This window comes from Aeromicrobium sp. Root472D3 (assembly GCF_001426485.1).
In the GTDB taxonomy this organism is placed as follows: Bacteria; Actinomycetota; Actinomycetes; order Propionibacteriales; family Nocardioidaceae; genus Aeromicrobium.
Window position 1 is genome coordinate 246984 of the sequence record NZ_LMET01000001.1, and the last position, 49398, is coordinate 296381.

Annotated in this window: 49 protein-coding genes, 1 tRNA gene and 1 riboswitch (1 of these 51 cut by a window edge); of the genes, 18 read left to right on the forward strand and 32 right to left on the reverse strand. The window is 71.9% G+C overall.

Annotated features, from left to right (window positions below; genetic code table 11):
* Positions 1-481, reverse strand: the 5' portion of a protein-coding gene (gene nth, locus ASD10_RS01250; protein ID WP_082556234.1) for an endonuclease III. The gene continues 185 nt to the left of window position 1, outside the view; only the first 481 of its 666 coding nucleotides appear in the window; its start codon is at positions 479-481; its stop codon lies beyond the left edge, outside the window.
* 166 nt (positions 482-647) lie between these two features.
* On the opposite strand from nth, the gene ASD10_RS01255 reads away from it, so the two are divergent.
* Positions 648-1325, forward strand: coding sequence for a Crp/Fnr family transcriptional regulator (locus ASD10_RS01255; protein WP_056603489.1), 678 nt, complete (start codon positions 648-650; stop codon positions 1323-1325).
* 166 nt (positions 1326-1491) lie between these two features.
* Here the strand turns inward: ASD10_RS01255 and ASD10_RS01260 are convergent, their stop codons facing one another.
* Genes ASD10_RS01260 through ASD10_RS18585 form a run of 4 tightly spaced genes read right to left on the reverse strand, consistent with a single transcriptional unit; the run spans position 1492 to position 3707 of the window.
* Positions 1492-2262 (reverse strand): MBL fold metallo-hydrolase, encoded by a 771-nt coding sequence (locus ASD10_RS01260; RefSeq protein WP_056603492.1) that lies wholly within the window; start codon positions 2260-2262, stop codon positions 1492-1494.
* Entirely contained in the window at positions 2259-3080 is an 822-nt protein-coding gene (locus tag ASD10_RS01265) for a hypothetical protein (RefSeq protein ID WP_056603495.1), read from the reverse strand. Before ASD10_RS01265 ends, ASD10_RS01260 begins: the two co-directional genes overlap by 4 nt.
* Complete coding sequence (locus ASD10_RS01270) at positions 3077-3538, reverse strand: RidA family protein (protein WP_056603498.1); 462 nt, start codon at positions 3536-3538, stop codon at positions 3077-3079. The genes ASD10_RS01265 and ASD10_RS01270 overlap by 4 nt, the downstream gene beginning before the upstream one ends.
* Positions 3539-3551: 13 nt before the next feature.
* Positions 3552-3707, reverse strand: coding sequence for a DUF4177 domain-containing protein (locus tag ASD10_RS18585; protein ID WP_118397113.1), 156 nt, complete (start codon positions 3705-3707; stop codon positions 3552-3554).
* A 107-nt stretch (positions 3708-3814) separates the two neighbouring features.
* Here ASD10_RS18585 and ASD10_RS01275 point away from each other — a divergent pair, with 107 nt between their 5' ends.
* Positions 3815-4795, forward strand: coding sequence for an ArsA-related P-loop ATPase (locus ASD10_RS01275; protein ID WP_056603501.1), 981 nt, complete (start codon positions 3815-3817; stop codon positions 4793-4795).
* On the forward strand, positions 4792-6000 hold the full coding sequence (locus ASD10_RS01280) for an ArsA-related P-loop ATPase (RefSeq protein ID WP_082555951.1): 1209 nt from the start codon (positions 4792-4794) through the stop codon (positions 5998-6000). The genes ASD10_RS01275 and ASD10_RS01280 overlap by 4 nt, the downstream gene beginning before the upstream one ends.
* Before the next feature lies 1 nt (position 6001).
* Here the strand turns inward: ASD10_RS01280 and ASD10_RS01285 are convergent, their stop codons facing one another.
* On the reverse strand, positions 6002-6259 hold the full coding sequence (locus ASD10_RS01285) for a WhiB family transcriptional regulator (RefSeq protein ID WP_056603503.1): 258 nt from the start codon (positions 6257-6259) through the stop codon (positions 6002-6004).
* Positions 6260-6426: 167 nt separating this feature from the next.
* Between ASD10_RS01285 and ASD10_RS01290 the strand changes: the two genes are divergently transcribed.
* Positions 6427-8613, forward strand: a complete 2187-nt coding sequence (locus tag ASD10_RS01290; protein WP_082555952.1) for a transglycosylase domain-containing protein — start codon at positions 6427-6429, stop codon at positions 8611-8613.
* Between the two features lie 15 nt (positions 8614-8628).
* Here the strand turns inward: ASD10_RS01290 and ASD10_RS01295 are convergent, their stop codons facing one another.
* A complete protein-coding gene (locus ASD10_RS01295; RefSeq protein ID WP_056603509.1) occupies positions 8629-9090 on the reverse strand; it encodes a GatB/YqeY domain-containing protein in 462 nt (153 codons plus the stop codon).
* A gap of 61 nt (positions 9091-9151) precedes the next feature.
* Between ASD10_RS01295 and ASD10_RS01300 the strand changes: the two genes are divergently transcribed.
* The 3 genes from ASD10_RS01300 (at position 9152) to ASD10_RS01310 (ending at position 11091) form a co-directional block, all read left to right on the forward strand.
* Entirely contained in the window at positions 9152-10066 is a 915-nt protein-coding gene (locus ASD10_RS01300; RefSeq protein WP_056603512.1) for a metallophosphoesterase, read from the forward strand.
* A 29-nt stretch (positions 10067-10095) separates the two neighbouring features.
* Positions 10096-10172, forward strand: a tRNA-Pro gene (locus ASD10_RS01305).
* A 115-nt stretch (positions 10173-10287) separates the two neighbouring features.
* Positions 10288-11091, forward strand: a complete 804-nt coding sequence (locus tag ASD10_RS01310; protein WP_056603514.1) for a hypothetical protein — start codon at positions 10288-10290, stop codon at positions 11089-11091.
* 13 nt (positions 11092-11104) lie between these two features.
* Here ASD10_RS01310 and aroQ read toward each other — a convergent pair whose 3' ends face one another.
* From aroQ to dnaK, 5 genes are read right to left on the reverse strand one after another with little or no spacing between them, the layout of a single operon-like run.
* Positions 11105-11548, reverse strand: a complete 444-nt coding sequence (gene aroQ / locus ASD10_RS01315; protein ID WP_056603517.1) for a type II 3-dehydroquinate dehydratase — start codon at positions 11546-11548, stop codon at positions 11105-11107.
* 40 nt (positions 11549-11588) lie between these two features.
* Positions 11589-11987, reverse strand: coding sequence for a heat shock protein transcriptional repressor HspR (locus ASD10_RS01320; RefSeq protein ID WP_056603520.1), 399 nt, complete (start codon positions 11985-11987; stop codon positions 11589-11591).
* Positions 11984-13111: a molecular chaperone DnaJ gene (gene dnaJ, locus ASD10_RS01325; protein ID WP_056603522.1), complete on the reverse strand. Its 1128-nt coding sequence runs from the start codon at positions 13109-13111 to the stop codon at positions 11984-11986. The genes ASD10_RS01320 and dnaJ overlap by 4 nt, the downstream gene beginning before the upstream one ends.
* A 16-nt stretch (positions 13112-13127) precedes the next feature.
* A complete protein-coding gene (locus ASD10_RS01330) occupies positions 13128-13733 on the reverse strand; it encodes a nucleotide exchange factor GrpE (RefSeq protein ID WP_056603526.1) in 606 nt (201 codons plus the stop codon).
* Positions 13730-15589, reverse strand: coding sequence for a molecular chaperone DnaK (dnaK, locus tag ASD10_RS01335; protein ID WP_056603529.1), 1860 nt, complete (start codon positions 15587-15589; stop codon positions 13730-13732). The genes ASD10_RS01330 and dnaK overlap by 4 nt, the downstream gene beginning before the upstream one ends.
* 156 nt (positions 15590-15745) lie before the next feature.
* Between dnaK and ASD10_RS01340 the strand changes: the two genes are divergently transcribed.
* Positions 15746-16372 (forward strand): hypothetical protein, encoded by a 627-nt coding sequence (locus ASD10_RS01340; protein ID WP_056603532.1) that lies wholly within the window; start codon positions 15746-15748, stop codon positions 16370-16372.
* Complete coding sequence (locus tag ASD10_RS01345; protein ID WP_056603535.1) at positions 16363-16860, forward strand: hypothetical protein; 498 nt, start codon at positions 16363-16365, stop codon at positions 16858-16860. Before ASD10_RS01340 ends, ASD10_RS01345 begins: the two co-directional genes overlap by 10 nt.
* A 60-nt stretch (positions 16861-16920) precedes the next feature.
* Here ASD10_RS01345 and ASD10_RS01350 read toward each other — a convergent pair whose 3' ends face one another.
* Positions 16921-19185, reverse strand: a complete 2265-nt coding sequence (locus tag ASD10_RS01350; RefSeq protein WP_056603536.1) for an MMPL family transporter — start codon at positions 19183-19185, stop codon at positions 16921-16923.
* Between the two features lie 29 nt (positions 19186-19214).
* Positions 19215-19775, reverse strand: coding sequence for a TetR/AcrR family transcriptional regulator (locus tag ASD10_RS01355; RefSeq protein WP_162248813.1), 561 nt, complete (start codon positions 19773-19775; stop codon positions 19215-19217).
* A gap of 136 nt (positions 19776-19911) precedes the next feature.
* On the opposite strand from ASD10_RS01355, the gene ASD10_RS01360 reads away from it, so the two are divergent.
* The 3 genes from ASD10_RS01360 to ASD10_RS01370 all read left to right on the forward strand — a co-directional run bounded on the left by ASD10_RS01360 (position 19912) and on the right by ASD10_RS01370 (position 22354).
* On the forward strand, positions 19912-21117 hold the full coding sequence (locus ASD10_RS01360) for a winged helix DNA-binding domain-containing protein (RefSeq protein WP_056603542.1): 1206 nt from the start codon (positions 19912-19914) through the stop codon (positions 21115-21117).
* A gap of 79 nt (positions 21118-21196) precedes the next feature.
* Positions 21197-21619, forward strand: coding sequence for a hypothetical protein (locus ASD10_RS01365; RefSeq protein WP_200938109.1), 423 nt, complete (start codon positions 21197-21199; stop codon positions 21617-21619).
* Positions 21620-21643: 24 nt separating this feature from the next.
* On the forward strand, positions 21644-22354 hold the full coding sequence (locus ASD10_RS01370) for a TetR/AcrR family transcriptional regulator (RefSeq protein WP_235501728.1): 711 nt from the start codon (positions 21644-21646) through the stop codon (positions 22352-22354).
* A gap of 4 nt (positions 22355-22358) precedes the next feature.
* Here the strand turns inward: ASD10_RS01370 and ASD10_RS01375 are convergent, their stop codons facing one another.
* The 4 genes from ASD10_RS01375 to ASD10_RS01390 are packed head-to-tail and all read right to left on the reverse strand — an operon-like array spanning position 22359 to position 25183.
* Positions 22359-23330 carry a diguanylate cyclase gene (locus ASD10_RS01375; protein ID WP_056603544.1) on the reverse strand — a complete coding sequence of 324 codons (972 nt, stop codon included), beginning with the start codon at positions 23328-23330 and terminating at the stop codon, positions 22359-22361.
* 28 nt (positions 23331-23358) lie between these two features.
* A complete protein-coding gene (locus ASD10_RS01380) occupies positions 23359-23733 on the reverse strand; it encodes a YidH family protein (protein WP_056603547.1) in 375 nt (124 codons plus the stop codon).
* Positions 23730-24626 carry a rhodanese-related sulfurtransferase gene (locus ASD10_RS01385; RefSeq protein WP_056603550.1) on the reverse strand — a complete coding sequence of 299 codons (897 nt, stop codon included), beginning with the start codon at positions 24624-24626 and terminating at the stop codon, positions 23730-23732. Before ASD10_RS01385 ends, ASD10_RS01380 begins: the two co-directional genes overlap by 4 nt.
* A 29-nt stretch (positions 24627-24655) precedes the next feature.
* Complete coding sequence (locus ASD10_RS01390) at positions 24656-25183, reverse strand: 2'-5' RNA ligase family protein (protein ID WP_056603553.1); 528 nt, start codon at positions 25181-25183, stop codon at positions 24656-24658.
* An 18-nt stretch (positions 25184-25201) separates the two neighbouring features.
* On the opposite strand from ASD10_RS01390, the gene ASD10_RS01395 reads away from it, so the two are divergent.
* Positions 25202-26617 (forward strand): amidase, encoded by a 1416-nt coding sequence (locus ASD10_RS01395; protein WP_056603555.1) that lies wholly within the window; start codon positions 25202-25204, stop codon positions 26615-26617.
* Here the strand turns inward: ASD10_RS01395 and ASD10_RS01400 are convergent.
* The 6 genes from ASD10_RS01400 to ASD10_RS01425 form a co-directional block, all read right to left on the reverse strand.
* Positions 26614-26889 carry a DUF3349 domain-containing protein gene (locus tag ASD10_RS01400; protein ID WP_056603558.1) on the reverse strand — a complete coding sequence of 92 codons (276 nt, stop codon included), beginning with the start codon at positions 26887-26889 and terminating at the stop codon, positions 26614-26616. The two genes, ASD10_RS01395 and ASD10_RS01400, sit on opposite strands and share 4 nt — an antisense overlap.
* A complete protein-coding gene (locus tag ASD10_RS01405) occupies positions 26886-27176 on the reverse strand; it encodes a hypothetical protein (RefSeq protein WP_056603561.1) in 291 nt (96 codons plus the stop codon). Before ASD10_RS01405 ends, ASD10_RS01400 begins: the two co-directional genes overlap by 4 nt.
* An 11-nt stretch (positions 27177-27187) precedes the next feature.
* Positions 27188-28348 carry an inorganic phosphate transporter gene (locus ASD10_RS01410; protein WP_056603564.1) on the reverse strand — a complete coding sequence of 387 codons (1161 nt, stop codon included), beginning with the start codon at positions 28346-28348 and terminating at the stop codon, positions 27188-27190.
* Positions 28349-28440: 92 nt separating this feature from the next.
* The gene (locus ASD10_RS01415) at positions 28441-30288 is read right to left on the reverse strand and encodes a M12 family metallo-peptidase (protein WP_056603566.1); all 1848 of its coding nucleotides are present in this window, start codon (positions 30286-30288) and stop codon (positions 28441-28443) included.
* 126 nt (positions 30289-30414) lie between these two features.
* Positions 30415-31182 (reverse strand): type I methionyl aminopeptidase, encoded by a 768-nt coding sequence (gene map / locus ASD10_RS01420; RefSeq protein ID WP_056603569.1) that lies wholly within the window; start codon positions 31180-31182, stop codon positions 30415-30417.
* Positions 31179-31553 carry a hypothetical protein gene (locus ASD10_RS01425; RefSeq protein ID WP_157432401.1) on the reverse strand — a complete coding sequence of 125 codons (375 nt, stop codon included), beginning with the start codon at positions 31551-31553 and terminating at the stop codon, positions 31179-31181. Before ASD10_RS01425 ends, map begins: the two co-directional genes overlap by 4 nt.
* A gap of 111 nt (positions 31554-31664) precedes the next feature.
* Here ASD10_RS01425 and ASD10_RS01430 point away from each other — a divergent pair, with 111 nt between their 5' ends.
* Positions 31665-32348: an SGNH/GDSL hydrolase family protein gene (locus tag ASD10_RS01430; protein ID WP_056603576.1), complete on the forward strand. Its 684-nt coding sequence runs from the start codon at positions 31665-31667 to the stop codon at positions 32346-32348.
* Positions 32345-33814: a cryptochrome/photolyase family protein gene (locus ASD10_RS01435; protein WP_056603578.1), complete on the forward strand. Its 1470-nt coding sequence runs from the start codon at positions 32345-32347 to the stop codon at positions 33812-33814. Before ASD10_RS01430 ends, ASD10_RS01435 begins: the two co-directional genes overlap by 4 nt.
* 22 nt (positions 33815-33836) lie before the next feature.
* Here ASD10_RS01435 and ASD10_RS01440 read toward each other — a convergent pair whose 3' ends face one another.
* From ASD10_RS01440 to ASD10_RS01475, 8 genes are all read right to left on the reverse strand, one after another.
* A complete protein-coding gene (locus tag ASD10_RS01440) occupies positions 33837-34649 on the reverse strand; it encodes an SDR family oxidoreductase (RefSeq protein WP_235501729.1) in 813 nt (270 codons plus the stop codon).
* Positions 34640-35854, reverse strand: a complete 1215-nt coding sequence (locus ASD10_RS01445) for an acyl-CoA dehydrogenase family protein (RefSeq protein ID WP_056603581.1) — start codon at positions 35852-35854, stop codon at positions 34640-34642. The genes ASD10_RS01440 and ASD10_RS01445 overlap by 10 nt, the downstream gene beginning before the upstream one ends.
* Before the next feature lies 1 nt (position 35855).
* A complete protein-coding gene (locus ASD10_RS01450) occupies positions 35856-36314 on the reverse strand; it encodes a MaoC family dehydratase (protein ID WP_056603584.1) in 459 nt (152 codons plus the stop codon).
* Positions 36315-36412: 98 nt separating this feature from the next.
* Positions 36413-37105, reverse strand: a complete 693-nt coding sequence (locus ASD10_RS01455; RefSeq protein ID WP_056603587.1) for an energy-coupling factor transporter transmembrane component T — start codon at positions 37103-37105, stop codon at positions 36413-36415.
* Complete coding sequence (locus ASD10_RS01460; RefSeq protein ID WP_056603590.1) at positions 37102-38526, reverse strand: ABC transporter ATP-binding protein; 1425 nt, start codon at positions 38524-38526, stop codon at positions 37102-37104. Before ASD10_RS01460 ends, ASD10_RS01455 begins: the two co-directional genes overlap by 4 nt.
* A 3-nt stretch (positions 38527-38529) precedes the next feature.
* The gene (locus ASD10_RS01465) at positions 38530-39150 is read right to left on the reverse strand and encodes an ECF transporter S component (protein WP_056603593.1); all 621 of its coding nucleotides are present in this window, start codon (positions 39148-39150) and stop codon (positions 38530-38532) included.
* Positions 39140-39250, reverse strand: a riboswitch (TPP riboswitch). Its footprint overlaps the gene before it by 11 nt.
* A 98-nt stretch (positions 39251-39348) precedes the next feature.
* Positions 39349-40722, reverse strand: a complete 1374-nt coding sequence (locus ASD10_RS01470) for an FAD-binding oxidoreductase (protein ID WP_056603596.1) — start codon at positions 40720-40722, stop codon at positions 39349-39351.
* Positions 40723-40816: 94 nt separating this feature from the next.
* A complete protein-coding gene (locus ASD10_RS01475; RefSeq protein ID WP_157432402.1) occupies positions 40817-44542 on the reverse strand; it encodes an Ig-like domain repeat protein in 3726 nt (1241 codons plus the stop codon).
* A gap of 239 nt (positions 44543-44781) precedes the next feature.
* On the opposite strand from ASD10_RS01475, the gene ASD10_RS01480 reads away from it, so the two are divergent.
* The 3 genes from ASD10_RS01480 to ASD10_RS01490 all read left to right on the forward strand — a co-directional run.
* The gene (locus tag ASD10_RS01480) at positions 44782-45327 is read left to right on the forward strand and encodes a DUF4916 domain-containing protein (RefSeq protein WP_056603600.1); all 546 of its coding nucleotides are present in this window, start codon (positions 44782-44784) and stop codon (positions 45325-45327) included.
* A gap of 92 nt (positions 45328-45419) precedes the next feature.
* Positions 45420-46604: an MFS transporter gene (locus tag ASD10_RS01485; protein WP_082555955.1), complete on the forward strand. Its 1185-nt coding sequence runs from the start codon at positions 45420-45422 to the stop codon at positions 46602-46604.
* Between the two features lie 124 nt (positions 46605-46728).
* Positions 46729-49398 (forward strand): (Fe-S)-binding protein (locus ASD10_RS01490; protein WP_082555956.1); only part of this gene is annotated, 2670 nt, incomplete at its 3' end.

The window sequence follows — 49398 nt, forward strand, 5'->3', positions numbered from 1 at the left end:
TCGCGGCGATCGCGTGCTCGGTCTTGACCGGGTCCTTGGCGATCTCGGGCGGCACCCACTCGAAGCGTCGCACGAGCCGCGCGACGTGCGTGTCGACCGTCAGGCCCGGCACGTCGAAGGCGTTGCCCAGCACGACGTTGGCGGTCTTGCGGCCGACGCCGGGCAGCGTCACGAGCTCGTCGAGCCGTGCCGGCACCTGCCCGTCGTAGCGGTCGACGAGGGCCGCCGACAGGCCCAGCAGGCTGTCGGTCTTGGCGCGGAAGAAGCCCGTCGGGCGCAGCACCTGCTCGAGCTCGGCCCGCGAGGCCGACGCCATCGCGGACGGATCGGGCCACGTGGCGAACAGTCCGGGGGTCACGGCGTTGACGCGGCGGTCGGTCGTCTGCGCCGACAGCACCGTGGCGACCAGCAGCTCGAACGGCGACGTGAAGTCGAGCTCGCACCCGGCCTCGGGATACGTCTCGGCGAGCACCCGGTGCATCTTGCGGGCCCGACGCACCAGGGACGTCTCCGGTCTCGTCACGGTCGTCGGCACGTGCTCAAGCCTACGTGGCTCGGCGCGTATCACGCCGTCGAGCGCCCTGATGTGGGAAACTGCGCAAGGGTGCGCGTACTGTGACTCCCGATACACGACCGTTAGGAAGACCGTGACCGACGACGTTCTCCGCCAGGCACCGCTGTTCTCCGGCCTCGACGACGAGGTGGCCAGCGCGCTCGAGGCCTCGATGTCCTCGTCGAGCCTGCGCCGTGGCGAGATCCTCTTCAGCGAGGGCGACGACGGCAACCAGCTGTACGTCGTCACCGAGGGCAAGATCAAGCTCGGACGCACGTCGCCCGACGGACGCGAGAACCTGCTCGCGATCCTCGGCCCCGGACAGATGTTCGGCGAGCTGTCGTTCTTCGATCCCGGCCCCCGCTCGGCGACCGCCACGGCCGTCACCGACGTCGAGCTCAAGAGCCTCGGCCACGAGGCCCTCTCGCCCGTGCTCAACGCCCACCCCGACGTCGCCCACGCGCTGCTGAACCAGCTCGCCGGCCGCCTGCGCCGCACCAACGAGGTCGTCGGCGACCTCGTCTTCAGCGACGTTCCGGGCCGCGTCGCCAAGGCGCTGCTCGACCTGGCGTCGCGCTTCGGCCGCCGCGCCGACGACGGCATCCACGTCAACCACGACCTGACCCAGGAGGAGCTCGCCCAGCTGGTCGGCGCCTCCCGCGAGACCGTCAACAAGGCTCTCGCCGACTTCGCCAGCCGCGGCTGGCTGCGCCTGGAGCCGAGGAGCGTCGTCATCCTCGACCTCGAGCGCCTCCAGCGCCGCGCGCGCTGACCGTCCGCGCTTCCTGCCGGCGGCGGCACCCGCGGATTCCCCGGTGAACCCCGTTCTCCGTCACCTCACCCCTGATGCGTCCTGGGTGCGGTCAACGGAAACGGGGTTCATCCCGTTCGCTTCCGGGCTGGACCCGGGAATCCGGCGCGGCGGGTCGGGCGGACCGTCAGGCGCGCAGGTGGTCGAGCTGGGCGGCGACGCTGAGCTCGGCGGCGCCCCACAGGGACTCGTCGACGTCGCGGTAGACCGTCTCGACGACCTCGCGGGCCGTCGTCGCGCCCGCCTCGACGGCCGCACGCACCTGGTCGAGGCGCTCGGCGCGGTGCTCGAGGTAGAAGTCGACGACCTCGGCCGGCGATCCGATGACGGGCCCGTGGCCCGGCAGGATGCGCTCGACCAGCCCCTCCTCGACGAGCTCGCGGACGTGTGCCAGCGAGTCGAGGTAGGGCCCGAGCACGCCGTCGGGATGCGCGATGACGGTCGTGCCGCGGCCGAGGATCGTGTCGCCGCTGAGCAGCGACGCCTCGGCCCCCAGCAGGAAGCACGTCGAGTCGGTCGTGTGACCCGGCGTCGCGAGCACCTCGATCGACAGGCCGTCGACGTCGATCGTCTCGCCGTCGGTCAGCGGCTCGGCGCCGCGCGAGAACTCCGGGTCGATCGACCGGGCCGGCGCCCCCGTCAGCTCGACGAGCCGCTCCAGCGCCTCGGTGTGGTCGAGGTGGCGGTGCGTGAACAGCACGAGGCCGACCTCGCCGGCGGCCGCCAGCACGGCCTGCAGGTGGTCGTCGTCGGACGGGCCGGGGTCGACGACGACCGAGCGCGTCGCGCCGGGCTCGCGCAGGATCCACGTGTTGGTGCCGTCGAGCGTCATGATGCCGGGGTTCTCGGCCAGGACGAACGAGGCGCGGTCGGTGACCGTGACGGTGCGAACGCTCATGGGTTCTCCCCCAGGTAGGTCTCGAGGTACGGCTCGCCGTCGACGAGCACGAGCTGCGGCAGGATCGTCGGGAACTCCCGGCCGACCGACGCGTCGACGACCGTCGCCGCGGTGTGCGCCGCGACGTCGCGGCACGCCGCGATCGTCGGCGGCATCATGGCGGCCTCGCCGGCGTCGACCGCCGCCAGGACGCGCGACAGCGGCGCCCACGTGGCGTGGTCGGACTCGCGGCTCATCGAGCCGACCCGCTGGCCCGCCGGCAGCGCCGCGACGAAGAAACGGGCGTCGTAGCGGCGCGGCTCGAACTCCGGCGTGATCCAGTGGGCCCAGGCGCCCAGCAGGTCGGCGCGCAGCACGAGGTCGTGGTCGACGAGGAACTCGGCGAACGACAACTCCCCCTCGTCGAGGGCGCCCCGGGCCGCCTGCATGTCGTGGCCGCCGGTGTCGGAGACGACCGTGTCGGCGTCGGGGCCGGCCAGCAGGATGCCGGTCTCCTCGAACGTCTCGCGCACGGCGGCCACGACGAGCCCCTTCGCCAGGTCGGGCGCGCAGCGGAACCGGGCACCCCACTCGTCGGCCGCCGGCCCGACCCACGGGACGTCGTGCTCGACGTCGGACGCCGTCAGCCCGCCGCCCGGGAAGACGTACATGCCGGCCGCGAAGGCCATGCTGGTCTGCCGGCGCATCAGGTACGCCTCGATGCCCTCGTCGCCGTCGCGCACGACCACGATCGTGGCGGCGTCGCGCGCCGCGACGGGCTCGGCCGACGGGTTCGCCGCCGCCTCGCGCAGCCGCCCGGGCATCGGGATGCGGTTCATCGAACCTCGACGACCAGCTCGACCTCGACGGGCGCGTCCAGGGGCAGGACCGGGACGCCGACGGCGCTGCGGGCATGCTGCCCGGCGTCGCCGAAGGCCGTGCCGAACAGCTCGCTGGCCCCGTTGGCGACGGCCGGCTGGCCCGTGAAGTCGGGCGTGCTCGCCACGAAGACCGTGGCCTTGACGACGCGCACGACCTCGTCGAGGTCGCCGACGACCGACTTGACGGCCGCGATCGCGTTGAGCGCGCACTGGCGCGCGCAGTCGTACGCCAGCTGCGGGTCGACGCCGTCGCCGACCTTGCCGGTGGCGAGCAGCTCGCCCCCGCTCAGGGGCAGCTGCCCCGACGTGTAGACGTACGAGCCCGTGCGCACGGCCGGGACGTAGACCGCGACGGGCGCCGGCGCCTCGGGGACCGTGTGCCCGGCCTCGGCCAGCCGGCTCTCGACGGCCGACATCAGACCGTGCCCGTCATGCGACCGGACGCTTGAAGTAGGCGACCAGGTTCTCGGGGTTCATGCCCGGCACGATCTGGACGAGCTCCCAGCCGTCCTGGCCGAAGTTGTCGAGGATCTGCTTCGTGGCGTGCACGAGGACCGGTGCGGTGAGGTACTCCCATTTCGTCATGCGCCGACTGTATCGGGCCTGTCGACCGCCTTCCCGACGCGACGAGCATCACGGCCCCACGGCCCGGATCGGGAGGCGATTTCCGGTGTCGTCGGTAGTCTCGAGACGTGGCTCAATCGACCCAGCTCCATGTCGTCACCGGCAAGGGCGGCACCGGCAAGACGACGGTCGCCGCCGCGCTCGCGATGTCGCTGGCGGGCCGCGGCAAGAAGGTGCTGCTGTGCGAGGTCGAGGGGCGCCAGGGCATCGCGCAGCTGTTCGACGTGCCGCCGCTGCCCTACGAGGAGCGCCGGATCGCGGTGGGTCTCGGCGGTGGCGAGGTCTACGCGCTGGCGATCGACCCCGAGGCCGCGCTGCTCGAGTACCTCGCGATGTACTACCGCCTCGGTCGCGCCGGCAAGGCGCTCGACAAGTTCGGCATCATCGACTTCGCCACGACGATCGCGCCCGGCGTCCGCGACGTCCTGCTGACCGGCAAGGTCTACGAGGCGGCCCGCCGCCGCACGGGCGACCGCTACACGTACGACGCCGTCATCATGGACGCCCCGCCGACCGGCCGCATCACGCGCTTCCTCAACGTCAACTCCGAGGTCGCGGGCCTGGCGAAGGTCGGGCCGATCCGCCGTCAGGCCGACTCGATCATGGAGATGATGCGGGCGCCCGAGACGCACGTGCACCTCGTCACGGTGCTCGAGGAGATGCCGGTCCAGGAGACGATCGACGGCATCGCCGAGCTGACGTCCGAGCGGCTGCCCGTCGGCCACGTCGTGCTCAACCTCGTGCGCCCCTCGGTGCTGTCGGGCGACTCGCAGACCGCGCTGGCCGGCGCCTCCCTCGCGCCGGCGGCCGTCGCGAAGGCCATGGCGGGTGCCGGCCTGACCCGCGACACCGACGCCGCGGCGGCGCTGATCGCCGGGGGCCGGGCCCACCTCGAGCGTCAGCACCTGCAGGACGCGCAGCGCGAGATCCTCGACGAGTGCGGCCGCCCCCTGGTGGAGCTGCCGCTGCTGAGCGACGGCATCGACCTCGGCGCGCTGTTCGAGCTCGCCGAGCAGCTCACCGACCTGCACGGGGGGACCGGACGATGACCGGCAAGGCCCACACCAGCCCGCCCGCCCGCAAGGGCCGCACCTCGCCCCGCGGCGGCACGAGCGGACGGAGCGCCCCGTCGACGGGCGGGGCGCTCGACGTCGACGCGCTGCTCGACGACCGCACGACCGAGATCGTCGTGTGCTGCGGATCGGGCGGCGTCGGCAAGACCACGACCGCCGCCGCGCTGGCGCTGCGCGCCGCCGAGAAGGGCCGATCGGTCTGCGTGCTGACGATCGACCCGGCCCGCCGGCTCGCGCAGTCGATGGGCCTGACGGAGCTCGACAACACGCCGCGGCCCGTCAAGGGCGCGGCGCTCGACGGTGGCTCGCTCGACGCCATGATGCTCGACATGAAGCGCACGTTCGACGAGGTCGTCGAGCAGCACGCGACGCCCGAGAAGGCCGCGCAGATCCTGACCAACCCGTTCTACGTCGCCCTCTCCAGCTCGTTCGCGGGCACGCAGGAGTACATGGCCATGGAGAAGCTCGGTCAGCTGCACGCGACGGGCCAGTGGGACCTCATCGTCGTCGACACCCCGCCGTCGCGCTCGGCGCTCGACTTCCTCGACGCCCCCGACCGGCTGTCGTCGATGCTCGACGGTCGCTTCATCAAGCTGCTGCTGGCGCCCGCCAAGGGGCCCGCCCGGCTCATCAGCGCCGGTTTCGGCATCGTGACGAGCGCGCTCAACAAGATCCTCGGCGCGCAGGTGCTGACCGACATGCAGACGTTCATCGCCGCCTTCGACACGCTGTTCGGCGGGTTCCGCCAGCGGGCCGAGGGCACCTACGCGCTGCTGCAGGCGCAGGGCACCGCGTTCGTCGTCGTGGCGGCACCCGAGCCCGCCGCGATGCGCGAGGCCTCGTACTTCGTCGAGCGGCTGGCCGGCGAGGGCATGCCGCTGGCGGGCCTCGTCGTCAACCGCGTGCACGAGACCGGGGCCGACGGCATCACGGCCGTCGACGCCGAGTCGGCGGCCCGCAAGCTCGACGACGCTGGCACCGCCGACGAGCGCGCCACCGGCGAGCTGCTGACGATCCACGCCGAGCGCATGCGCGTCTCGGCCCGCGAGGAGCGTCTCAAGCGACGCTTCTCGGCGGCCCACCCCGGCGTGCCGACGGTGTCGGTCGCCGCGCTGGCCGGCGACGTGCACGACCTCGACGGGCTGCGCCGCATCGGCGACCTGCTGGCCGGCGAGGACTAGCTCAGACGGCGACCGAGAGGACGCTGCGCCAGGCCGTCACGTTGGGACGTCGACGCAGCAGCGCACGGCGCTCACGCTCCGTCATGCCACCCCACACGCCCCACTCGATGCGGTTGTCGAGCGCCTCGGCCAGGCACTCGGCCCGCACCTCGCACGTCCCACAGACCTGCTTGGCGCGGTTCTGCTCCGCGCCCTTCACGAACAGGGCATCTGACTTGCCCCGACACGCGGCATCGGCCGCCCAGTTTTCGTTCCACATGATGAACCTCCCCGAGACCGGCCCGTTGGCCGAAGTTGGTTGGTACAAATGTAGGAAATAGGTCCTGCCGGCGTCAGAGCGTTAGTAGTCATTTTCTCTAGTCCCGAAGGACTAGACACGTTGTCGCTGCCGGGTTCGGCTGGCCCCCGTCCCGTACGCTGATCGCCATGGCCTCGAAGGATTTTCGCGACTCCCTGCGCCGCGCAGCGCAGTCCGAGACGCACAGCAGACGCAAGCCCGTACTCGTCGGGGCGATGGCTCGCCTGTCGGCGCTCGCCGGACTGCTGGTCGCGCTGATCCTGATCCCGACCACCGCGATCGTCGCGATGACCACCAGCAAGGTCACCGACGACGTGCTGTCGCTGCCCCTGACGCTCGAGGACCAGCCCAACGCGCAGACGTCGCGCCTGCTCGCCTCCAACGGCGAGCTGATCGCGTACTTCTACAACGAGAACCGCCAGGACGTCCCCCTCGCCGACATCGCTCCCGTCATGCAGGACGCGATCCTGTCGATCGAGGACGCCCGCTTCTACGAGCACGGCGCGCTCGACCTCAAGGGCACGATGCGCGCCCTGGTCAACAACGCGGCCGAGGGCCAGACCCAGGGCGGATCGTCGATCACGCAGCAGCTCGTCAAGCTGACGCTGCTGTCGCAGGCCACGACCAAGGAGCAGCAGCGCGCGGCGACCAAGCAGTCGGCGGCGCGCAAGATCCGCGAGCTCAAGCTCGCGATCGAGTACGAGGAGAAGCACTCCAAGAAGGAGATCCTCGAGCGCTACCTCAACCTGGCCTACTTCGGCGACGGCTCGTACGGCATCAGCGCCGCCGCGGCCCACTACTTCTCCAAGACCCCCGCCGAGCTCAACGCGCGTCAGGCGGCGACGCTCGCGGGCCTGGTCAAGAACCCCGTCGACCTCGACCCCAACGTCTACCCCGAGAAGGCCCTGCAGCGCCGCAACACGGTGCTGGCGGTCATGGCACGCCTCGGCAAGATCCCCACCGCCGAGGCCGAGAAGTACCAGTCGGCCGGCCTGGGACTCAAGCTCACCGAGTTCCCCAACGGCTGCCTCGGCGTCACGGGCGAGTTCTCGTGCGACTACGCCCGCCAGTGGCTGCTCGCGCAGCCCGCGCTCGGCGCCACGGTCGAGGAGCGCCGCGCCAAGCTCGAGCGCGGCGGACTGACGATCAAGTCCAACATCGACCTCAGCATGCAGTCGGCCGCCGACAGCGCCGTCACCTCGACGGTCAAGGCCACCGACGAGGCCATCGCGGCCCTCGCGATGGTCGAGCCCGGCACCGGCAAGGTGCGCGCCGTCGCCCAGTCGCGTCCGATGGGTCGCAGCAAGAAGGCCGGCGAGTCGTTCATCAACTTCGTCGTCCCCACGGCCTACGGGCAGTCGGGCGGCTTCCCGGCCGGCTCGACGTTCAAGATGTTCACGGTCGCCGCGGCGCTCAAGAACGGCATCGACGTCTCGCAGGCCTACAACTCGCCCAAGAGCATGACGATGCCGGCCGGCACCTACACGACGTGCGACGGTCTCAGCACCAGCGAGTGGAAGGTCAACAACTCCACGACGTCGGGACGCAAGAACATGTACACCGGCACCCGCGAGTCGGTGAACACCTACTTCTCGCAGCTCGAGAAGCAGGCGGGCCTGTGCAACACGGTCCGCGCCGCGGAGTCGATGGGCATCAAGGTGCGCGACGAGGACCAGGTGGGGCCGTTCACCCTCGGCGTCACCGACGTCAGCCCCCTCGACATGGCCACCGCCTACGCCACCCCGGCCTCGGGCGGCATGTACTGCAAGCCGCGCCCCGTCGACGAGATCCTCGACTCGAGCGGCCAGCTGGTCAAGAAGTTCGAGCCCAGCTGCAAGCGCGCCATGACCAAGGAGCAGGCCGCGCAGATCAACGACATCCTGCGCGGCGTGCAGGAGCGTGGAGGCTTCGGCTTCTCCAACGGCACGGGCCTCAGCGTCCCGTCGGCCGCCAAGACCGGAACCGCCCAGGACAACAAGGCCGTCTGGTACTCGGGCTACACGCCCGAGCTCGCGACGGCCTCGATGATCGCCGGCGTCGTCACCAACAACAAGGACGAGGCGCTCAACGGCCGGCCCAAGTCGCTGGCCGGTGTCACGATCAACGGCAACCTGCTGAACTTCAACGCCGTCGGCGGATCGTCGCTGGCCGGCCCCATGTGGGCCAAGGCGATGCAGAAGATCCAGTCGAGCCTGACGCCGGTCAACTTCGACACGCCGCCCAAGCGCCAGCCCGTCGCCCAGGCTCCGGCCAAGAAGAACGACGACGACAACAACGACCGGCGCGGCGGCGGAGGCCGCGACCGCGACCGCTGACCGACCCGGTGGGGGTCAGGCGCCGAGCTGGCGCTTGACCTCCGCCGCGACGGCACCGCCGTCGGCGCGTCCCTTCACCTGCGGCGAGACGATGCCCATGACGCGTCCCATCGCCTTCATGCCCTCGCCGGCGGCACCCGCCGACTCGACGGCCGCGGTCACGACCGCAGCGATCTCGTCGGCGCCCATCTGCTCGGGCAGGTACTCGGCGAGGATCTCGGCCTCGGCCGTCTCCTTCCGGGCCAGCTCGGGCCGGTCGCCCTCCGTGAACGCCGTCGCGGCCTCGCGGCGCTTCTTGGCCTCGGCGCCCAGCACCGTCAGGACGTCGTCGTCCGTCAGCTCCTTGACCTGCTTGCCCGACACCTCGGCATTCGTGATCGCGGTGAGCACCATGCGCAGGGTCGACGTGCGCAGGGCGTCGCGGGCCTTCATCGAGGCGGTGAGATCGGCGTGGAGCTGGTCCTTGAGGGCTGACATGGCTCCAGTCTCCCACCGCCGTCACACCGCCCCTCGGGTGCGCCTGTGACAGGGTGGGCGCATGCGTCCCCTCCTGTGGCCCGTCGCCGCCGCGGCGGCCGGCCTGGCGTACTCCGTCGCCGAGACGCGGGCGTTCACGCTGCGCACCGCGACCGTCCCGGTGCTCGCTCCCGGATCGGCCCCGCTGCGCGTCCTGCACCTGTCCGACACGCACATGACGCCCGGCCAGCACCGCAAGCAGCGGTGGCTCCGGGGGCTCGCCGAGCTGCGGCCCGACCTCGTCGTCAACACGGGTGACAACCTGGCCCACCTCGACGCCGTCCCGTCGGTGCTGCGCGCCTACGGCGACCTGCTCGACGTGCCGGGCGTCTTCGTGTTCGGCTCGAACGACTACTTCTCGCCCGTCCGCAAGAACCCGGCCAAGTACCTGACGGGCGGCACGGGTGTGAGCTCGGCGGGGACGTCCGCGCGTCCGCGCGACCTGCCGTTCGACGAGCTGCGCGCGGCGTTCACGCAGCGCGGGTGGGTCGACCTCAACAACCGGGGCGCGGACCTCGAGGTGGCCGGGCGCCGCCTGTCGTTCGCGGGCGTCGACGACCCGCACCTGGAGTACGACGTGCTCGACGACCGCCCGGCCGATCTCACGGCCGATCTGGCGATCGGGGTGGCGCACGCCCCCTACCTGCGGGTGCTCGACCACTGGAACCGCTCGGGCTACCCGCTGATCATGGCCGGGCACACGCACGGCGGACAGCTGCGCATCCCGTTCTACGGCGCCCTCGTGACCAACTGCGACCTCGATCGGGCCCGCGCCCGCGGCCTGCACACGCACCGCACCGACGGCCACGACCCGTCGTGGCTGCACGTCTCGGCGGGCCTCGGGACGTCCCCGCACGCGCCCGTGCGCTTCGCGTGCCGCCCCGAGGCAACACTGCTCACCCTCACTGGGATAGACTCGTCCGGTTCCCTCTCGTAGGGGATGCACGAGAGCAACACCAGCACCATCGGGCTGTGGCGCAGTTTGGTAGCGCGCGTCGTTCGGGACGACGAGGCCGCAGGTTCAAATCCTGTCAGCCCGACCAGCACCACACATCGAGGCCCCGGGTCTGCGTCAGCAGGCCCGGGGCCTCGTCGTGTGGTCGGCGGTGGACGTCGATCGGGCCTGTGACGTGACACACCCTGTGTCAAACTGACGGCATGGTGGACGGACAGGGATCGGATCCCGCGAAGCGGGTCGTCAAGCGGGTGGTCAAGAAGACCGTCGTGCGACCGTCCGCGTCGTCGTCGCCCGCCCCGGCAGACCCGGCACCCAAGCCGGCGGTCCGCTACGGGCGACCGGTCGCGACCGCGTCCCGTCCGTCCCAGGGGGCCGCGACGCCGGCGACCAGGACGACGGCCAAGGCCAAGGTCGCAGCGCCGCCCGCCCGGCCCACGGCGCCGAAGATCAAGCGCCAGGCGCCCTCGGTCGACGTGCGCGCCAAGGTCGCCGGCGCGCGTGACGTCGCAGGTCGCGCCTGGTGGGCCGTCGCCGACACGACCACCGACGCGGCACGTGCGACCGGACGCTTCACGGCTGCCCGTGCCCGCACCGTTGCCGCGTGGCGCCTGCCGCACCTCAACCCCTACCTCGCCTCGGTCGTCACCGGCGCGGTCGTGGGCCTGCTCGCGGTGCTGCTCGGCGCCGCGGCCCTGTCGCTGTTCTCGGCCGTCCGCGGCGTGTCGTCGGGTGGCGGCCTGTGGGGCGGTCTCGCCTTCGCCGCCGTCGCGGTCGTCTGCGCAGTCGCCGGCGAGGCGCTGCTGCGGGGCTTCGGCACGCAGGCCGCTCGCCTCACGAGCGTGCTCGCGGTGATCCTGACGATCATCGCGATGCTCGGCCTGTTCCTCGACCTGGTCGACGGCACCCTGGGCCTCGTGCTGCTGCCCCTGATCGGCGTCGCGGCGTACGCCCTCGCGCACTGGCTCGTCGACCTCGCGGAGAACACGCCCTCGCTCGTCGAGTGAGACCGGGAGGACGTCAGCCCAGCACGCGCACGAGCTGCTGCACCGCGAACGCGTAGCCGTCGACCCCTGCGCCGACCACGACGACCTCGGCGATGTCGGACACGTACGAGTGGTGGCGGAACGGCTCGCGCCGGTGGACGTTCGACAGGTGCACCTCGACGACCGGCAGCCCCGCGGCCAGCAGGGCGTCGCGCAGGGCGATCGAGGTGTGGGTGAGGGCGCCGGGGTTGATGACGATGCCCGCGCAGTCGTCGCGCGCCGCGTGGATCGCGTCGATCAGCACGCCCTCGTGGTTGCTCTGCACGCTGCGCACCTCGTACGAGGCCTCGGCGGCGGTGCGCTCGACGAGCGCCTCGACGTCGGCCAGCGTGGCGTCGCCGTACACCTCGGGCTCGCGGGTGCCCAGCAGGTTGAGGTTGGGGCCGTTGACCAGCAGCAGGCGCGTCGGAGTGCTCACCCGACCACGGTATCGGGTCGGGGCATCCGCGCGGTCACCGTCAGCGACGCATCGAGCGCCAGATCACGACCTGGTTGTCGGCGATCAGCGCCGGCAGGTTCTGCACCTGCCGCGACTGGGCCACCTCGGCCTGCAGCTCGGCGACCTTCGCCTGCAGCGCCAGCACCTGGTTCTCGAGGTCGATGACGCGGCGGACGCCCTCGAGGCCCAGTCCCTCGGCCGTCAGGCGTGCGACGGTGCGCAGCAGCTCGATGTCGCGCAGCGAGTAGCGGCGGCCCCCGCCGCCGGTGCGTCCGGGCGCGACCAGTCCGAGCCGGTCGTACGTGCGCAGGGTCTGCGGGTGCAGACCCGACAGCTCGGCGGCGACGCTGATGACGAACACCTTGGCCTCGGGGCCCGGGGGCTGGAAGCCCCCCGGCCCGACCGGCCCGGCGCTCATGACGCGACCTCGCCGAGCAGGGCGTCGCGCGGCGTCGTGGTGCCACGGGCCTCGCGCAGCGCCTCGACGGCGGCCCGCTCGGTGTCGGACAGCTCGGTCGGCACCTGCACCTCGACCGTCACGAGCAGGTCGCCGCGACCGCCCGAGGCGGTGGCGCCGCCCTTGCCGGCGGCGCGGAACGTGCGCCCGTTGGGCGTGCCCGCCGGGATGCGGATGCGCACCGGCGGACCGTCGAGCGTCGGCACCTGGATCTGCGCGCCCAGCGCGGCCTCGTCGAAGGCGACGGGAACCGTGACGGTCAGGTGCGTGCCCTTGCGGCCGAACACCCGGTGCGGCTCGACGTGCACCAGCAGGAACATGTCGCCGTTGGGTCCGCCGTTGTCGCCCTTGCCGCCCTTGCCCTTGAGGCGGATGCGCTGGCCGTCCTTGACCCCGGCCGGCACCTTGACGTTGAGCGTGCGGCTCGACGCCGCGCGACCCGATCCGCGGCACACGTCGCACGGGTGCTCGACGACCATGCCGCGTCCGCGGCACAGGTCGCACGGCTCGGTCATCGCGAACAGACCGCCCGCGGCACCGGTCTGCATGCCGCTGCCCTGGCACTTCGAGCACACCTTCGGTGTCGTGCCGGGCTTGGCGCCGGTGCCGTGGCACGTCGCGCAGGCCTCGTCGCTCGTGGTGCGCAGCGGAAGCGTCGCACCGTCGACGGCCTGCTGGAACGTGATCGTGGCCTCGGTCTCGAGGTCGTCGCCCTTGCGGGCCTGAGGACGCCGCGCCCGTCCTCGGCCGCCTCCGAAGAGGCCGCCGAGGAGGTCGCTGACGTCGAAGTCCTGCTGACCGCCGCCCGGGGGGCGGAAGCCCGTCGGACCACCGCCCCCGCGGAACTGCCCGAACATCGACCGCTGCTCGTCGTACTCCTTGCGCTTGTCGGTCGACGAGAGCACGGCGTACGCCTCGGAGACGCCCTTGAAGCGCTCCTCCGCGGCCTTGTTGCCCGGGTTGGAGTCGGGGTGGTTGTCGCGGGCGAGCTTGCGGTACGCCTTCTTGATCTCGTCCTGCGTCGCGTCCTTCTTGACACCGAGGACCTTGTAGAAGTCCTTGGTCGCCCAGTCGCTGGCTGCCATCCCGTCCTCCCTCCTGTCAGCTGTTGTCGGGCGCCGCGTCGTCTGACGCCGCGCCGTCGGTCGTCTCGTCGGTCAGTGACGAGACGTCGTCGGGCACCTCGGCCGCGGGTGCGGTCGCAGGGTCGACGACGCCGACCGTCGCGGGCCGCAGCACCCGGTCACCGTGGCGGTATCCCGTGCGCATGACCGTGTCGATCGAGGTGACCTCGACGTCGGCGGACTCGCCGGCGTGGAACACCGCCTCGTGCAGCGACGGGTCGAAGGCGTCGCCCGTGGCGCCGAACGCCTCGAGCCGGTGCTTCGTGACCGCCTGCTGCAGCGCGTCGGCGACGGCCTTGAAGCCGCCCGTCAGCTCGCCGTGCTCGTCGGCACGGGCGAGGTCGTCGAGCACCGTCAGGAGCGACTGCAGGACGGCAGCCTCTCCCTGGGCCCGGACGAGCTCGCGGTCGCGGTCGACACGGCGCTTGTAGTTGACGTACTCGGCCTGGAGGCGCTGCAGGTCGAGCGTGCGCTCCTCCAGCTGCTTCTCGACCGTGGGCTCGGCCGGGGCCGGGGCCGGCTCAGTCTCCTGAGCCGGCTCCACGACCTCGTCCTCGTGGGCCGTGCCCTCGGGATCGGTCACTTGGCGCCCTTGGTGTCGTCGTCCTCGTCGACGATCTCGGCGTCGACGACGTCGTCGTCCTCGGCCGACTCGTCGGTCGGGGCGCCCGCATCGGCGCCGGAGGCCTGGGCCTCGGCGGCCGCGGCGGCGTACATCGCCTCGCCCATCTTCGAGCTCGACTCGCCGAGCTTGGTCACGGCCGCCTGCACGGCGTCCGCGTCCTCGCCCTTGAGCGTCTCGTTGAGGGCGTCGAGGTCGGCCTGGACCTCGGCCTTGACCTCGTCACCGACCTTGTCGCCGTTCTCGGCGAGGAACTTCTCGGTGGAGTGCGACAGCGACTCGGCCTGGTTGCGGGTCTCGACGGCCTCGCGACGCTTCTTGTCCTCGTCGGCGTACGCCTCGGCGTCCTTGACCATCTTGTCGATGTCGTCCTTGCTGAGCGCCGAGCCGCCGGTGATCGTCATCGACTGCTCCTTGCCCGTGCCACGGTCCTTGGCGGAGACGTTGACGATGCCGTTGGCGTCGATGTCGAAGGTGACCTCGATCTGCGGCACGCCGCGCGGCGCCGGCGGGAGGCCCGTCAGCTCGAACGTGGCCAGCAGCTGGTTGCCGGACGCCATCTCGCGCTCGCCCTGGTAGACCTGGATCGCGACGGACGGCTGGTTGTCGTCGGCCGTCGTGAAGACCTCGGACCGCTTGGTCGGGATCGTCGTGTTGCGCTCGATGAGCTTGGTCATGACGCCGCCCTTGGTCTCGATGCCGAGGCTCAGCGGGGTGACGTCGAGGAGCAGGACGTCCTTGACCTCGCCCTTCAGCACGCCGGCCTGCAGGCTGGCGCCGAGCGCGACGACCTCGTCGGGGTTGACGCCCTTGTTGGGCTCCTTGCCGCCCGTGAGGGTCTTGACGACCTCGGTGACGGCGGGCATGCGGGTCGAGCCGCCGACCAGGACGACGTGGTCGATGTCGGCGAGCTTGATGCCGGCGTCCTTGATGACGTTGTTGAACGGCGCCTTGGTGCGCTCGAGCAGCGACGACGTGATCTTCTCGAACTCGGCGCGGGTCAGCGTCTCGTCGAGGAAGACGGGGTTGCCGTCCTGGACCGTGATGTAGGGCAGGTTGATCGCGGTGCTCGACGAGCTGGAGAGCTCGATCTTGGCGCGCTCGGCGGCCTCGCGGATGCGGGGCATGGCCATCTTGTCCTTGGTCAGGTCGACGCCCGTGCTGCTCTTGAAGCGGTTGACGACCCAGTCGACGATCGCCTGGTCCCAGTCGTCGCCGCCGAGGTGGTTGTCGCCGCTCGTGGCCTTGACCTCGATGACGCCGTCACCGATCTCGAGCAGGGACACGTCGAACGTGCCGCCACCGAGGTCGAAGACGAGGATCGTCTGGTCGTCGGCCTTGTCGAGGCCGTAGGCCAGCGCGGCCGCGGTGGGCTCGTTGATGATGCGACTGACGTTGAGGCCCGCGATCTCGCCGGCCTCCTTGGTCGCCTGGCGCTGGTGGTCGTTGAAGTACGCCGGCACGGTGATGACCGCGTCGGTGACCGTCTCGCCCAGGTAGGCCTCGGCGTCGCGCTTGAGCTTGGCGAGGATGAACGCCGAGATCTGCTGCGGGTTGAACGTCTTGCCGTCGATGTCGTCGGTCTTCCAGTCGGTGCCGACGTGGCGCTTGACCGAACGGATCGTGCGGTCGACGTTCGTGACGCCCTGGCGCTTGGCGACCTCGCCGGCCAGGACCTCGCCGTCCTTGGCGAACGCGACGACCGACGGGGTCGTGCGGGCGCCCTCGGCGTTCGCGATGACGGTGGGCTCGCCACCCTCGAGGACCGCGACGACCGAGTTGGTGGTGCCGAGGTCAATTCCGACCGCTCTTGCCATGGTGTTTCCTCCTGCTGTGGGGTGAACTGTGGTGTCGTGACGATGAGTCGCAGAGACTTCAAGCATGGGTGTCAACTGACTTGAGTCTGATCGTATCAACCTCGTTCAAGCCGTCGCTATTCCACCCCTGACAGCATTTCGCGTTAGTTTTCTCGTATGCGCACCCTGACCCGCCGCGTCGCGGCCCTGGCCATCGTCTCGTCCCTCACCCTCGCCGGTTGCGGCGGAAGTGACGGCGGCAGCGACGACTCCTCCGACAACGACTCCTCCTCGTCCGCCACGACGGACGCACCCGACGACGACACCGACACCGACTCCGGCTCGGACGTCGCCCCCGCGACGGGCGACGTCATCAGTGGCACCGGCTTCTCGTTCAACGCCCCCGAGGGCTGGACCGACGCCAAGGACGTCCTCCCGTCGGCCCTGGCCGTCGCCGCCAACCGCAGCGACGCCGACGGCTTCAGCGACAACATCAACGTCATCGAGGACAAGACCATCGTCGACGTCGACCGCGACGACCTCGAGGCCGCCGTCAAGCGCGTGCTCGAGGGCGTCAACGCCCAGGACGTCACGATCAAGGATCCCGTCGACGTCTCCGGCGAGGAGGCCGTGACGGTCGCCGCGGTCCTCGAGCAGAACGGCACCAAGTACCGCACCGAGCAGTTCGCGGTCTCGCACGACGGCAAGGGCTACGTCGTGACGTTCTCGTTCAGCGACACGGTCTCCGAGGACGACCGCGAGGACCTCACCGACTCGGTGCTGGAGACGTGGAAGTGGAGCTGACGGACTCCGCCCCCCAGCCGGACCGGGAGGCGTCGGCGACGACGATCCTGGCCCTGCTGTGGGAGACCACGGACCGGCAGGTCAGCCGCGAGATCGCGCACTTGGCCGACATCGCCGCCGACACCGACGACGACGGCTCGCACGTCGCGCCCCCGGGGCTCGTCATGCCGTCGACGGGGTGCATCACGACCCGGGTCGTCGCCACGGCGCGCGGCCACGAGGGCGTCACCGAGTCGATGCGGGTCGCGGTCTGGCCGACGGCCGAGGGCGACGACCCCGCGTTCGTCGTGACGCGCTCCGACTCCGACCGCACGCTCCCCGTCGCACTGCGCGACGTCGAGCCGCAGGTGACCGACCACCTGCGCGGCCAGGTCAACGACTTCATCGCCGCGATCATCGCCCAGATGGTCGCCGAGCTCGACGTCAAGATGCAGCGCACCTACATCCGCGAGTCGCAGGGCGACGTGGCCGAGTACACCGAGAACTGACCCGCACGCACCGCTGGGCCTGTCCTCCCGCTCGTGGGGGGACAGGCCCAGCGTGTCGGATCAGCCGACGTGGGCGTGCGGCGTGGCCGCGTGCCTGCCGGCGTCGGCGTCCGCGCCCTCGGCGAGGTGCCGCTCGAGCGACTCGCCCTCGATGTCGAGGTTGGGCAGCGCCTTGTCGAGCCACTTCGGCATCCACCACATGCGGTCGCCCATCAGCGCCATGAACGCCGGGACGATCGTCATGCGGACGAGGAACGCGTCGGCCAGGACGCCGACCGCGAGACCGAAGCCGATCGACTTGATGATGATGTCGTCGCCCAGCGCGAAGCCGCCGAACACGCCGATCATGATGGCCGCGGCCGCCGTCACGACGCGAGCGCCGTACTGGAACCCGAGGACGACGGACTCGCGCGCGGGCCGGCCGTGCACGTACTCCTCACGCATCCGCGACACCAGGAAGACCTCGTAGTCCATCGCGAGTCCGAACAGGATGCCCGTCAGCAGCAGCGGCAGCATGAACAGGACCGGCCCGGACGTGTCGACGCCGATCAGGTCGGCGAGCCAGCCCCACTGGAACACCGCGACCGTCGCGCCCAGGGCGACGCCGACCGACAGCAGGAACCCGAGGACGGCCTTCAGCGGCACGAGCACCGAGCGGAACACGATCGTCAGCAGGACGAACGCCAGGCCGACCACGACGAGCAGGTACTTCGGGAACGCATCGGCGAGGCTCTCGGAGATGTCGACGCCGAGCGCCGTCTGACCGGTCACGAGCACGTCGGCACCCGTCGACTGCTCGACGCTTCCGACGGCGCCGCGGATGTCGTCGACGAGCTGCTGCGTCGCCGCCTCGGACGGACCGCTCTTCGGGATGACGCTGATGATCGCGTAGCCCGTGGCCTGCAGGTCGTCGAGGTAGGTCTGCGTGGCCGCGGTGTCGGACGGGTCGGGCGCCGGCGGCACGACCGCTGCGACGTCCTTGTCGATGCTCTCGACCTGCTGGACCGTCGCGTCGACCGCGGCGGCCGGGTCGGCGGCGTCCTTCGTGTCGACGACGACCAGCAGCGGGCCGTTGGTGCCGGCTCCGAAGTTGTCGGAGATCAGGTCGTAGGCGACGCGCGGCCCGCTGCCCTCGGCGGCGGTGCCGTTGTCCGGCAGGGCGAGCTGCATCGAGGCGACCGGGATCGCGATGACGCCGGCCACGACCAGGCCGCCGACGAACGTGACGAGCTTGTTCCTGGTGACGAAGTCGGCCCAGCGGCGCCCGTTGGTGCGGCTCACGGACTGGTCCTCGGGGTCGCGGGCGTTGATGAAGGGCAGCTTGCCCCACCCGATGTTGCGCCCGGCGAAGCCGAACAGGGCCGGCAGCAGCGTGAGGGCGATCAGCACCGCGACGGCGACGGTGGCGGCGGCCGCCAGACCCATCTCGGTCAGGAACGCGATGTTGACGACCGACAGGCCCGCGAGCGCGATGACGACCGTGAGGCCCGCGAAGACGACGGCAGACCCGGCGGTGCCGACGGCGCGGCCGGCGGCCTCCTCGCGGTCGCGCCCGAGGTGGATCTCGTGCCGGTAGCGCGAGACGATGAACAGGGCGTAGTCGATCCCGACCGCCAGGCCCAGCATCGTGGCCAGGATCGGGGTGGTCGAGCCCAGGTCGACGAAGCCCGTCAGCGTCGTGATCGACGCGACGCCGATGCCGACGCCGATGAGCGCGGTCAGCAGCGGCATGCCCGCCACGAGCAGCGAGCCGAACGTGATCAGCAGGACGATGATCGCGATGCCGATGCCGATGAGCTCGGCGGTGCCGCCGTGCGGCACCTCCTGCAGCGCGTCGCCGCCGATCGCGACCGTCAGGCCCGCGTCGCGCGCCGCCTGGGGGGCGTCCTCGAGCGCCGTGCGATCGGCGTCGGTCAGCTCGATCGAGTTCTTGGCGTACGACACCGAGGAGTAGGCCGTGCGCCCGTCCTCGGAGATCGTGCCGGCGAACGGGTCGGTGGCGGCGATGACGTTCTTGGAGTCGATCGCGGCGAGCGTCTCGTCGACGAGCGGCTTGTTCGTCGCGTCGTCGAGCCGCTGGCCCTCGGGTGCCTGGAAGACGATCTGCGCCTGCGCACCGTCGGGCGCGGCGTCGGGCGTGCGCTCCTTGATCAGGTCGAAGGCCTGCGACGACTCGATGCCCGGCACGCTGAACTCGTCGGACGTCTTGCCCGCGAGCGTCTGCGAGGCCACGCCGACGACGAGCAGCAGGCCGATCCAGAACGACAGGACGGTCCAGCGGTGCCGGAACGACCAGCGTCCGAGGCGGTAGAGGTGCCAAGCCATGGTGTGTGTCTCCCTCGAGTGGTGCGGTGTCAGTGGATGCCGAGGGCGGGCAGCAGCGCGCCGTCGACGTAGGAACGGAGGAAATCGCCGGACGGCTCGTCGCCCTCCAGCAGGTGGTGCAGCACGATCGGCGCGATGAAGACGTAGTCGACGAAGGCGAGGGCCGGGCAGTCGGCGGCGACCTCGCCGCGGTCGACGGCCCGGCGGACGACGGCCCGGATGCTCTCGCGCCCGGGCTCGAGGATCTGCGTGCGCACGGCGTCGCCCAGCTCGGGATCGTGCCGGACGGCGTGCATGATCGCGGCGATCAGGTCGGCGTCGTGCTCGTGGCCCTTGGCCTCGCCGCGGTCGACCATCAGGTGCAGGTCGCCGCGCAGCGAACCGGTGTCGGGGACCTCGGGGTCGATCTCCCCGACGCAGGTCAGCGCCTCGACGACGAGCGCCGACTTGCTGCCCCACTGCCGGTACAGCGTGGCCTTGCTGGAGCGGGTCGCCTCGGCGACCTGGTCCATCGTGAGCTTCTCGTAGCCGTGCTCGGCGACGAGCGCGAGGGTGCCGACGTACAGCTCGCTGAGACGTTCGTCCGTCATGCGAGCCATCGGAACCTCCATCAGTACGAAACCGTTTCGTTTCGATGCTAGTCGCGGGCTCCCGTCCGCACCAATCCCGTGTCGATGACGTGCGTCACACGACGCCGGTGTCCGCCCCGGCCGATAGCGTCGGCCCATGCAGCGCTTCGACGACGACGAGCGGCGCCGCCGCCTCGGGCTGCGGCACCGGCTCGCCGACGGCACCCGCGACCACGACCTGGCGGCGGCCGCGGCGAGCGTCGTCGCGCTGCACGGCACCGACCCGGGCTCGACGTTCGTCTCCGCCTGGGCCCGCTGCGACGACGGTCTGGGCGTCGCCGAGGTCGAGCGGGCGCTCTACGACGACCGGACGCTCGTGCGCGTCATGGCGATGCGCCGCACGGTCTTCGTGGCGCCCGTCGCCGACGTCCCGGTGCTGCTCGCCGGAGCCGCCGACGACGTCGCGCGCGAGGAGCGCCGCAAGCTCGTCGCCCTGCTCGGGGCCGGCGGCGTCGACGAGCCCGACGCGTGGCTGCGCCGGGTCGAGCAGGTGGCCGTCGACGTCGTCGCACGGCTCGGCGAGGCCACGCCGGCCGACCTGGTCGCCGCCGACGAGCGCCTGGCCACGACGGTCGTGATGGCGCCGGGCACCCGCAACGAGACCACGGTGCGCATCGCGAGCCGGGTGCTGACGGTGCTCGGCGCGCAGGGCCGCGTGGTGCGCGGGCGCCCCAAGGGGTCGTGGACCTCGACGCAGTTCCGCTGGTCGACGCTGGCCGACTGGTCGCCTGCGGCGGCCGTCGCGATCGACCCGCGGCAGGCCGAGGCCGACCTCGCCCGCCGGTGGCTGGCGCGGTTCGGCCCCGCACCGGAGTCCGACCTGACGTGGTGGACCCGGTGGACCAAGACCCGCACCCGCCGCGCGCTCGCGGCGATCGACGCCGTCGAGGTCGACCTGGGCGACGGCGGGGGCGGGGGCGGGGGCGGGCCGGCGTGGGCGCTGGCCGACGACCTCGAGCCGACCCCGGACGTCGGCCCGTGGGTCGCGCTGCTGCCGGCCCTCGACGCCACCCCCATGGGCTGGAAGCACCGAGACTTCTTCCTCGGCGACCACGGGCCGGCCCTGTTCGACACGACCGGCAACATCGCAGGCACCGCGTGGTGCGACGGCCGCGTCGTCGGTGGGTGGGTGCACCTGCCGGGCGGGCAGGTCGCGGTGCGCCTGCTCGACGACATCGGGTCCGAGGCGTCCGCCGCGCTCGCGGCGCGCGCCGAGCGGCTCGCCGCGACGATCGGCGACGTGCGCCTGACACCGCGCGGCCGTCGCGCATCCCCCCTCGAGCGGGAGCTGCTCGACACCTGACGACGATACTCTTGAACATGTTCAATTCTGCGCTATCGTGGACGCACGAGCTGAACACGTCCACACAGAGGATCGACCCATGGACTACACCGTCGCCACCCACCTCGCCTACCTGCTGACCGCCGTGCCCATCACGATCTGGGTCGCCGCGACCCTCTCGCGCAACGGACGCGTGTTCCTGACCGACGTCTTCCACGGCGAGGACGGCCTCGCCGACGCCGTCAACCGGTTGCTCGTCGCGGGCTTCTACCTCGTCAACCTCGGCTTCGTGTTGCTGTACGTGCGCGGGGGCGGCGACGTCACCGACCTGACCGGCCTGCTCGAGACCCTCAGCCTCAAGATCGGTGTCGTGATGCTGGTGCTGGGCGTCATCCACCTCGTCAACGTCATGGTCTTCTCGTCGATGCGCCGCCGGGGCCGCGCCGAGGCCGATCGCGCCCGCCAGGCCGCGGCGTACCAGCAGCAGGTCTACGCGCAGTACCCGGCGCAGCCGCGCCGTTGAGCGACGATGGATACATTGAACGTCGTGACCGACAGCCCCCCACCCTCGTCGAAGGCCCAGGCCGCCCCGAGGGGCGAGCGCTCCGCCAAGGCCGAGCAGACCCGTCAGTCGATCATCGACGCGGCGATGGGCCTGTTCCGCACCAAGGGCTACGACAAGGCCACGATGCGCGCGATCGCCGACGAGGCGGGGGTCTCGATCGGCAACGCGTACTACTACTTCTCGTCCAAGGAACACCTGATCCAGGCGTACTACGACGGCATCAACGCCGAGCACGCCGAACGGGCCGCCCACACGCTCGCGACGGCGACGACGTTCTCCGACCGTCTCACGGGCGTGCTGCTGGCGTGGGTCGACGTCGCCGAGCCGTACCACGAGTTCGCCGGCAAGTTCTTCAAGAACGCGGCCGAGCCGAGCAGCCCGCTGTCGCCGTTCAGCGACGACTCCGAGACCACCCGGCTCGCCGCGATCGACCTGCACCGCCAGGTCGTCGAGGGATCGGACATCAAGCTGGCCAAGGCGCTGCGCGCCGAGCTGCCCGAGCTGCTGTGGCTCGTGCAGATGGGCGTCGTGCTGTTCTGGGTGCACGACGCGAGCGACGGCCAGCAGCGCACGCGACAGCTCGTGCGCCAGGCCGTCCCGGTCATCGACCGCGCCCTGCGCCTGACGCGCATCCCCGGGGTCCGCGGGCTGGTCGACGACGTCGTCGGCCTCGTGCGCGCCGTCAAGCCCTGACGGCTCAGGGCACCGGCGGGTCCGCGCGGGTGTCGCGGGCGCGGCGTCGCGACACCTTCTGCGCGTACAGCTCGCGATCGGCCCGCGCGCGGATCGTGCGCGCCGAGTCGACCGGCACCGCCTCGGCGAGTCCGTACGACCACTGCTCCCGCGTCGCGACCCGCAACCGCTCGAGGAAGTCGCCGGCCTGCGACGCCGAGGTGTCCGGCATCATGACGAGGAACTCGTCGCCCCCGATGCGTGCCACGGTGTCGTAGGGCCGCGTCTGCTCGCGCAGGGCCGACGCGAACGACACCAGCAGCCGGTCGCCCGCCGCGTGCCCGTGCTCGTCGTTGACCTGCTTGAACCCGTCGAGGTCGATGATGCCGACGGTCAGCGGGGCCCCCGAGCGGGCCGCGCGCCCGAGCTCGACGTCGATGCGGTCGTCGAGCCCCGAGCGGTTCAGCACGCCCGTGAGCGGGTCGGTCGTGATCTCGCGGTCGAGCCGTGCCCGCAGGTAGCCCGCCGCCTCGAGGCAGAACGTCGAGGCGAGCACCAGGTTGACCCACGTGATGAAGACCCGGTCGTGCGTGTTGACGGCCAGCGCGGCGCCCGACATCGCGAACGCCGCCGCGGTCACGATCCGCGCGACGACGCGCGGGTAGAACCAGCCGAGGTAGCACGCGACCATCGGGTAGAGCACGAGGTTGTTCACCGAGGCGACGGCGGAGGTGGACAGCGCCATCTGCAGCGACGTGACCGCGAAGAACACGCTCGCGCCGACGACCCCGATCTCGCGCACCAGTCGGTCGCCCAGGGCGAGCGGCACCGCCGCCAGCAGCACCGTGAGCGCCACCCAGCCCCACGTCCAGGCCGATCCGAAGGCGTCGCCCGTGGACGTCAGGGCGTCGACGAGACCGCTCAGGGCGATCACGAGACCACCGGCCGACGTGACCCACGCGAACGGCGGGATCGCGGCCGCCGGTCGCCTCGTCACGGTCGAAGGATAGGCGACGCGAGGGGCGTCAGCGGGCGGCCACCACGACGATGCCGACCGCCACCGACACGATCAGCACGCCGACGGCAGCGGCCAGCAGCGCGGGCGCACCGAACCCCGGCATCGACGACCCCGTCCTGATCGCCTTCTCGACGGCGCGCCACCGCAACCACGCCTGACCCACGCACAGCGCGGCGAGCACCAGGAGCCACAGCGACGCCACGTTGCTGACCCAGGTGTCGAGCTCGAAGAACGGGCTGTGCACCGCCACGGCCCCCGCGACGAGCGCCAGCGACGTCCGGGTCCATGCCAGGAACGTCCGCTCGTTCGCGAGCGTGAAGCGCGTGTCGGGATCGGGCCCGGCACCGAACACGTCGCGCGGGAACCGCCTGTCGGCGGTCATGCCGCGACCGCGTGGACGTCGCACATCCGATCGGTCGTCAGGCACGTGCCGCACCGCACCATCTGGCGGACGCACGACACGTCGCCGCAGTCGGCCACGTGGTTGGTGGCGGCGTCGCAGCGGTCGCACGAGCCCACGAGCGCCGCGTGGTCGGAGAAGTCCATCGTGACGCGGTCGTCGAAGACGTACAGCGAGCCCTTCCAGAGGCCGTCGTCGCCGTACGCCTCGCCGTACGTCGCGATGCCCCCGTCGAGCTGGTAGACCTCCTGGAAGCCGCGGTGGCGCATGAGGGGCGTCAGCACCTCGCACCGGATGCCACCGGTGCAGTACGTCACGACGGGCCGGTCCTTGAGGTGGTCGTAGGCGCCGCTGTCGAGTGCCGCGATGAACTCGCGCGTCGTGTCGACGGGCGGCAGGACGGCGCCGTCGAAGTGCCCGATCGCCGACTCGATCCGGTTGCGGCCGTCGAAGAACACGACGTCCTTCGCGGCCACGAGCTCGTGCAGCTCGGCCGGCGAGAGGTGCGTCCCGCCGTCGACGACCCCGTGCTCGTCGACCTGCAGCTCGTCCGGCGCACCGAACGTCACGAGCTCGTCGCGCACGCGCACGCTGAGCCGCGGGAAGTCGGACGTCGTCCCGTCGTCGCGGGCCGGCCCCCCTTCGCTCCACTTGACGTCGATCTCCTTGAACGGGGCGTAGGCGCGGGTGCCCTTGACGTACTTCTTCAGCGCGACGACGTCACCGCCGAGCGTCGCGTTGATGCCGTCCTTCGACACGATGATGCGACCGCGGATGCCGAGCGCGTCGCACAGCGTGTGCTGCCAGAGCCGGATCGCGTCGGGATCGGCCAGCGGCGCGAAGCCGTAGAAGAGCAGAACCTTGGGGGTGGCCACGGGTACCAGCGTAGGCCGTGACGACGGGGCTAGGCGACGGTGCCGACGTCCCAGGTGGCCCGGGCGTCGGCGTCCCACCGGCGTCCGCAGCGGATCGTGCCGACGAGCTCGCGCGGGCGGTCGGCCAGCAGGGCCAGCGCGGCCGCGAGCTGCCCGGCGTCGAGCCGGCGGGCCAGCGTCACGTGCGGCGTCCAGGCGCCGGGAGCGGTCGTGGGAGGACGTCCGGGGAGCCCCTCCAGCGCGGCGTCGACCGACCGGTGAATCTCGAGCAGCCCCGCCGTCGGCACGACGGCGCGCGACACCACCGACGTCCGCCCCGGGAAGACCAGCAGGCCGCCCAGCCGCAGCGGTTCGCTCGAGCCGTAGTGGACGTCGGCCAGCGCCCGCTCGGCCGACTCGTCGACGGTGCCGGCGACCCCCAGCGTGACGTGCGGGGCGTTCGACGCGCCGGTGTGGCGGGCCTGGCTCGGCAGTCCGGCCTCGAGCAGCAGCGCCCACTCCTCGCGCACCCCGGCGTCGAGGCGGGCGTCGAGGACGAGCTCGACCGACTGCACCATGCGTCTATCGTCGTGCACATGAGCGAGCTCCACGAGCTGGACGCGACCGACCAGGCGGCCCTGCTGCGCGACCGGGAGGTCTCGGCGGTCGAGCTGGTGTCGCACCACCTCGACCGCATCGACCGCCACGACGCCGGTCTCGGCGCCTTCGTGACCGTCACGGCCGAGGCGGCGCTCCAGCAGGCGGCCGCGGCGGACGCGGCGATCGCCGCCGCACGAGCCCGCCCCTTCACCGGCGTGCCGACCGCGGTCAAGGACCTCACGGCGACCGCCGGCGTCCGCACCACGATGGGGTCGGCCGCGATGCGCGACCACGTCCCGACGACCGACGCCCACCTCGTCCGGATGATCCGCGAGGCCGGCTTCATCAGCCTCGGCAAGACCAACACCCCCGAGTTCGGCCTGTCGTCGTACACCGACAACGACCTCGTCGGCCCGGCCCGCACGCCGTGGGACCCGAGTCGCAACGCCGGTGGCTCCAGCGGCGGGGCGGCGGCCGCCGTCTCGGCCGGTCTCGTCCCGCTGGCCCAGGGCAGCGACGGCGGCGGGTCGATCCGCATCCCGGCCAGCACGTGCGGGATCTTCGGCGTCAAGCCGAGCCGCGGGCGGGTGAGCGTCGGCCCGTCGGGGTCGGACTGGAGCGGGCTCGCGGTCGACGGGCCGCTCAGCCGCACCGTCCGCGACGCCGCTGCGCTGCTCGACACGATCGCCCACCCCATGCCGGGCGACCTGCGCCCCCTGCCCGACCCCGACGTCCCGTTCGTCGAGCACGCGCGACGCACCCCGCGACGTCTGCGCATCGCCCGCTGGTCGGGCACGCACCTCGACGGCGTCGAGCCGGGCCCCGACGCCCTCGCCGCCTGGGAGCACGCGAGCCGGTTGCTGGAGTCGCTGGGCCACGAGGTCGTCGACGTCCCCAACCCGTTCCCGCAGGAGCTCGAGCCGCAGTTCAACATCATCTGGTCGAGCGGCGTCGCGGGGGCACCCGTCCCTCCGGAGGCCGAGCCGCTGCTGCGGCCCAACACCCGCTACTGGCGTGAGCGGGGCGGCCGCGCCACGGCGGTCGAGCTGGCGCGCGCGATGCAGTTCGTCGAGGCGACGACCCGCGACGTCGTGACGGGCCTGCAGCCGTTCGACGCGATGCTGACGCCCACGCTGGCGCTGCCGCCCCAGCCCGTCGCCTGGTTCAACGAGTCGGGCGATCCCGTCGAGGACCACCGCCGCGAGCTGCTCTACACGCCCTACACGGCGCTGTACAACATGAGCGGCCAGCCCGCCGCCACGCTGCCGCTGCACTGGTCGGACGACGGCCTGCCGATCGGGGTCATGCTCGCGACCCTGCCCGCCCGGGACGGGCTGCTGTTCAGCCTGTGCGCCGAGGTCGAGGCCGCCCACCCCTGGGCCGCCCGGCGTCCCCCGGGCTTCGGCTCCTAGAGGCCCGCGGGCAGGTGCTCGCGCACGCGGTCGATGTCGTCCTCGGACGGCAACGCGTCCGTGACCTTGGTGATGCTCGTGCCGATGTCGGCGGAGTCGACGGGCACCTGGCCCGAGGAGATCAGCTCGGCCACGACCGCCGCGACCTCGTCGTCGGTCAGGCGGCGCCGCAGCAGGGCCAGCAGGGGCACGTAGTCCTGGGCGGGGACGCCCTGCGGGTATCCCTCGCGCAACCAGCCCACGATCGCCTCGACGAACGACGGCTTGCTCACGACGGCTCCGCCCCCAGGACGTACCACCCGGTGTGGTGGCCGATGAAGTCGCGCGCGACGAACAGCACGCCGGCCGCGATCGCGACGGCCACCAGCGCGAAGCACAGGTACGCGGCCGCCGTCAGCAGCGGTCGTCGGTCGCCCGCGAGGTGCTGGCCGTCGATCGTCCCGGCACCCACGGCCTGCGACCTCACCCCCACGGCGAACAGCGCCGGCAGTCCCGCACCCGCGACGATCCCGAACACCAGCACCTTGAGCAGTGCCCCGACGTCGAGCCAACCGTTCATCGTCCGCCCCCTCAGCTCTCTGCGCCGGCCACGGCCGGTCGCCGGGACGACGCGCGGTCGTCCCACTCGTCGTTGACGTTGTCGTGGCTGACCACGCTGCCGCGTGAGCGCAGCCAGATCGTGAAGGACACCGCGAGCAGCCCCGCGAAGACCACCAGCACGCCGGCGAGGCCGCCGATGCCGGCCGTGACGCCGTAGGCGACGGCCCCGACGAGCGCGGCCGCCGGCAGCGTCACGACCCAGGCCGTCGCCATGCGCAGGGCCACGCCCCACCGCACCTCGGCGCCCGGCTTGCCGAGACCCGAGCCGAGGATCGAGCCCGTCGCGACGTGCGTCGTCGACAGCGAGAAGCCGAAGTGGCTCGCGAGCAGGATGATCGCGGCCGACGAGCTCTCGGCCGCCATGCCCTGCGGCGACCTGATCTCGACCAGGCCCTTGCCGAGCGTCCGGATGATGCGCCAGCCGCCCAGGTACGTGCCGAGCGCGATCGCCGACGCGCACGACACGATGACCCACGTGGGCGGGAGGGTCTCGTCGGCGCTGACGCTGCCGTACGAGATCAGGGCCAGGAAGATGATGCCCATCGTCTTCTGGGCGTCGTTCGTGCCGTGCGCGAGCGAGGCGAGCGAGGCCGAGCCGATCTGCCCGATGCGGAAGCCGCGCTCGGTGCGACGCTCCTCGAGCCCCCGGGTCGACCGGTAGACCGAGTACGTGCCGAGCGTCGCGACGAGGCCGGCGATCACGGGCGACAGCACCGCCGGCAGGACCACGTTGGACACGACGCCCTTCCACTCGACGCCGCTGGACCCGGCCGCCGCGAGCATCGCGCCGATGACGCCGCCGATCAGCGCGTGCGACGAGCTCGACGGGATGCCGAGCAGCCACGTGAGCAGGTTCCACGTGATGCCGCCGACGAGGCCCGCGAACACGATCTCGAGCGTCACGAGGTTCGCGTCGACCAGCCCCTTGGCGATCGTCGCGGCCACCGCGGTCGACAGGAAGGCGCCGACCAGGTTCAGCACGGCGCTGAGCGTCACCGCGACCTTGGGCGACAGCGCGCCCGTCGCGATCGACGTCGCCATCGCGTTGCCGGTGTCGTGGAACCCGTTGGTGAAGTCGAAGGCCAGCGCGGTCGCGACCACGAGGACCAGGATGATGAGGGACTCGTTCACGGATCAAGGGTGCGCCTCGCAACCACCCCCGTCGAGGGGTGCGCGGGGGTGTTCAGGCGATGTTCACCCGCGGCGTGACACGGCTCGCACGACTACCGCCCGGCGACCCTCGCGGTCCTCTTCGACGTCCTGGCCGTCGTGACGTGGGCGCTCCTGGTGCCGGTGACGCGCACCGTGATGCGCTGGCCCCGCTGCCTCGACGTCAGCCTGAACGAGCTCGCGGTGGCCTTCGACGAGATCTTCCGCCCGTTGGCGAACCACTGGTACGTGAACGCGGGCCGCGGCGACCACGAGCCGACCTTGACCTTCAGGGTGCGGCCGACCTTCGCGGTGCCGACGATGCGGGGCGTCGCGGCCGACAGCGGCGCGGGGGCCGGCGGCGCGAGCACCGGGGCGGGCGCCGCCGGCGCCGGGGTCGGGGTCGGCGCCGGGGTCGGGGTCGGGGTCGGCGTCGGCGTCGGCGTCGGGGTAGCCGTCGGCGTCACGGTCGGCGTCGGCGTCACGGGAGACCCGGTGCCCGACAGCGTCACGGTGACGGGTGTTCCCGCCGAGGACGTCGCACCGACCGCGATCCTCGTCGACCCGCCCGGACCGACGAACGTCTGGCCGGCCGTGAAGGCGCCGTCGTACGTGGCCGACGCCTTGCGCGTCTGCAGCGCCAGCTCGCCGCCGTCGGACACGGTCGTGACGGTCACCCCGGGGTCGTACGTCACCGGCACGCCGAGCGAGTAGCGGCTGGCGTAGAACGTCCCGGCGTCCCGGCCCGTCCCTGACCGCACCTCCACGACGTACCGCGCCGACGTGACGGGGTCGACGACCACCGCGCCCCGCACGCCGGTCGCGTCCGACCTCGGGCGCAGCGTGACCGTGCCCGACGACGTCAGGGCCGTCAGCTCGCCCGCGGGCGCGATGCCGAGCCGCTCACGGAACGCCGAGTCGAGCGCGGGCGACGCGAAGGCGTCCCCGCCGACGGCGAGCGACATGGGGCTGTAGAGGTCGAAGTACTCGCCGTCGCCGCACTCGTCCACGTCGGGACACTCGTCGAGGTTCGCGTGCCCCAGGCCGAACGTGTGCCCCAGCTCGTGGACGCCCACCTGCGTCGCGACGTCGCCCAGGGTGAAGCTCATCGGCCCGCCGCTCGACAGGTCGGTGCCGACGCTCGCGATGCCGGCGATGCCGCCGTCGCCGCACTCGTCCGCCATCGCCACCACCAGGTGGTTGCGCGAGCCCACCGCGAACGAGACGTCCGGGAACTGGGCCCTCGCCTCGTTCCAGACCCCGCTGGGAGAGCCCATGCCGCAGCTCTGCGCCGTCGTGGCGGTGCTCGTGGTGGTGAACGGCACGACGTCGCCCTGCACGGCGAACGACGTGATGACTCCCCCCGACTCCGTGGTCCAGTACGACGTCATCTGCTCGACGAGGGTCTTGACCTGCGCGGGCGTCTCCTCGACCGAGCCCTTGTTCGACAGCAGGGCCACGTAGGCGCGGTGGACCGCCGGTGTGGTCACCGCGGCCGCGCGCGCCGGCGCCACGGAGGCGGTCGACACCTCGAGGGGCTCGTCCTGGCGAGCGGCCTCCGCGACGGCGACGCGTCCGGCCCGGGTGTCCTGGGCGATCGTGGCGCCCTCCCCGGGCAGGAGGTCGCGAGCGTCGAGGGCGGCCTCGACGTCGGTGGGCACGACGAGCTCGCCCTCGAAGCGCCCGTTGACGGGCGTCTCGTCCGGCAGGTCGACGGGGATCACGACGCCCGCGTCCGTCACGACCGTGAACAGGTGGTCGGACGCCGCCTCGCTGCCGAAGCGGTCGACCACGACGGACCGCACCGTCCCCTCGACGGCCAGGGTCGTCGGGTCGTCGGCGGCGTGGGCCGGCAGCATGGCGATGCCCGAGGCGACGAGCGCGGCGGCGAGCAGGACGGACGGTCGACGGACGGCGCGCATGGCGGGTTCTCCCTGACTCAGCAGGCCGCGGCTCTCCCGTGCCGAGGCGATGCGACCAGCCTAGGCAGGGACACCGTGTCACGGACCCGAACGTGACGAACCCGTCCGCGGAGCCGCGCGCCGACGTCAGTCGCGGGCGGTCATGACGATCGGGTCGCCGTCGGTGATCGCGATGGTGTGCTCGACGTGCGCGCCCCGCGAGCCGTCGGCGCTGCGGATCGTCCAACCGTCGGGGTCCATGCGGATCTCGTCGGTCGTGTGCAGGAACCACGGCTCGATCGCGATGACCAGGCCCGGCTTCAGCGGCAGGCCGCGGCCGGCCTTGCCGTCGTTCGGCACGTGCGGGTCGCCGTGCATCGTCCGGCCGACCCCGTGGCCACCGAACTGCGTGTTCACCTTGAGCCCGTGCGAGCGGCCGACGGCACCGATCGCCGCCGAGATGTCGCCGATGCGGTGGCCGGGACGGGCCACCGCGATCGCGGCGTCGAGCGCCTCCTGCGCGTGGTCGATCAGGCGCAGGTCCTCCTCGCGCGGGGTGCCGACGACGACGCTGACCGCCGAGTCGCACACCCACTTGTCGACCGAGACCGCGAAGTCGAAGCTGACCAGGTCGCCGTCACGGAGCTTGTACCGGTGGGGCAGCCCGTGCAGCACGGCGTCGTTGACCGACGTGCACAGCACCTTGCCGAACGGCATCGCGCCGAACGAGGGGTGGTAGTCGATGTAGCACGACTCGGCCCCCTCCTGGCGGATCATGTCGTGGGCGAGGGCGTCGAGCTCGAGCAGGTCGACGCCGACGTCGGCCGCCTCCGACAGCGCCGTCAGGACGGACGCCACGAAGCGCCCGGCCGGGCGCATCTCGTCGATCTGGGTGGGGGTGAGGAGCTCGATCATGCTGCACCGTCCTTCGAACGTGTCTGGCCGATCTGCACGATCGTGACGGCCGCGACGACCGCCACCGTGCCGACCAGTGCCATCGGGTCGCTGCCGTACAGGTCGTCGCCCCCGGCCGTCGAGACGGTCGAGGCCAGCGAGGCCCCGCCGAGCAGGGCGACGACCATGGCGCTGAGCGTGTGGGGGGTGCTGGAGTGCGACCAGCCCTGGAACGCGAGGGCGGCGACGACGACCGCGGCCACCACGACGACGATCTTCGCGAGTCCGAGGGCCGAGCCGAGATCGGCCCCGGCGAGGCCGCCGACCACGTACGCGACGAGCACGACGGCCGCCGCGACGCTCATGATCCTGATGCCCCGCACGCCCGTCACCGCTCCACTCTCCCAGATCGTCTCGGCGAGCCCCTCCGCCATCTCTTCGGCAAGCCCCTCCGTCACTTCTTCGGCAAGCCTACGTGGCCTCCCGGTGCTTGACTTGGTCCCGTGAGCGAGACGGGATTCGAGTACTCCAACCTGAGCGGGCGCGAGAGCGGGCCGTTCATCCGCACGGCGTCCCTGCTCCTGCCCGGCGTGCGGGCCGTGCAGCGCCAGGTCGAGCCGTACGCGCACGCGTGGGAGCGGCACAACCGCGCCGCCGCGGCGTCGTCCGGGCCGCTGTGGGTCGTCATGGGCGACTCGATGTCGCAGGGGGTCGGCGCCAGCGCGTACGACCGGGGATGGGTCGGCCAGCTCGCCGAGACGCTGCCCGACCACCGGCTCGTCAACCTCTCGGTCTACGGCGGGCGCGTCGCGGACGTCGTCGAGCGGCAGATCCCCGCCATGCGGTCCCTGGGCGTCGAGCCCGACCTCGTGACGGTCGTCATCGGCAGCAACGACCTGTTCAGCCGGCGGTTCCGTCCGCTGCTGCCCGCGGCCCTGGACGAGATGCTGCGCGAGCTGCCGGTGGGCTCGATCGTCGGCTCGCAGCCCGGCGGCCAGCCCGCGTCGGTCGACTTCAACCGACGGGTCGACGAGGCGGCCGCCGCCGGACGGGTGCGGGTCGCCGAGTTCCGCGACCCGCGCATGCGCTCGTGGCGCGGCCGGCTGTCGGCCGACCACTTCCACCCCAACGACGCGGGCTACGCGGGGATGGCCGAGATCGTCGGCGAGGCGGTCGCCCGCCGGTGACCACCTCCCACGTGCGCCTGGTCTACCCCCACCAGCTGTTCGCCGAGCACCTCGACGCACCCGCCGGCACGGTCTTCGTGCTCGTCGAGGACGACCTGTTCTTCCGCCAGTACCGCTTCCACACGCAGAAGCTCGTGCTGCACCGGGCGTCGATGCGGCGGTTCGCCGAGCGTCTGCGCGACGCGTCGTTCGACGTCGAGTGCCTCGAGACCAGCGCCGACGCACCCACCGGCGAGCGGCTCGTCGCGCTCCTGCGGCGCCTGCAACCCGAACGGGTCACGGTGTTCGACGTCGTCGACGACTGGCTGCAGCGCGACGTCTCGGCCGCGCTCGACGAGGCACAGGTCGCGCTGCGCCCCGAGGACGTGCTGGAGTCGCCGAGCTTCCTGACGTCCCGCGCCGACGTCGCCGACTGGTTCGACCGGCACCCGGCCCGCATGCAGCACTTCTACTCCTGGCAGCGCCAGCGGCTCGGCATCCTCGTCGAGGGCGACGGACAGCCGGTCGGCGGACGCTGGTCGTTCGACACCGAGAACCGCAAGAAGCTGCCGCGCGGGCACCCCGTCCCCGACGTCGCGTGGCCCGAGCGGCACCCGGCGGTCGACGAGGCGATCGCGTGGGTGCGCGACGAGTTCCCCGACAACCCGGGCGACGCCGAGTCGTTCGCGTGGCCCACCTCGCACGACGAGGCCGAGCGGTCGTTCGAGCAGTTCGTCGCCGAGCGCCTGCCCCAGTTCGGCCCCTACGAGGACGCCATCAGCCGCCACCACCCGTTCCTGTTCCACTCCGTCATGACGCCGGGGCTCAACATCGGGCTGCTGTCGCCGTCGGACGTCGTCGACCGGGTGCTCGAGGCCGACGACATCGACCTGCCGTCGCTCGAGGGGTTCGTGCGGCAGGTCATCGGCTGGCGCGAGTACATGCGGGCCACCTACGTCCTCTACGGCCGTCGCATGCGGTCGAGCAACCACCTGCACCACACCCGCCCCCTCGACGCGGGGTGGTGGACGGCGCAGACCGGTCTGGACCCCGTCGACCACGCGATCGAGGGCGTCCTCGCGCGCGGGTGGAGCCACCACATCGAGCGCCTCATGGTGCTCGGCAACGCCATGAGCCTGCTGCGCACCGAGCCCGACGACGTCCACGAGTGGTTCATGCAGATGTACGTCGACGCGTACGACTGGGTCATGGTGCCCAACGTCTACGCCATGAGCCAGTTCGCGGCCGGCGACGGCATCACGACCAAGCCGTACGTGTCGGGCAGCAACTACCTGCGCAAGATGTCGGACCTGCCGACCGGCGACTGGACGGCCGACTGGGACGGTCTCTACTGGACGTTCGTGCGCGACCACCGCGACGTCTTCGAGGGCAACCACCGCTCGCGGATGATGACGCGCATGTACGACGGGCTCGACCCCGCCAAGAAGGCCGCCCACACCAGGGCCGCCTCCCGCTGGCTCACCTGACGCCCGTCCCCCCGGCGGGGAGTCAGGGCTCCAGCGACGTGCGGAAGCGGTGCATCCCGGTGAGCCAGCGGTCGGTGTCGGCGGCCTTGCGGGCGTACATCGTGCCGACCTCGGGATGCGGCAGGGCGAAGAATTCGCCGGCCACGAGCGCGGCGAGCAGGACGTCGGCGACATCGAGCGGCGTGACCGTCGCCCCCGCTTCGACGACCGAGCGCATCGCGAGCCGCGCGGTCTCGTCGGCACTCCGCTCGCCCTCGCGCAGCATGTCGGTGTCGACCGCCATGGGGCACAGGCAGCACACCTGCACGCCCCGGTCGCCGTACGTCGCGGCGAGCCACTCCGCGAACCCGACCGCCGCGTGCTTGGTGACCGAGTACGTCGGCGAGCCGAGCTGCGTCAGCAGGCCCGCCGCCGACGCCGTGCTCACGAAGCACCCGCGACCGCGCTCGAGCCAGCCCGGGACGAGCGCCTGGGCGGCGCGCACCTGACCCATGACGTTGACGTCCCACGCGGTCGACCACTCGGCGTCCGCGACGTCGAGACCGAAGCCGCGGAAGACGCCGGCGTTCGCGACGAACAGGTCGACGTCGCCGGGCGCCGCCGCGACGAGCGCCGCGACGTGATCGGCGTCGGCCGCGTCGCCCGCGACGTGCGTGACCCGTCCGGGGTGGGCCTCGTGGAGCCGGGAGGCCGTCGCGTCGAGCCGCGAGGCGTCGAGGTCGCCCAGGACCACCGACGCCCCCCGCTCGAGCAGGCGCTGGGCGATGCCCTCGCCGATGCCGCTCGCGGCACCCGTGACGACCGCGACGGTCCCGTCGCCGGGCGTCAGGCCCACTTCTTGATCTCCGCCTTGGCCAGCGCGTTCTTGTGCACCTCGTCGGGTCCGTCGGCGAAGCGCAGCGTGCGCATGCCGGCGAACCACTCGGCCAGCGGGAAGTCCTGCGACAGACCGCCGGCGCCGTGCACCTGGATCGCCTTGTCGAGGATCCACTCGACGGTCTGCGGCGTCGCGATCTTGATGGCCTGGATCTCGCTGTGGGCGCCCCGGTTGCCGACGGTGTCCATGAGCCACGCGGTCTTCAGGATCAGCAGGCGCAGCTGCTCGACCCGCACGCGCGACTCGGCGATCCAGTCGCGGACGACGCCCTGCTCGGCGATCGGCTTGCCGAACGCGACACGGTCGGCGGCCCGCTTGCTCATCATCTCGATCGCCCGCTCGGCGATGCCGAGCGACCGCATGCAGTGGTGGATGCGACCGGGCCCGAGGCGCGCCTGCGCGATCGCGAAGCCCTCGCCCTCGCCCCCGATCAGGTTGCTGGCGGGCACCCGGACGTCGGTGAACCGCATCTCGGCGTGACCGCCGTGGTCGCGGTCGTGGTAGCCGAACACGTGCATGCCGCGGACGATCTCGAGGCCCGGGGTGTCGCGCGGCACCAGGATCTGGCTCTGCTGACGGTGACGCGCGGCGGTCGGGTCGGTCTTGCCCATGACGATGAAGATCGTGCAGTCGGGGTTCATCGCGCCCGTGATCCACCACTTGCGGCCGTTGATGACGTAGTCGTCGCCGTCGCGGACGATGCTGAGCTCGACGTTGGTCGCGTCGGACGAGGCGACCTGCGGCTCGGTCATGGCGAACGCCGACCGGATGTCACCGGCCAGCAGTGGCTCGAGCCAGGTCTTCTTCTGCTCGTCGGTGCCGAACATGCCGAGCACCTCCATGTTGCCGGTGTCGGGTGCGGCGCAGTTGAACGCCGCCGGCGCCATCTGGATGCTGCGTCCCGTGATCTCGGCGATCGGCGCGTACTGCAGGTTGGTCAGGCCGGCGCCGTGCTCGGAGGGGTCGAAGAAGTTCCAGAGGCCCTGCGCCTTGGCCTTGGCGCGCAGCTCCATGACGATCGGCGGGAACGACCAGACGTCGTTGCGCTCGTTCTCGGCGATCTGCTCCTTGAGCGTCGCCTCCGCCGGGTAGACCTCGGCGTCCATGAAGGCGTTGACGCGCTCGATCAGCTCGTTGGTCGTGTCGTCGAATCCGAAGTGCATGTCAGGCTCCGGCCATGACGTAGACGACCTCGGCGATGCAGACGGGCTTGTCGGCGCCCTCGCGCTCGACCACGAAGCTCACGATGCCCTGCGTGCCGATCGGGATGTCGTTGGTCGAGACCAGCGTCGCGGTCGCGCGCAGTCGCGAGTCGACGGGCACCGGTGACGGGAAGCGCACCTTGTTGGCGCCGTAGTTCATGCCGAACGCGAGACCCTCGATCGAGTAGATCTGCTCGGCGAAGACGGGCAGCAGCGACAGCGTGAGGTAGCCGTGGGCGATCGTGCCGCCGAACGGGCCGGTCGCGGCGCGCTCGGGGTCGACGTGGATCCACTGGTGGTCGCCCGTCGCGTCGGCGAAGGTGTTGATCTGCTCCTGCGTCACGGTGACCCAGTCGCTGGTGCCGAGTTCCTCCCCCGCGGCGGCCTTGAACGTCTCGAGACTCTCGAACACACGGGTCATGCGGGCACCTCCGATGGATCAGCACTTCGACTAAGCGCTTGCTTAGTTCGAGACTAGCCCGAACGGGGGGGCCGACGCCAGAGCAGGCCGCCCGGACGTCACGTCGCGAGCCGCGCGATGGCGGGGACGGCGCCCAGCGCGACCGCCACCACGAGCCCGGCCGAGTCGAGACGCGTCCACGGCGCCGGCAGCGCCCAGGTGCGTCCGGACGCCGTCGCGAACCCCCGGGCGTCCATCGCGATCGACATCCGGCCGGCACCGCGGAGCGACGAGGCGAGCATCCCGAACGTCATGCTGCCGGCGTGCCGCACCCACGCGAGCGGGTTGCGCCCGGGGCCCATGGCGCGGACCCGCCGCGTCCGGTCCAGCTGCTGCCACGTCGCCGAGAAGTCGGTCATCCGTTGGACCACCGCCACGAACGACGCGACGAACCGTGCGGGCACCCGCAGCCGCTGGGCTGCGTGGTCACCGAGCGCCGACGGGTCGACGAAGCCGATCATCACCGACCCGGGCCAGGCCAGCACGAGGATCCTCGCGGCGGCCACCGGCGCGTGGTCACCGTTGCCGAGACGCCAGGCCGACACCGCGACCAGCACCGCCGAGACACCGCACAGGGCCAGGCACAGCAGGGGGTACCGCCACGACGGCAGGAAGACGACGGCCGCCACCGCGTACGCCAGGACGGCGGCCACCGCCGACGACGCGTCCCGGACGGCGAACGACCCGAGCAACGACGCCACCCCGAACGACATGAGCACCAGCGGGTTGAGCCGCGTGACGGCCCCCCTCACTGCCGCACCCCCTGACGCAGCGCGATCTGCGCGTCCGACAGCGCCACCAGGTCGGAGTCGTGGGTCGAGACAGCCACGCCCGCTCCGGCTGCGGCCGCCGCCACGGCGACGCCGGCGACCGCGGCCCACGTGCCGCGGTCCTGACCCACGGTCGGCTCGTCCAGCAGCACCAGGCCGGGACGGTGGGCGACGGCGGTGAGCAGCGACAACCGGCGCTGCTCACCGCCCGACAGGCGGTAGGGATGGGCGCCGGCCAGGTGCTCGAGCCCGAGCAGCGCGAGCAGCGCCTCGGCATCGGCGACCCGTCCGAGACGGTCGGCGGTGCGCGTCACCTCGTCGCGCACCGTTGTGGCCACGAAGCCGTGCTCGGCGATCTGCGGCACCCAGCCCACGTCGGCCGCCAGCGCGGCCGACCGACGGCGGTGGAGCGGGGGTTCCGGTCCCGTGACGCCGCCCGACGTCGGACGGACCAGCCCGCCGAGGACGGCCAGCAACGTCGACTTGCCCGCACCGCTGGGACCCGTCAACGCCGTGAGGCGGCCCGGCTCGACGACGGCGTCGACTCCGTTCAGCGCCCGCGTCTGCGTGGCCCCGCGGAGGGATCGTGAGCGCAGCACGGCGTCCACACCGCGGGCCGTCAGCGCCGGCGGAGGCGTGACCGGACGCAGCAGGTCGGGATCGACCGTCACCGGCACGGGCGAGGGCAGACCCGGCATCCAGACGCCGAGGTCTCCCAGGGCGTCGCGGTGGTCGCGCACGAACGCGTCCGGGTGGACGTCGGCGACCACGGCGCCGTCGCGGTCCAGCACCACGACGCGGTCGACCATGTCGAGCCACGGCTCGAGGTGGTGCTCGACGACGACCAGGGTCGATCCGCTGGACGCGACGGTCTCGCGGACGGCGTCGCGCACCGAGCGGGCGTGGTCGACGTCCAGCATCGAGGTCGGCTCGTCGAGCAGCACGACGTCCGGACGGAGCGCCAGCACGCCGGCGAGCGCCAGTCGCTGCAGCTCGCCGCCCGACAGGGCCGACGTCCGGTGGGCACGCCCCTGATGCAGGCCGACCGCGTCGAGCGCGGCGTCGACACGGCGCCAGATCTCGTCGCGGGACAGCCCGACGTTCTCGGGGCCGAAGGCCACGTCGCGGCCGATCGTCTCGGCCACCACGGCGTCGCCGGGCTGCTGGGGGACCAGTCCGACCCGTCCCCCCACCTCGACCGTGCCGCTCAGCTCACCGCCGAGCGTCGTGCCGAGAGCACCGACGAGGGCGTGCAGGAGCGTCGACTTGCCGGCGCCGCTCGGTCCGGCCAGCAGCACCCGCTCACCGGGCCCGATCGTGAGATCGAGCCCGGTGACGACGGGGAGCCGGCGGCCCAGTGGTCGCCACGTGAAGCCGCGGTACCGGATCTCACCGTCCGGCAAGGCCTAGACCTCGTCGACCCGTTCGCGCCCGGCCGCGAACGCGTCGAGCACCCCGGCCCGCGCCAGCGCCTGGACGAGGAGCCAGCCACCGACGCCGGCCACGACCGCACCCGACAGCACGAAGAAGCCGAGGTGCGCGAACCGGTCGGAGGTGTCGAAGACGCCCTCGTAGTAGGCGTTCCACTCGTAGACCGATTCGAAGGCCCCGGCGAGCGCACCGCCCAGGGCCGCGACGTAGACGTTGAACCGGCGGTAGAGGAGGACCGCCAGCACCAGCTCGACGCCCAGTCCCTGCCAGAAGCCAGAGACCAGGACGCTGAAGCCCCATTCGGTCCCGCCCGGCACGAGGGCGGAGACGGCGGCGGCGGCGACCTCGGTGGCCAGCGCCGCACCGGGCTTGCGGACGATCAGCCCTCCGAGGACGCCGGCGAGCAGGAACGGTCCGCCCAGCAGCCCGACGCTCGGCGGATAGCTGAAGACGCCGAGGATGCTGATCTCCCCGTACGCCTTGCCCCAGGCCCAGAACAGGACGCCGACGGCGACCGCCAGGGTGGTGATGGTGACCAGGTCGATGGTGCGGTATCGCACGTCGAACCCGTTCTTGGACGCGGTGGCAGAACTCATCGTGACTCCCTTCGCCGGTACTAACCGGTGCAGGTTCAAGGGTCTGCGGCGGATCCGCACTCTCAGCGCCCTCTGCGGTGGCGCTCCCCTGTCGTGTGGTCCGACCCTATCCCCCGAAGGCCGACGGAGGAATCTGGGTTCGTCCGCGCCCGCGCGGACGAACCCAGATCCTCTCGTCGCCCGGGCTCCCGGCCCGGGTCAGCGGCCGGTCAGGCGGTCGCCGAGGCGGGCCAGGCGGCTCGGACGCGCCAGGCCGCGGTCCTCGCGGCGGTCGGCCTCGCGATAGAGGCCGTACATCGCGCGCACCCCGAGCCAGCGCAACGGCTCCGGCTCCCAGCGCCGCACCGGACGGTCGACCCACGGCAGGTGCGTCAGCCCGGTGTCGCGGCCCAGCGCCAGGTCGGCGAGCGTCCGCCCGGCCAGGTGGGTCGTCGTCAGTCCGCTGCCGACGTAGCCGCCCGCCCAGCCGAGCCCCGTGGACGCGTCGAAGCCGACGCTGGCGCACCAGTCGCGCGGGACCCCGAGCACGCCGCACCACGCGTGCTCGATGCTCGCCGCCCGCGTCGCCGGGAACATGTCGTGCAGGATGCCCGTCAGCGACGAGACGGTCCAGTCGTCCGTCGCGCCGTCGACGTCGGTGCGCGAGCCGAACCGGTACGGGATGCCGCGGCCGCCGAGCGCGATGCGACCGTCGGCCGTCCGCTGGGCGTAGCAGTAGGCGTTGGCGTTGTCGCCCAGCAGCTCGGCGCCGGCCCACCCGATGTCGTCCCACACGGCGTCGGGCAGCGGCTCGGTGACGACCATGGCCGAGTTCATCGGCAGCCACGACCGTCGCTGGCCCGGCAGCGACGCCGTGTAGCCCTCGAGGCACCGCAGCACCCGCGGGGCGCGCACCCGTCCGCGCTCGGTCGTGACCACGCCCGGATCGATGCCGGTGACGCGCGTGCGCTCGAGGATGCGGACGCCGCGACGCTCGGCGGCCTCGGCGACACCGGTCACCAGCTTGGCCGGCTGCACGCGTGCGCAGTGCGGGCTGAGGACGCCGCCGAGCGCGCCCTCGACCCGGAGCCGCTCGCCGACCTGGTCGGACGTCAGCTCGGTCTGGTGACCGGCCCCGATCCCCCACGCGAGGTCGTCGGCCAGGCCCTCGCGCATCCGCACGAGCTGAGCCGGCGAGCGGGCGACGTACAGCACCCCGTTCTTGACGACGTCGGCGTCGATCTCCTCGACGCGGCACACCTCGACGACGTCGTCGACCGCGTGCTCCATCGCCGTCACGAGCGCCGTGACGCCCTCGCGTCCGTGCGTCGCGGCGTACCGCTCCTTGCTGCCCGACAGCTCGGCCGAGAGCCACCCGCCGTTGCGACCGGAGGCGCCGTACCCGACGAACTCCGCCTCGAGCACGACGATGTCGAGCGTCGGGTCGAGCCCGGCCAGCGTGTACGCCGTCCACAGACCGCTGAGGCCGCCGCCGACGATGCACACGTCGCACTCGAGGTCGCCGTCGAGCGCCTCGCGGGGCTCGGGGCGTCCGATCTGCTGCCACCAGAACGACACGCCACCGTTGATCACCCGACCATGCTGCCACCGGCACGGGCCAGCGGCCGGACGCGACGGCGGGGAGGACCCCGAAGGATCCTCCCCGCCGCCGTGCGCACGGTGCCGGCTACTTCACGCGCACCGCCTTCGAGCCGGTGCTGCTGGCGCCGTAGTTGCCGTCACCCGAGTAGACCGTCTTGACGCGGATCGTGGCCTTCTTCTTGGTGACCGTGACCCCGGTGCTGACGACGCCGCGGTTGCCCGGCGTCAGCGTCGCGATCTTCTTGAGCCGGTACGAGCCCTTGCCGGTCTTGACGTAGACCTTGACCTGCCCGGTCGGGAACGTCCCGGCCGTGGCTCCCTTGACGGTCGTCCTCACCGTCAGGGTCCGGCCCTTCGCGACCGACGACTTCGCCGAGACCGCGGCGCTGGTCGGCGCCTTGGTCACCTGGTGGCTCGCCGTGGCGACGCCGCTGGGCTCGAACCGGTCGGTGCCCGTGAACACGGCGCTCACGGTGTACGACCCCGCTCCCAGACCTGCCGGCAGCGTGAACGCGGCCGCGTCGGACGACCCGAGCGGCAGGTCGACCGTCGTGCCGCCGTACGTCAGCCGGACCGAGCCGCCGTCGCCGTTGGCCACCGCGACCGATCCCCTGACACCCGTGCCGTAGACCGACGAGTCGGTGGCGAGGACGAGCGCGATGCCCGACTTGCCCTTCTCGAGCATCAGCGTCAGGGCCGCGGACGTCGACGACTGCGCGGTCGCCGTCTGCCCGAACACCGCGGTCACCGAGTGGTCACCGGCCTTGAAGCCCGCGATCTTCAGCGTCGCGACACCGTCGACGACCGGAGCGGTGCCGAGCGACGTCGTGCCGTCGAGGAACTCGACCGTGCCCGCCGTGTCGGTGCCCTCGACCGTCGCCGTCAGCGTGACCGGCTCGTTGATCGCCGGGATCTCCGGCGACATCGCGAGCGTCGTCTCGGTGGCGTACAGCACCTCGACCGATCCGGTGGACGTGAAGCCCGTGCCCGAGCCGACCGCCGTCACGGCGGTGACGCCGATCGTGGCGTCCGCCGGGACGGTCGTCGCCAGCACGACCTTGCCCGAGGCGTCGGCGGTGCCGACCCCGAGGACCGTCGTGCCGAGGCTGACCGTGACGCCCTCGCCCGAGCGGTAGCCCGACGCCGTGAACGTCACAGTGTCACCGGGCGCGGGGGTCTTGTCGTCGACGGCGACCGAACCGGTCGTGCCGACGGCCTTGAGCTCGGCGCACGCATCGCCCTGGATGCCGGCGGAGGGCAGCATCGGCGTCGTGCCGGTGACGCCGTCGTCCTCGCGCACCGTGAGGTTGGCCAGGGCGTTCTTGCCCATGACCGCACCCGAGGTGTTGATGACCGACGACTTCACGGCCGTGCTGGCCGTGGCGCTCGCGAGCGCGTCGCCGAGGATCGGACCCGTGACGACCTTGCAGGTCTCACCCGGTGCGAACGTGACCTTCTCCATCGTGATGCCACCGCGACCCGTGGCCGAGCCCAGCACCGACACGTAGCCCGTGACGGGCTTGGCCGCCGGTCCGTCCAGGTAGACCGCGATGTCCGCGGTTCCGGGACCGTTGCCCTCGTCGACCGTCGGCGCGGCGATGTCGATCGTCGGCTCGGTCCTGACGACCGGGGTGCCGACCGACGACGTCTCGAACGCGAGGTCGGACAGGAACACGCCGCCCGTCGCCGTCGCGTCCGCTCCCGTCGCCGCGGCGAACCGCACCTCACGGACGTCGGACACGTCGAGGCCGGCCGCGGTGAGCGCGGACGTCGGGACGTTGACCTGCTGCAGCACGATCTTCTTGAGCCGCGCGTCCGTCGAGGCCGGGAGACGGTTGACGGCCAGCGGGTTGAGCCTCGAGACCGGCGAGCTGTAGGCCGCGCCCTTGGCGTCGACGACCGTGATCGTCACGTCGGTGCCCGTCACGACGGACTCGTCGGCCGCCATCTTGACCGACAGGCGCTCGGCACCGCTGGCGTTGCGCGCGGCCGCCGGGACGGAGACGCGCACCTCGCTCGGCGTCTGCGTCGTGGTGCCGGTCGACAGCGCCGTCCACACCATCTTGGTGACCGGCGTCGCCGGGACGTTGCCGCCGTTGCTGGCGGGCGTCCAGTGGGGCTGGGCCGAGGTGCCGAGCGCCGCGGTGGTGCACGACGGCAGCGGCTGCGAGACGGTGCGACCGGCCGCACTGGCGCAGACCGTCGCGGTCGCGGCGCCCTGCGTGCGGACCAGCGAGCTGGTCGACTCGAACGTCGAGACCGTCTTGCGCGCCGACGACGGAGCCGTCGACACGCTGCGGACGTCCTCGCCGTTCAGGACGGCCGGGACCGCGCCCGAGCCGTCGAACATCGGCAGGAACTGCTTCTCGCCGCCGAGCGTGAGGCGGAACCAGCCGGCCATGTAGGCCGTGCCCATGTCGTACTGCTCCTGCGCCGTCATGCGGATGTTGGTGCCGGAACGGGGGCCGCAGACCGAGTCGGTCGACGTGGCGCCCCAGTCGTCGCTGACCGAGTAGGCGTAGACGCCGGGCGTCCAGACCGTGTTGTAGAAGTTGTGGTTGGCTCCCATGGCCCACACGCCGCTGCGCAGCGCGTCGTCGTCGAACGCGTAGCGCGAGTCGTCGAGCATGTGCTGGCCCTGCTGGTTGGAGACGTCGCCGTCGCAGTAGGGCAGGATCACGTTCATCGCGACGTCCGGCACCGTCATGCGGGCGAAGTCGACGGGCGCGAGCGGCAGGATCGACTTGATGCCCCACGGCTTGTCGAGCGCCTGGTTGAGGGTCGCCGCCGAGGTGACGCCCTCACCGCCGCGCGAGTGGCCCATCAGGCCGACGTCGGTCAGGTCGAAGCGGCCGACCAGGTCGGACGGGCTGATGGCCTGCGTCGCCTGGGTCAGGCCCGGCAGGGGGCTCTGGTCGGCGAGCGCGTCGGCCAGCGAGACGTCCTTGCCCGTCTGCGCGTCGTAGTACGTCACCGACTCGCCCTTGCCGGCCTTGTCGAGCATCGAGAGCGTGTCGAGGATCAGCTGGCCGCGGGCCTGGGCGCCCTGGTCGAGCGCGAGCTGGTTGTCGTTGGAGTTGATCGCGTTGGCCGCGATCGAGACGACGGCGTAGCCGTGGCTCGCGAGCGCGCGGGCGGTGCCGTCGTACCCCGCGAAGCTCGGGACGTTGATCTGGCCGGGGTTGCAGGGCCAGCGCGTCGCGGGCGTCGTGCCGGTGCTGCACGACGTGTGGCGTCCGTGGAGCAGGACGACGGTCGGTCGGGCGCCGCCGGTCTTGGGCAGGTACATCTTGCCCTGCAGCTCGCCGCGGATGCCGCCGATGCCCGCGAGCGGGATCGACTGCGTGCCGAAGTTGTAGACCGACTCCGTGACCTCGTAGGAGCCGATGGACGACGGGTTGGCGTCGATCTCCTCGACGGCCGCGGGAGCGATCTCGGCGGCCCGGGCCTTCTGGGCGGACGCGGTGTCGCCGGACGGCTTGCTGAACCAGCCGGCCTCGGCGTCGTCGGCCTTGACCACGGCCGGATCGGTCGTGAAGACCGACAGGCTCCTGCCGTCGGCGGACTCGGTCGCGATGCCGATCGGGACGCCGTCGACCTCGATCGTCGGGGCGTCCGACTTGATCGGCAGCTTCTGGTCGAGCTCGACCGTGACGAGGTAGCCGCCGGGGGCCTGCGTCACGTTCCAGCCGGAGCCGGAGGCGAGGTCGTCGTCGGCCGCGAAGGCCGTGGAGGGCAAGGTCGCCAAGGGGATGGAGACCAGGACGGCGGCCAGACCGGCGCGCCATACCTGTCGTCGTACTGAGAACACGCGTGCTCCTTCGAAGGGGTGCTCGGTTCCACCTCCACGCGGACGCCGTCGTCGCGCGCCAAGGGGGCGGGGGGAGCCTCAGCATCGGCGTCTCCTGTTTCGCGACCGTGACATCGGAGGTGTCACGCATGTTTCGTGACAGTGCGTCAGGTAAAAAGTGGGGGTCACCCGGATGCCGCCGGGTCTGCTACACGCCCGCGCCGGGGCGTCCGTCACGACCGGTAGGACAGAATGTGGCCATGTCCGTGCGCACCCCTGACCCGAATCCCGGCTGGCTCCCCGAGTTCGCGCTCGACGAGACGCGCTCCCGCGTGCCGATCCTGTACGTCGAGGCCGTCCCGGTGCGCATCGACGCCCACGGCACGGTCGAGCACATCGGCGTGCTGCTGCGCGGCTCCGCCACGACGGGCGCGATGACCCGCACCCTGGTCTCGGGTCGCGTGCTGCACGGCGAGTCGGTGCGCGACGCGCTGCTGCGCAACCTCGAGAAGGACCTCGGCCCGACCGCGTTCCCGCAGCTGCCGACGTCGATCGTGCCGTTCACGGTCGCCGAGTACTTCCCCTTCCCCGGCGTCACCCCGCTGCACGACCCGCGCCAGCACGCCGTCGCGCTGGCGTACGTCGTCGCGGTCACGGGTGAGTGCAACCCGCGCCAGGACGCCCTCGAGCTGACGTGGCTGACGCCCGAGGAGGCCGCGCACCCCGACGTGCTGGCCGACATGGAGGGCGGACGCGGCTCGCTGCTCAAGCAGGCCCTCGCGCACGTGGGCCTGCTCGGTCGCTGACCGACCGCCGTCCGGGTCGTGGGACCCGTGCGGCGCTCGCGCACGTCTCGGCGTAGTCTGAATCCTGAGACAATTCGTATCAGGATGTGGACATGTCGCCGACCCGCACGCCCGACAAGTGGCTGATGCTCGGCGTCTCGATGCTCGGACAGGTGGCCGGGACGATCTTCGTCAACGGCGCACCGTTCCTCATCACGTTCCTGCGGGACGACCGCGGCCTCTCCCTGCGCGAGGCCGGCGTCGTCGTCGCCGCGCCCTTCGTCGGCATCACGGTGTCGCTGGTGGTGTGGGGGCTGGTCGTCGACCGCATCGGCGAGCGCTCCTCGATGACGACGGGGCTCGCGATCGTCACGATCGGCGCGACGGGTGCGGCGTTCTCGACGTCGCTGACGGCCCTGGCGCTGTGGTTCGTGCTGGGCGGCATCGGCGCCGGCAGCACCAACTCGGCGAGCGGACGCGTCGTCGTCGGCTGGTTCCCGGTCGACCGGCGCGGCACCGCGATGGGCATCCGCCAGACCGGGCTGCCGCTGGGCGTCGGCACGGCGGCCCTGCTGGTGCCGAACGTCGCCGAGGCCGACGGCCTGCGCACGACCCTGCTGATCGTCGCCGGGATCGCCCTGGCAGGCGCGGTCGCGAGCGCCCTGCTGATCGTCGACCCGCCGCGCCCGACCCGGGCCGAGGCCGCCGACAGCGGCCAGCTCGTCAACCCCTACCGGCGCGACCACCGCCTGACCCGCATCCACCTGGCGTCCGCGCTGCTCGTCGTCCCCCAGTTCACGGTGTGGACGTACATGCTGGTGTGGCTGATCGACGAGAAGGGCTGGTCGACGTTCGCGGCGAGCGCCCTCGTGGCGGCCACCCAGGTGCTCGGCGCCGGCGGACGCATCGCCGCGGGCTGGTGGTCCGACCAGGTGGGCAGCCGACTCGGCCCCATGCGCATCGTCGCGATCGTCGCCGCCGCGACGATGCTGTCGCTCGGACTGCTGTCGGGCACGCCCCTCGCCGTCGCCCTGATCGTCCTCGCCACGGCCATCACCGTCGCCGACAACGGGCTCGCGTTCACGTCGGTCGCCGAGATCGGCGGACCGTTCTGGTCGGGCCGGGCGATGGGCCTGCAGAACACCGGCCAGTACCTCGTCTCGGCCCTCGTGCCGCCCGTCGTCGGTGCGGTCGTCGAGGGTCGCGGCTACGGATTCGCCTTCGCCGCGGTCGCGATCTTCCCGCTCGTCGCGATCCCGCTCGTGCCCGTCCGCGGCGAGCGCGGCCGTCCCGTGTGACGCGGTTCACGTCGACAGCATTTGGCAAGCCTTACTGGGCGCAGAAGTTACCGACCGGTTAATGTCAGCCCTACTGTCAGGGTCGCCGTCGGACCCGGCTCGTCGTTAGAGAGTAGGGACCTTCATGCAGGTCGTCGCGATCGTCGTCTCGCTTGTCATCACCGCCGTGGCGCTGCCACTCATCACCAAGGCCGTGCGCGACATGCTGAAGGTGCTGCGCACCGGCCGGCCGCTGGTCGGTCGCCGGGACAACCCGGCCAAGCGCACCGCCAACATGCTGATCGAGACGTTCGGGCACACCCGGATGTTCCAGAAGCGTGCCGTCGCGGTCGCCCACTGGTTCGTCTACGCCGCCTTCGTGCTGCTCAGCACCGCGGTGCTGCAGGGCTACTTCCAGCTGTTCGACCCCGAGTTCGCGTGGCCGATCATCGGCCACTTCTACCTCTACGAGTGGGCCGCCGAGGGTCTCGGACTGCTCAGCACGATCGGCATCGTCTACCTGATCGCCGTCCGCCAGTGGAACCACCCGCGTCGCCTCGACCGCAAGAGCCGCTTCTTCGGCTCGACGTTCTGGCAGGCCTACTTCGTCGAGGCCATGGCGATGCTCGAGGGCGCCGCGATCCTGTTCATCCGCGGCGCCGAGTACAAGCTGATCGAGAACTTCCACGGCGGCGAGCACGGCGGCCGGGCGCACTTCCCGCTCAGCTCGTACGTCGGCGACCTGCTCTACCCCGAGTCCGAGCAGGGCCTCAAGAACGTCGTCTTCTTCGTCGCGATGTTCAAGATCACGCTCGCGATGGTCTGGCTGATCGTCATCGCCCGTAACCTCACGATGGGCGTGGCGTGGCACCGCTTCACGGCGTGGCCCAACATCTGGTTCAAGCGCAACAGCGACGGCAGCACGGCCCTCGGCGGCCTGCAGCCCATCTACATCCAGGGCAAGCCGCTCGACATGGAGGCCATGGAGGACCTCGAGGAGGAGGACTTCGAGAAGCTCGGCGTCGGCAAGGTCGAGGACTTCACCTGGAAGGGCATCCTCGACTTCACGACCTGCACCGAGTGCGGACGCTGCCAGGAGCAGTGCCCCGCCTGGGCCACCGACAAGCCCCTGTCGCCCAAGCTGCTGGTGCTCGGCCTCCGCGAGCACGCCTACGCGAAGGCGCCCCTGCTGACGCTCTCCGAGGACGAGCAGGCGAACCTGACCGACGAGCAGAAGGCCGAGCTCGAGCGCCCCCTGATCGGCGACGAGTCGGTGTACGGCGTCATCGACCCCGACGTCCTGTGGTCGTGCACCAACTGCGGCGCCTGCGTGCAGCAGTGCCCCGTCGACATCGAGCACGTCGACCACATCGACGACATGCGCCGCTTCCAGGTGCTCGTCGAGTCGAACTTCCCCGCCGAGCTCAACAACATCTTCAAGGGCCTCGAGCGCAAGGGGAACCCGTGGGGCATGAACGCCTCCGCCCGCATGGACTGGGCCAAGGGCCTCGACTTCGAGGTCAAGCAGGTCGGCGTCGACGTCGACGACCTCGACGAGGTCGAGTGGCTGTTCTGGGTCGGCTGCGCCGGCGCCTTCGAGGACCGCGCCAAGAAGACGACGCAGGCCGTCGCCGAGCTGCTCGACATGGCCGGCGTGACGTTCGCCGTCCTGGGCGACGGCGAGACGTGCACGGGTGACCCCGCCCGCCGCGCCGGCAACGAGATCGTCTTCCAGCAGCTCGCGATGCAGAACGCCGAGGTCTTCAAGGAGACCAAGGTCAAGAAGGTCGTCTCGACCTGCGCGCACTGCTTCAACTCGCTCAAGAACGAGTACGCCGAGTTCGGCGTCGAGCTCGAGGTCGTGCACCACACCCAGCTGCTCAACCGCCTCGTGCGCGAGGGCAAGCTGACGCCCCGTCCGCCCGTCGCGAACGAGGAGAAGAAGAAGATCACGTACCACGACCCGTGCTTCCTGGGCCGTCACAACAAGGTCTACGAGCCGCCGCGCGAGCTCCTCAGCATCATCCCGGGCGCCGAGTTCACCGAGATGCCGCGCAACTCCGAGAAGTCCTTCTGCTGCGGCGCCGGCGGCGCCCGCATGTGGATGGAGGAGAGCATCGGCTCGCGCATCAACGTCAACCGCACCGAGGAGGCCATCGCCACCGGCGCCGACCAGATCGCGGTCGGCTGCCCGTTCTGCCGCGTCATGCTGTCCGACGGCCTGACGCTCAAGCAGTCCGAGGGTGCGGCCCGCGAGGAGGTCGAGGTGCTCGACGTCGCGCAGATGCTGCTCGCCGGTGTCAAGCGGGCCCCCGAGCCGACGCCGTCCGACGACGCCGACGTCGTGGCCGAGGCCGAGGCCGCCACGGCGACCGCCGCCGGGGCGACCGATCCGGCCACCGAGGCCGAGCCGAGCGCCGCCGACGCCGCCGACCCCGACTCGGTCACCGAGACCGCCGACGTCGGCGTGGCCGCCAAGGCCCACACCGACGGCGACCCCGACGACAAGCAGACCTCCGACACCGAGGCGCTCGACGAGCCGTCGGAGAAGAGCGACGCCGCCGACCAGCAGATCGCCGCCGACAACAACGTCAAGGTCGACGAGAAGGGCGGCGGTCACGCCGACGAGTCCGCGGCTCCCGTCGAGCCCCGCAACGCCGATGCGCGCGCCGAGGTCGCCGCCGCCGACGAGGCGAAGGCCGCCGACGAGGCGGACGAGTCGACGGCTGACGCCCCCGCGGCCGACGAGGCCGAGGACGACCGCGAGGCGTCCGCGAAGGAGGACGCGGCCTGGGCCAACGTCGGACCGGTCAAC

What these genes read in the sequence shown, in the direction of transcription:
- ASD10_RS01260 (WP_056603492.1), bottom strand. Translation starts at nt 2,262, where the DNA reads ATGAGCGTTCGCACCGTCACGGTCACCGACCGCGCCTCGTTCGTCCTG.
- ASD10_RS01265 (WP_056603495.1), bottom strand. Translation starts at nt 3,080, where the DNA reads ATGAACCGCATCCCGATGCCCGGGCGGCTGCGCGAGGCGGCGGCGAAC.
- ASD10_RS01270 (WP_056603498.1), bottom strand. Translation starts at nt 3,538, where the DNA reads ATGTCGGCCGTCGAGAGCCGGCTGGCCGAGGCCGGGCACACGGTCCCC.
- ASD10_RS18585 (WP_118397113.1), bottom strand. Translation starts at nt 3,707, where the DNA reads ATGACGAAATGGGAGTACCTCACCGCACCGGTCCTCGTGCACGCCACG.
- ASD10_RS01280 (WP_082555951.1), top strand. Translation starts at nt 4,792, where the DNA reads ATGACCGGCAAGGCCCACACCAGCCCGCCCGCCCGCAAGGGCCGCACC.
- ASD10_RS01285 (WP_056603503.1), bottom strand. Translation starts at nt 6,259, where the DNA reads ATGTGGAACGAAAACTGGGCGGCCGATGCCGCGTGTCGGGGCAAGTCA.
- ASD10_RS01290 (WP_082555952.1), top strand. Translation starts at nt 6,427, where the DNA reads ATGGCCTCGAAGGATTTTCGCGACTCCCTGCGCCGCGCAGCGCAGTCC.
- ASD10_RS01295 (WP_056603509.1), bottom strand. Translation starts at nt 9,090, where the DNA reads ATGTCAGCCCTCAAGGACCAGCTCCACGCCGATCTCACCGCCTCGATG.
- ASD10_RS01300 (WP_056603512.1), top strand. Translation starts at nt 9,152, where the DNA reads ATGCGTCCCCTCCTGTGGCCCGTCGCCGCCGCGGCGGCCGGCCTGGCG.
- ASD10_RS01310 (WP_056603514.1), top strand. Translation starts at nt 10,288, where the DNA reads ATGGTGGACGGACAGGGATCGGATCCCGCGAAGCGGGTCGTCAAGCGG.
- ASD10_RS01320 (WP_056603520.1), bottom strand. Translation starts at nt 11,987, where the DNA reads ATGAGCGCCGGGCCGGTCGGGCCGGGGGGCTTCCAGCCCCCGGGCCCC.
- dnaJ (WP_056603522.1), bottom strand. Translation starts at nt 13,111, where the DNA reads ATGGCAGCCAGCGACTGGGCGACCAAGGACTTCTACAAGGTCCTCGGT.
- dnaK (WP_056603529.1), bottom strand. Translation starts at nt 15,589, where the DNA reads ATGGCAAGAGCGGTCGGAATTGACCTCGGCACCACCAACTCGGTCGTC.
- ASD10_RS01340 (WP_056603532.1), top strand. Translation starts at nt 15,746, where the DNA reads ATGCGCACCCTGACCCGCCGCGTCGCGGCCCTGGCCATCGTCTCGTCC.
- ASD10_RS01350 (WP_056603536.1), bottom strand. Translation starts at nt 19,185, where the DNA reads ATGGCTTGGCACCTCTACCGCCTCGGACGCTGGTCGTTCCGGCACCGC.
- ASD10_RS01355 (WP_162248813.1), bottom strand. Translation starts at nt 19,775, where the DNA reads ATGACGGACGAACGTCTCAGCGAGCTGTACGTCGGCACCCTCGCGCTC.
- ASD10_RS01360 (WP_056603542.1), top strand. Translation starts at nt 19,912, where the DNA reads ATGCAGCGCTTCGACGACGACGAGCGGCGCCGCCGCCTCGGGCTGCGG.
- ASD10_RS01365 (WP_200938109.1), top strand. Translation starts at nt 21,197, where the DNA reads ATGGACTACACCGTCGCCACCCACCTCGCCTACCTGCTGACCGCCGTG.
- ASD10_RS01380 (WP_056603547.1), bottom strand. Translation starts at nt 23,733, where the DNA reads ATGACCGCCGACAGGCGGTTCCCGCGCGACGTGTTCGGTGCCGGGCCC.
- ASD10_RS01390 (WP_056603553.1), bottom strand. Translation starts at nt 25,183, where the DNA reads ATGGTGCAGTCGGTCGAGCTCGTCCTCGACGCCCGCCTCGACGCCGGG.
- ASD10_RS01395 (WP_056603555.1), top strand. Translation starts at nt 25,202, where the DNA reads ATGAGCGAGCTCCACGAGCTGGACGCGACCGACCAGGCGGCCCTGCTG.
- ASD10_RS01405 (WP_056603561.1), bottom strand. Translation starts at nt 27,176, where the DNA reads ATGAACGGTTGGCTCGACGTCGGGGCACTGCTCAAGGTGCTGGTGTTC.
- ASD10_RS01415 (WP_056603566.1), bottom strand. Translation starts at nt 30,288, where the DNA reads ATGCGCGCCGTCCGTCGACCGTCCGTCCTGCTCGCCGCCGCGCTCGTC.
- map (WP_056603569.1), bottom strand. Translation starts at nt 31,182, where the DNA reads ATGATCGAGCTCCTCACCCCCACCCAGATCGACGAGATGCGCCCGGCC.
- ASD10_RS01445 (WP_056603581.1), bottom strand. Translation starts at nt 35,854, where the DNA reads ATGCACTTCGGATTCGACGACACGACCAACGAGCTGATCGAGCGCGTC.
- ASD10_RS01450 (WP_056603584.1), bottom strand. Translation starts at nt 36,314, where the DNA reads ATGACCCGTGTGTTCGAGAGTCTCGAGACGTTCAAGGCCGCCGCGGGG.
- ASD10_RS01465 (WP_056603593.1), bottom strand. Translation starts at nt 39,150, where the DNA reads ATGAGTTCTGCCACCGCGTCCAAGAACGGGTTCGACGTGCGATACCGC.
- ASD10_RS01480 (WP_056603600.1), top strand. Translation starts at nt 44,782, where the DNA reads ATGTCCGTGCGCACCCCTGACCCGAATCCCGGCTGGCTCCCCGAGTTC.
- ASD10_RS01485 (WP_082555955.1), top strand. Translation starts at nt 45,420, where the DNA reads ATGTCGCCGACCCGCACGCCCGACAAGTGGCTGATGCTCGGCGTCTCG.